The following is a 40,920-nucleotide window of genomic DNA, read 5'->3' as shown; positions in this document are numbered from 1 at the left end:
CTAGCAACATCTCCCAAATAAACGATAAAGACCTTTGACTTTCCGCGAACACCGACTGTAAGTTCCTTTATGATCAATTCTCGGTTAGGAATATACCTTCGCAACATTGCTACATTCTGACTTCCGGTCTCTACAAATCCCTGGTGGGCACCTTTCAGTGATGTTTCTAACTTCGGATCTTCAATCGCTCTTTGAGGCCAGCCTTTTGTATCCAAAAGAAACGCTTTAGTTTCCCCTTGATGAATAAGGCGCTGTCACCTGCAAAAAGTGCATTTTCAATGGATTTCCATGAATGGACGTGTTCAACATCCCCTACAGTGGTAGGCAATCCCTTCTTTGGGTCGAAAGAGGATTGCATCACGGCACTCAGAACGTTATTGCTTATTGAATTTTTATCTGTTAAACCATCTACGTATACTAAAGCTGCCTTTGTTCCCATTCCGGCGAATTCGAAGTGGCGAATCACCAAATCCGGAGCATGGTGAAACATCTGCTGAAGTACTTGTATATTCATCGATAAATCAGGATACAGCGGATAATGATCTATCGAACTAAGTTTTTCTGAATAAACATTTTGGTTTGTTTGCTGGTATTTTGAATAACGTTTCCATTTAAATAAACCGGAGAAAAAAATATGAACCGCCCCACCCTTCTCTCAGATTTATCATTTCTCGCATAAGAAGAAATATACTCTATGTTGTAAAAAAATAGACTATGACGGAAGCAAGTAAAACGTACGCCAGAATTAAAAACCGTTTTAATTATCTTTGGAACAAAATGGAGTTTAACTTTAAAATTGTAATTTAAACACCTAAGAATAAAGAAAGCCTACGATCCTTGCTATTTAAGGAAGTAGGCTTTCTTTGATTTCAGTTATTTTTTGGCTTTTCTCTATTTTTCAAATGGAATTCGGAGTTCTTCGTCTTGATATATGGAATAAGTCGTTCCTGCGCTTTCCATTTCTGAGCATTGTTCATTACTGCAAGCAAACAGATAGGTTTGTATATCAGTACGGACACTTACTCCAAAATAGTAGGGGAACATTCCACCTTTATTTTTATTCATGTTTGCATCGATAGCAATAATATTCTCTTTTTCTGCTAACTTTTTATACTCTTTGCTCTCAACTGTTTTCATCACCATTTCACTTAAAATAGCTGTTCACTTTCGGACGGTTCATACGCTTTTTCAAAAATAAACAGAACTCTATAACACTCTCTGCTAGCTTACTTTCCCCGGCTGTTAATATCGCCTCTGAAATGGGATATCCCTTTAATATCAATAAAGAAACCCTTGAATATAGATCCCCAAAAACCTTCCGGTATTCAGGAAACACTTGATCTAAAATGTGTGAAACTGAAGTTTAGCTTCCACATACATATTCGTTACGATTTCCTGTTGTCTTGACAGATTCCGAAGGTCTAATAGCTGAATTCCTCTAATTTTATGAGGTTCAAAATCCTCTTTGTCAGCACACACAACTGGTACGCATCGATAGCGTCTGTTTTTACCTTCCGTAAACTGGTCTTCTTTGCCTGATAAGAATTAATCGGATTTAGTAAGATATATAGAATTCCTTCTTCCTCCAAGTATTGAATAACAGGAGTATGGTAATGCCCTGTAGATTCTAAAATGACATAGGCATCTGCCTTTTCACCTCTTCAACCTCTTTTAAAAAGACAAAAAAAAATGATCTAATTCCTCTTTGATGTGCTTCATTGAAAAGCTCGTCCCATACGGTTTAGATTGATCTAAAAATGCCTGAACTTGACTCTCTCCTTTTGCCACATCCAGACCAACAACTGGATTCATTGTTTTCCCCTCCTCACTTACTTACCAGTAAAAAACAGCAAGTTGATTTCCTGTATATTTTCCTTGTGAAAAAACATCTACAATTGAATAATTAATTTTCCCCATTATTTCTATATAAACAAACCATTTATTTCTTTTTAAGATAAGTAAAAAACATATCCCATTTTGGCAGCTTTTTTATAGTGCTAACGGGGCAGAATTGTTGAATACCCTCAGCAACTTCACTAATTGAAGTAAAGCACCCGATAGTTAAATAAAGCTGCCTTAAAGTCAACTCCGATCTTAAGCTAAGTGTTGAATTCAAATAAAGTTTGATTAAAAATACCTCAGACAATATTTAATGATTTTTATGAATTTTGCGGTGGGGTTCAAAATTACTTACACGATATGTGTTATTTTATAATATTTAAACGACCATTAGGGGATTACTCATTAAATAAAATGGATTCTTTTTTATTTGCATTCCGATCACATTTAAGTTTTAGATGTGAGGGATAAATTAAGTGAAGTTTCTTAATCCCCGAATTTAAAAGGAATCTTTTTACACTAGAACCGTGTTTTCTTAATATTCCATATAAGTGTATCAACACCTTTAGAGAAATGAAACAGCGGTTTGACTTCAGTAAGGTCAAAATTAAAGGGAGTAAAAAGTGTATTCGTACATATCCCTACTTCTACTTTTTGTAGCGGCCAAGGACGGTGGTGTATTTCTCCGCAATAGATATTGACTCCATTATCCGTACTATACAAGCAATATCTCTCTGTGAGCCAATGGTCTAAAGTTCCTTTTTTAGGAAAATGAACTTCTGGTATTGGAGCGTACTTTGCATTAAATCTAATTGGAGTATTTGTTTTTCCTTTACGAATACTTTGACAATGAAAGGTTTTTCCTTTTTTTTCTAAATAAATTTGTGCAGAATAATAGGGCAAACGAAACCATTTCTTGGCTATTGTATAGGAAGTCCAGTCCTCAACGTCAAGAGACATGAAAAAGATACCGGGTTTACCATCACATTGAACATATGTCCTTACATTGATTTCTGAAAATTTAGGGGTTAGTGATACAGATGGCAATCCACGAGGATAAATTCCCTCCATAACGAAGAGAATAACTCCCAACCAGGCATATCCATCAAAGGTGTCAATTTCTAAATGAGGAGGAATATGCGGCCTTAGTGTTTCAGCTGGAATAGGCCAATGGATAAACAAGAGATTTCTCCAAGATTGTCGCATAATCCACTTATTTGAAGGTATTGGCCAAGGACGGTGAGCGTTATCATCTAGTAAGTTCATGAAAAGTATCTCCTTTATATCTACTTAGTTAAGGGCTGAAAAAAACTCAGAAAATCATTTGATGTTGCTTGTATTTTCAATTGCTCTCTGCATTGGCTTTCACCCTATAAAGTTGTGAGTGATATCTTTATAAAATAACAAAACTTTCCTTTTCAGGAAACAGTAATAATATTGAGGTGTTAAATTAATTTGATAGTGGAGAAGTGAATATGTCGAACATCCTATCGTATTTATCTTTTGTAATGGTTGCAATAATATTTGTCCTATTTTTATTCATGCTTATTGGTTGGCGTTGGATAATGAAACGTTTAGTTAAGAAAATGGGGAAAATCATTTTAACCGACAGCTATCAAGAAAATATTATGGAGTTGATGCCAGGACTAAGGCATATGGGCGTTCAAAATATGCTTGAAAATAGCTTACGTGCAGAAACAGGCGACGTCCTGCATCGACCACTTGGCTCTTCAAAAAAATGGCCGCATTTGGATCCCATTACCTTTATCCCTGCACAAACGACACCATTTCCTATTGATGGTGAAGAAGACGTTGATGTTAAGGTGACCATTGGACCAAAAGCAAAAAAACCAATGAAAATAAAAATTCCTCTTATGATTACAGGGATGGCCTATGGTATTGCACTTAGTGAACAAACAAGGCTATCTTTGGCAGAAGCAGCAAAAAACGTAGGAACCGCGATTAATTCCGGAGAAGGCGGAGTAATACCCGAAGAATTAGATAAAGCAGGAAAATATATTTTACAGTTTTCAAAAACAGAATGGTCAAAGGAAGAAGAGCTTATTAAGCGTGCCGACATGATTGAAATTAAGTTCGGACAGGGCGCACTAGCTGGGATGGGTGGAAAAATTTCACCCGAAAATTTAACAGGTCGGGCTCGTGAAGTGATGGGGCTTAAAGAAAATGAGGATGGAGTCATTTTTGAACATTTTTTTGAAAATCAAACATTGAAAGATATTAAAAACCTTGTTAATGAACTTCGGAGCATAACTGGTGGTGTTCCCATTGGTGTAAAAATGGGGGCAGGTGGAAAAATCGAAGATGATATAGATCATTTAATTGAACTCGGTGTTGATTTCATTACGATTGACGGCGGCCAAGCAGCCACACACGGTGCCCCCCCCATTTTATCCGATGACATGGGAATACCAACATTGCATGCAGTTGTCCGGGCTGTTAATCATTTAGAAAAGAGAAAGATGAAGGGACAAATTAGTTTAATTGTCTCAGGAGGGCTATTAGTACCTGGGCACTTTTTAAAAGTACTTGCACTCGGTGCTGATGCTGTTTATGTAGGATCTGCCATATTATTTGCTGTCTCACATAGTCAAGCATTGAATGCTCTTCCCTTTGAACCACCTACACAAGTTGTTTGGAATCAAGGTAAATTCAAGGATCAATTTAAGATAGAAGATGGAGTAAAAGCAGCAGAGAAATTCTTTACAGCAAGTATAGAAGAAATGAAAATGGCATTAAGAGCGATGGGGAAACGTTCCTTAAAGGAGTTGTCAAAAAAAGATTTAGTTTCCTATGATGAATTGACTGCTAAAATGATTGGAATTCCCTTTTCATTTGAACCTTGGGAAGACATACAAAAAGAGAAATAATTGAATGTGTATAGATAGCAAATTCAAAATATCCAGATTGATACGATCACATGTTATATTTTGGTAAGGTGAGTTTGACCTTTGATATTAAAAGGACCACACATTTTTAATATGTCTAATTTGTGGTCCTCTTACCTATTCGTTAGTTTAAGTGCTTTTTTTCACAATCTTTCTAATAATCCCAACAAAATTATCCTATAAAAAACATCTCATCAAAGATTACATAGAAGAGAGATGTTTTTTATCAAACTTTTTTTAAAAGCTACAAGATGAGAATTAAAGAAAAATATCATTCCTTAATAGGACTTGCTAATTTTAATAACGGGTGCCGTTTACTGCACTTTCAGGACTAACCTTATCTAATCGAGCTAAGTCTTCATCTGTTAATTCGATTTCTGCAGCTTTAACGTTTTCTTCTAAATATTTCACACGCTTTGTACCTGGAATTGGTACAGCACCTTTAGCCATTGTCCAAGCGATTGCAAGTTGTGGTACACTCATGCCTTTTTCTCTTGCCATTTCTTCAAGTTTCGTAACAATATCCACGTTTTTCTGGAAGTTTTCTTTTTGGAAGCGTGGTAAAAAACGGCGCATATCGTCTGGTGCAAGGTCTTCATATTTGCGTAATTGACCAGAAATAAAGCCACGGCTCAGTGGACTATATGCAACGTGTGTCATTCCTAATTCACGAACTGTCGGTAAAATATCCGCTTCAATATCTCGGCTCCATAATGAATATTCAGTTTGTAAAGCTGCCATCGGATGTACTGTGTTAGCACGATGGATTTGTTCAGAATTTGCTTCAGATAGTCCTAAATAAAGTACTTTACCTGCTTGTACTAAATCTGCCATCGCACCAACTGTTTCCTCAATCGGTACATTTGGATCAACGCGGTGCTGATAGTAAATATCTATATAATCTAAATTTAAACGCATTAAGCTTTCATCAACGGCTTTTTTCACATAGTCCGGATGACCACCTACAAATTGCCAATTTGGACCGAAGCCAAATTTTGTTGCAACAATTGCTTGATCACGTCTCCCTGCTAACGCTTTTCCTAATAGCTGCTCGTTATGCCCGTTGCCATACGTATCTGCTGTATCTAGTAAATTGATGCCTAGCTCTAATGCACGGTGGATAGTTTTGATTGATTCCTCATCGTTAATTTCACCGTAAACACCTGGCGACATCCCCATCATACCAAGTCCCATTGCTGAAATTTCTAAATCTGTATTACCAAGTTTTATTTTTTTCATATCGTTCACTCCTCGTGAAAATTTAAATTACAAACACAACATAACACACAATAGACAAAAAGTGTATTTTTTGTCTATTGTGTGTTAGAAATTATTTTTTGTTATACTAAATATATTGAGGAGGCTTACAGATGGAACATGAAGAAGTACTATTATTGAAACGTAGAGAAATGCAAGATAAATTGATTTTTAAACTGATTGGTAAAATCCGAAAAAGTGGTTTTCAACATTTAAAAATGGAAGACATCGCTAAACTTATGGATGTTAGTCGAGCGACTTTATATAAATACTTTTCAAATAAAGAAGAAATTATTGGGCGATTTACGGATGGTCTGATTACGTATATAAAGGGAATGGAAAATACGGAGCAGGAATTTAATTTTTATAATGGATTCCAGCAACACTTTGAACAATCGGTTTCATTAGCACTGCTTATTACCGATGAATTTTTACAAGAGCTTAAAAACACATATCCTGATATATATGTAAAGCTTACGGTTGAACTAAATAAAAGAAATGAACAGCTAAAAGCATATTATACAAAAGGGATGGAGCAGAATGTGTTCAACAAAATTAATCCAACCATCATAATCTTACAAAATCATTTATTTAATACATTATTTGATCCGAAATATTTAATGACAAATCAACTGACAATTGATCAAGCACTGCGTGATTTTTATCACTTACAAAAGGTTCAACTATTTCTTCCGCAACACGTATTAAAAGTGAATGATGATCTAATGGAACCCAAGATCAACTATCTAACACAAAAAATCACTAATATTCTTTACACATAATAAATGCCATTCATACGCTTTATTGTATGGATGGCATTTTTGTGTAGACTGTATCCTATTGACTATAAGAAACTTTATTTGACGGAAATGCATGGATTTTATAAATTTCTTATTAAACTAACCTGCCCCGTATCTTCAGCTAACGCACCTGTTTGTTTAAGTGATTTCATTCACAATATTTCAGTGGAAAATTGAAAATTCTTATATATTACTTATTCAAAATAAATACGATAATCCCTATAATAATACACAGAATTCCACTCAAAAATTGCCCTAATCCTGAAGCTTCTCCCATTAGCAGTAAATTGAATATGTTTTTACTCTTTTGGTTTTTTCCAAATAAGCCATCATCTGTTTTCATACGATAAATACCCCAAACCATTAAAACAGCCCCAAAAATAAATAATACAATAAGCATTTATGTTCCTCCGTTGTTTGTTTAATATGTGCATCTTGGTGAGAAGTATTATTTGTCATCCTCATCAAAAATAAAAGTTTCTTCAATTGATAAATTAAAAACTGAAGCTATTTTATACGCAAGTAGCACAGATGGATTATACTTTTGTTTTTCTAATGAGATGATTGTTCTTGAAGATACACTTACTTTATCAGCTAATTGTTGTTGCGTTATTCCATTTTCTATTCGCAATTCTTTTACTCTATTTTTCATATATCCTCCGAATTAAAGGACAAGATTGTAATACTTTCTAGACCCAATTTGACTAATCATTAATGATACTAAGACAACAAATAATGCAGTATTTGTTGGGATAACGACAAAATTAGTTATAAACATAAGAATAAAAATTTCGCACATAAGAATATGCAAGGAAAAGCGAGCAACTTTCCCATCAATTAAAGCATCTCTTTCGTCGTACTCCTTCGCTAATTCCTTTTCTAGTGATTTATTCTTACGGGATGTAATGTAAGAAATTGTTGAGTACAACAAAATTATTCCACCTAGGAATACTATGATATAACCAAAATTTAATCTTAGTGATGTATCGAGAATTATTTGAATGATTCCCAATATAATTATCACAGTTGAGACTAAAAAACGCTGTATGAATAGATTTTTCAATCATACCTCTCCTAACCAACTTATTCACCTGGAGTGAAGTTTATTTAACATGAAGTTAACTTCATGTGAAGTTGATTTCATGTTAATCTTTTTCAAAACAAATGTCAATGGTAAATAATGATGCTAGAAGTAGCAAAATATTTCATCATTTGAACAATTTTAGTTTTAATAGTGTTCAACTCCCTCAGTATGATAGCTATATCTATCGAATGCTCCCTAACCAGCCCCGATAGTTGCATAAAGAAAAAGCTGCCTTAAAGACAGCTCCGATCTTCAGCTAACGCACCCGTTAGTTCTATAAGAAGTGCTTCTTAACAGCTCTGGTAATTACCTATAGCATTAAGAAGTACAATTATATCAAGTCCTTATTTTTTCAAATGATAAGGTACAGTTGCTACAACCACGTCTCTTCGAAACAGTAAGAAGGCTCGAATAAGAAAACTTGATTGATTGTGAAGTATATTGTGCCAGCCTTTTTTGGGAATAAATTGTGGAATAACTACAGTTACCCGATAATTCCCTTCCCTTGCTTTATTCTCTACAGTATCAACAAATTTTGTAAGTGGGTTGATGATACTTCTGTAATGAGAGTGTAGTGTCACCAGTCTTACTTCAGGTTGCCATTTCTTCCATTTTTCTTCAAATTTCTTCTCGTCTTCTCTTTCGAATGCAACATACACTGCAATCATTTGTTGCGGAGAAAGCGATTTAGCATAATTTAAGGTATTCTCTACAACATGAGTCATGCCAGCAACAGGCACTATCATAACATTACCGTCAATGGTCGCAGATGGTTCACAAGTTGTAAGCCTAAGTTGGTCTCCAACAGCTTCATAATGCATTCTAATTCTATGAAAGACAAAGACAATGATAGGTAGAAAGATTAAGATTGACCAAACCTGTGAGAATTTTGTTAAAAAGAATATTAATGTGACGGTTAAGCTAATAACGGCGCCCGTAGTATTAATAATGAATTTTGGTACCCACCCATGCGGCTTCTCTCGTAACCATTTAACCATCATGCCCGATTGAGATAAAGTAAATGGAACAAATACACCAACTGCGTAAAGTGGGATAAGATGCTCCGTTTCTGCCTGGAAAGCAAGGATTAAAATGATTGAAGCAATTCCAAGTATGATAATCCCATTAGAATATCCTAATCGGTCTCCTCTCATTAGAAACGCCCTTGGAATAAACTTATCCTTTGCAAGATTTACTGCCAACAATGGAAAAGCAGAATAACCAGTGTTCGCAGCAAGGATTAATATCAATGCTGTGGTTCCTTGTATAAAGAAGTACATGAAATTCCGCCCGAAGGTTTCTTCGGCAATTTGGGAAACAACGGTTACCTCTCCACTTGGAGTAATACCATAATAATAGGCTAAAAATACAATTCCTGAAAATAGTATGGCAAGCAAAGCTCCCATCGCCATTAATGTTTTAGCAGCATTATTAGGTGCTGGGTCTTTAAAGTTAGGAATGGCATTCGATATGGCTTCCACCCCTGTTAAGGCGGAACTTCCTGAAGCAAACGCCCTTAAAAGAATAAACAAACTGATTCCCGTCACAGGTGTACCTATTTGGGTGTGCAATTCAGGCGAAACTCCTCCAGTTAGAATATTAAAAATACCCACACCAATTAAAATTAACAACGCTAAAACGAATAAGTAAACGGGGTAGGCTAATATTGAAGCAGACTCCGTTACTCCTCTTAAATTCAAAATTGTAATAAAAATGACAAATAAGATAGCAATTTCCACATTAAAGTTGTGTAAAGTGGGAAAGGCAGATGTTAAAGCATCAGTCCCAGCAGACACACTTACAGCAACAGTTAGTATGTAGTCTACCAATAGGGAACCTCCAGCTATTAAACCAGGATTTACACCTAAATTGCTCTTTGAAACCACATACGCACCACCGCCATGAGGATATGCAAAAATGATTTGTCTATAAGACAATATGAGAGCTGTTAAAAGAATTAATACACCAACTGCTATAGGAATTGAATACCAAAATGCTGCTGCACCTACCGTAATCAATACTATCAAAATTTGTTCAGGACCATATGCCACTGATGATAGAGCATCAGAAGAAAGGATTGCTAATGCTTTCTTTTTGTTTAATCTCTGTTCTCCTAATTCATTGGATTTCAGAGGTCGCCCAATTAACATCCTTTTTATAAGTGAAATCATTATTCCAAACCACCCTAATAGTTTTTATGAGTTAATATTTACCTGTACATACAGTATTTACTCAAAAGAGCAATAAAATTTTAAATGAATATAAAAAAGTGCCTACAGAATAGACCTGTAGGCACATCACTTTTCGTGTGTCACAAGCTCCACCTTCCTTCTCATTTAACGCTTACGAGGTTAGCTGTCGGATTCGGACCTTGAGTAGCCCTACCTTTAAAGGATTCACCCCTTGGGTATAGTAACACCCCACAAAAATGGTTCCCCCGTACCTATGGTTTCAGCGATTTAGAAATTGAAACTGTGATTATAATACTCCTGTGTACAGCAATTGTAAATGAATTTCATGTAAAAAAAGGATTAAAACTCAGGAAAACGGATAGGTTAAATAACTACGTTTCTACGATAAAGCAAGAAGGTACGAGTCAGTAACTCGATGGGTTATGAAGAATATATTGTGCCGCCCTTTGGACGTTACTAGATCAATGCCTAAATCGGTACTTTCCAACTCAAGCATCAATGACAAATCACCTGTATCTACGCGTGATTATAAACCGCCGGATTTGGGTAGACACCAAATTATTACTGCATACATGGGAAAAGAAAACGTTGGTCTACTTTTGTTTCCGAATGGAACCGTAGTTTCAGTAATGTTCAGAGTTATCTACATTAAAGGAGAATGGAATGAAGCACAGGTGAAATACTAACCAAATGTCAAATAGTCTCTAATGTTTGTTTTGGGTCAATTTGTAGAAACAGAGTATCTAACAGAAGGCCCTCCTTTTCCTTTGGCAATATTCACATTTCACCGTTCAAATGTACATTTTTGTTTTTTTCGTACCCCTAATAACTAATTTACAGTTAGGATGATGATTAATTTGAAAAAATCAATAGAATTTTTAGATCCACCAAAAATTCTTGTAATGGGCTTTGCCGCCTTGATACTTATTGGTTCATATTTGTTAACTCTCCCAATCTCCACTGAAGATGGGAATGGTCTTTCTTTTCTAAATGCTTTATTTACCTCTACCTCTGCTACATGCGTAACAGGACTTGTCGTAGTTGATACAGAAACGACATTTACCAAGTTTGGAGAGTTAGTAATTTTATCACTCATTCAGGTGGGTGGCCTAGGCTTTATGACATTTGCAACATTTTTCTTCTTCTTATTAGGTAAAAGAATCTCATTAAAAAGCAGATTATTGCTACAAGAATCCTTAAATAACTTCTCTATGGCAGGTGTAGTTAGGTTAGTAAAAAGGATTTTGATATTCACTGCTGTCATTGAAATCCTAGGTGCCGTTATATTATCTATTCGTTTTTCTTTCGATATGCCAATTGGTAAAGCAACCTATTATGGCGTTTTTCATTCGATATCTAACTTCAATAATGCGGGTTTTGATTTAATGGGAGAGTTTAGGAGTCTAACACCTTATGCAGAAGATCCTATCGTAACCCTTACTGTAGCTGCCCTAATAACATTAGGTGGAATTGGTTTTATCGTTATGAATGAACTATACGAATACCATGATACCCATCGGTTATCCGTTCATACCAAAGTTGTATTGATGACTAGCTTAATTCTAACAATAGGAGGGGCCATTTTAATATTCATATTTGAATATGGAAATGCCAAAACGTTACAGCCTTTATCTTACGCTGGAAAAGTATTGTCTTCCTTGTTTCAATCAGTTACTCCGAGGACAGCAGGAGCTAATACTTTAAACATTCCTGACTTAACACAACCAAGTTTGTTGCTTATCATCTTCTTAATGTTCGTTGGGGCTTCTCCAGGCTCGACTGGTGGCGGAATTAAAACCACTACATTAGCCACCCTTATAGGAACTGCTTGGACTCAGATTAAAGGAAAAGAAGATGTAGTTTTATTTCGTCGCCGCATTGTTATTGAAACAATATTTAAAGCATTAACAGTTACTATAATTGGGTTATTTTTAGTATTAACCATTTCCATATTGCTGACCATCACAGAAAATGGTAGAGATTTCTTAATGATATTATTTGAAGCTACTTCGGCATTTGCTACCGTAGGTCTTTCAATGGGTTTAACCCCAGAATTATCTCCTATCGGCCGAATACTCATTATTTTCACTATGTTTGCAGGTAGATTGGGGCCTTTGACTATTGCTTTTGCCATTGCCATGAGGCGTAAACCAGATCCCTTCCGTCATCCAAAAGGCAAAATCATGATTGGTTAATAATAAATGAAGGGGGTGTAAATGAATGTCTAAACGACAATATGCTGTTATTGGTTTAGGAAGATTCGGAACGAGTGTAGCTCTTAGGTTACATACAGCAGGACAAGAGGTCTTGGGAATTGATATTAATGAGGAGAGAGTCGAGGATGCAGAATTGAGCGTTACCCATGCAGTCATGGCGGATACCACTGAAGAAGAGACATTAAAATCCATCGGAATCCGTAATTTCGATTGTGTAATCGTAGCCATAGGAAATGATATGCAATCAAGTATTTTAACTACATTGCTCTTAAAGGAATTAGGGATAAAAAAGGTTATAGCAAAAGCTCTTAATAAAAACCACGGACAGGTGTTAAATAAAGTAGGCGCTGATTGGGTTATCTACCCGGAAAGAGATATGGGTGAACGGGTGGCTAATCAACTCCTATCCCCTAATATGTTGAATTATATAGAACTCTCTAAAGAATACAATATTGAGGAAATCATGATTCCTGTGAGCATGAAAGAAAAAAGTCTCAGGGAGCTTGATTTACGTGCAAAATATAATATAAGTGCTATTGCTATCATTAGTAAGGGTGAGATTATTATCTCTCCATCTCCCGATCAGGTTATCCACGAAGGAGATATGTTACTGATGATTGGTAATAAAGAGGATCTAGCCATGTTTGCAAATATAGATTAATACTTATTGCTTCCGATAAGAAAGAGAAACGTCTTATTATAAAGTTTTAGCTGAGCCTAAACAAAAAATTCAAAAGCTCCTCTCGATTATGAGAAGGGCTTTTTTAATCCTCTATGATCACATCGATAACTTCATCAAACTGAATATATTCAAAGGAACTATTTTTCTTTGAATACGTAATTCTTTCGTGTCAGGGTGTATGTACACACAATATCCATACAAATCATGTGTATTTCCCTCTTTATATAATCTAAAACTTATCGGTAAATGATATTTCATTGCATAATGAATGTTATTTTAAGACTCTTCAACCTGGTATTTTTTTATTTAAGAAATTTATTTAAAGCTTTATGTTCTGGCATTATTAATGCTGCTTGCCATTTAACGAGCCCTCTATCACGAATTAATTGTACTCATAAGAAAAATCTCTCCTTAACATTCATTATATACGAACAAAAAAGCAGGAAAAAATCCCTTCCCCCAATAAGTTCTGGCTAAAGAAATGTTGATTTTTGAACAAATAAAAGAGGCCACTTATTGTTTACAATTGAAGGCTATCCCAAAAAACAAACTTAATACACAGTACGAATATAATTCGCTTGTTGTACTAACCTGCCCCGTTAGTTCTATAAAACAAATTGTAGAGTTGACACAAACTGTGAAGCGAAGAGCCCTCATTCAGAGGACTTGGAAGGGTTCGAAATCCGATTTAAGGGTGAAAAAATCTCTCTTTTCGTGCTGCCTTAAAATTTTCTCCTTCAATCGAAATAAACTATGGATCACGTTCCACCTGAAATGCAATCCATAATTCTATGACTAGCAACACATTACATTCATAGGAGCTGACAACATGGCTAGAAATAACAACAGTAATCAAATAGTAGTTAATGGTGCAGAGCAAGCTCTAGAACAAATGAAATACGAAATCGCTAGTGAATTCGGTGTTACACTTGGCGCTGATACAACATCTCGTGCAAACGGATCTGTTGGTGGAGAAATTACAAAACGTTTAGTGCAAATGGCTGAACAACAATTAGGCGGAAGAACTCGTTAATCGAAATCATATGTAATGTTAGGGATAGTGATTGAACTATCCCTATTTATAATTTTACAAACTTAAAAAAAAGAAACAAAAAAACATCAGTAGCTGTTATTTTGCTATGTCGCAGTACGAATACACTGTGCTTGTGGAGCTATCCTGCCCCTTTAGTTCATTAAGAAAAAGGCTGCCTCAGCAAACTTCCTTATTGAACTAAACATCCGTTAATTAGACAATAAATTAAATTTATCGATTTATATTCTTTGTCATACCAATGGTAAACTTCTCAAATCCAAAAGTTTCATAATATGATTTCAAACTTTCTACACACATAAGTTGAGGAATTACTCGATTTTGCTCACAATGTTCAATTATTCGCTTCAACATTTCTTTGCCGATTCCTTTGGACTGGTAGCTCGGTAGTACACACACTCCACATACAATTCCAGTAATCACACCATCTGAAATAACACGTCCCATACCCACTAACTGTTGTTCATCAAAAGCATAAATTGCATACCAACTTTGATTGCACATTTGTTTCAAATCATTAACTGTTAATTTAAGTGAATTCCATCCTAAAGAATCATATAAGGTTAGTAATTGCTTAAAATTTTCAGGGGGTTCTATTGTATAAAGTATAGTTCTTTCCATACAAGCACCTCCTTGAATTTTTGTATCTTATAGCTTTATATCAATATATAATTTGTATGATTTTCGCATATTTCCTTCTGCAAACCTGCCCCTTTACCTCATAAGAAAAAGAACTGCTGAGGCAACTCCCTTATTGAAGTAAAGCACCCGTTAGTTCTTTAACTGGGGGCACACCCATTTGAAAAATCAATCAAAATAGACAGGTTCTTGTGGATTATGTAAATGTTTAAAAGCCAATTCAATTTGTGATTCTGTATTTCTAGTTATTGATAATGATGGTAGTTCATTTTCAGCAAAAAACTCAACTGCAATCGTTTCTATTCCTTCTTTAGGTTGTCCACCAATTATTTCACATAGGATAAATATTTTATAAACGTGATAAAGTGAAGGAGGGTGTGGATGACACTTCTTATCAAGGACACCTAACAATTTAATTGCTTTAACATCAAACCCTGATTCTTCCTTTACTTCTTTGACTGCAACTTCACTGGGAGTTAATCCTATGTCGCCCCAACCTCCTGGTAAAGACCAATTTCCATCAGTGTTTTCTCTAACCATTAAAATCTTATTATAACTAAAGACAACTGACCTAATATCTACTTTAGGAGTCGCATAACCAGTTTCATTGGCAAACAGATCTTTTATTACTGTCTTGTTCATATCTGTTTGATGCGATAATATTTCAACGCTTATATTTCTTATCAATTCAAATCTTTCCAAGTCATATACATCTTTCGAATAAGTTAATCCCGCCTGTGCAATGGATTGGAGTTGTTTCGCCCATTCAAGCCATTTAGGTTCCATTTATTTCACCACCAATTCAATAATACCTAAATATTACCATAAATCCTTTAGAGTTGATAATTAACCTATTCAGCTAACCTGCCCCTTTAGTTCCATAAGAAAAAGGCTGCCGCAGCAACCCCTGTTATTGAAGTAAAGGAACGTTGTAATTCTTGGAAAGTAGATGTATTTCATCCAAAAGAGAACAATTCAAAAAAATGCCACCCTTTCTATATAATTCTACAGAAAGAGTAGCATTTACGTCATTTTAGGTACAAATTCACCTTAACTTGATGGCGATGAGACGATACCTCTATTAGAAAAAAACCGCAGAGAAGAAATTCTTTTTCTGCGGTTTTTCCTATTAAATAAATAAATCTAATATTAACACCATTCCAAAAGCCGCAAAGGCCAAAATAGTTTCCATGACGGTCCATGTTTTTAATGTTTGTATGACCGACATGTTGAAGAATTCCTTAATGAGCCAGAATCCGGAGTCATTTACATGAGACAGCATGATCGAACCAGCTCCAGTAGCTAGTACAAGCAATTCTGGGCTTACCCCTGGCGTAAGTGCCGCGATTGGCGCAACTATTCCAGCAGCAGTCGTCATGGCGACTGTGGCGGAACCCACTGCAGCGCGGATTAAACCGGCAATCATGAATGCCAGTACAATCGGTGAAAGGTGTGCAGCCGTCGCTAGTTCAGCAATTGCTTCACCGACTCCGCTCGCCGTTAGTACTTTGTTAAAACCGCCGCCCGCACCGATTAAGAGGACGATCGACGCAACAGGTCCTAAGCATTCGTTCGTAAACTTCAATATGTCTTTCCCGCTAGATCCTCGGGCAAACCCGAAGGAATAGAAAGAAAAGAGGAGCGAGATTAATAGTGCGACTACAGGGCTTCCAATAAAATCAACAACTTGACGGAACGAGTTTTCAGCTGGGTATCGCAAATCAACAATGGTTGCGAACAGCATCAAAATAACTGGCAGCAAAATCGTAAAAATAGTAATCCCAAAGCCTGGCAGGTCTTTATGCTTCGACTCCGTTAACTGTTCAACAAGTTCTCCTGTTGGCTCAACCTTTATTTTCTTCGAAATATAAGAACCGTAAATTGGACCGGCTAGCGCAGCAGCAGGCAATGCTACAAGCAGTGAAAGAAAAATCGTTTTTCCTAAGTTCGCTTCAAAAATCCCAACTGCAAGCATCGCCGCAGGATGTGGAGGGACAAGGCTGTGCACAACCGCAAGACCTGCTACTAAAGAAAGGCCAATTTTCAAAAGCGGTGTACCTGTGTGTTTTGCAATCACAAATACGAGCGGAATTAGCAGTACAACTCCAACCTGGAAAAAGACTGGAATACCACAGATAAGTGCAACGACCATCATGGCCCAGTGAACGTTTTTCTCTCCGAATACTTTCACAAGTGTTCTGGCGACACGCTCTGCCCCGCCAGATTCGGCCATCATCTTCCCGAGCATCGTACCAAGACCGAGGACAATCGCGATGAAGCCTAGTACACCGGCGACCCCTTCCTGGAAAGCGGTTAGAATATCAGGCATTTTCATACCAGAAATCAATCCCATAAACAACGCAGCAACAATAAGAGCAACAAACGGATTCATATTAAACTTCGCAATTAACACAATTAACCCGACAATCGCAATGACCGCAAATAACAATAAACTAACGTTATGACTTAATCCAAAGATTGAATCCATCCTTCATCCTCCTCTATATCACATCTTGATTTTGCAGCAAACGGACAAATTTTGTCATGACCGGTTCCATTGCTTTTTGCATACCCGCCATTACGTCAGAAAGATGAACTCCCTGCTGGCCTTGTTCATAAGCCTGCTTTAGATAGAAAGCGGCCGCAAGTGATACTTCCGTATTTACATTCACTTTGCATATCCCTTTTGCAACCGCCTGCTTCATAATCTCGTCCGGTGTACCAGATCCACCGTGAAGAACAAGCGGAATGCCAACCGATTGACGAATTTGATCTAAAAGATCAAGATTTATATTCGGTTTTCCCGTATACATTCCGTGCACTGTTCCGATCGATGCCGCCAAAAAATCAACGTCTGTTTCCTCTACAAACTTTTTAGCAGACTGTGGATCGGTCAATGTGCCGTCTCCTTCTTCTTCATCTGAAAAAGCGCCGCGGGCAACTGACCCAATTTCCGCTTCCACACTGACTCCTGCCATATGTGCAATCTCCGTGATTTCTTTTGTAAAGCGTATATTTTCCGCAAGATCATATCTTGAACCATCATACATGACCGACGTAAAGCCGCAACTGATCGCCCGAATAATCGATTCCTTTTCATATGCGTGATCAAGGTGAAGCGCAACCGGAATGGAAGATTTCTCTGCGAGTGTTTTTACCAATGCGGCAAAGCCTTCCACATCAACTGTATCAAAATACCGCTCTCCTAAAGCAATGATAACCGGCTGCTTTTCTGCTTCCGCCACGTGAATCGCTGCCTGCACAGTTTCAAGATTATACACATTAAACGCAGAGACACCGTATCTCCCTTTTTGTGCCGCGGAAAGAATTTCTTTCGTATTGACTAGCATGCCTGTACCGCCCTTCATTTTGTATTCGCTTACAGTAAGTGTAAGCGGCAGGTGCCGCCCACTTTATTGATGCAGCAACTCCGCTACTTCTTTTAATGTTGTTTTTGATCCAACATTCCCTGGGAAAATAACGTAGGGAATCCCTGGGAATTTACTTTCGTTTCCAGTCAGCCAGACCGGGATGCCCGGCTTGATTTGGCCGGCTACCGTCGCCCGCTTAACACTGAGGCCGTTTGTTCCAATATCACTAGAAGTAATTCCACCTTTGGCGATAATGAAGCTTGGCCGTACTTCAAGATGCTTGACTATGCTTGTAACAGCATTCGAAATCTTCACTGACAGCTTCAATTCTTCTTCTTTTTTGTCTTCACCAAGATCAAGCCGCTCCCGTTTTGTATATACCGCGACCGTTTGACCCTCACGAATAAGACGCTCGCTCGTTTCGATGACCCGCTGAATTTCTGATTCAAACTTGTCCGGATGTAGTACGAGGTGGACATTGAATTCGATAAAATCAATGAAATTACATGTTTGAAGAGCTTCAAATTGCTCCGTTGTTTTTTTTACATGTGAGCCAATCATGATCAGCCCACCATTTCCAGTATGCTCTTTCATGAGTTCTTCCTTCGTCAAAAGCCCTTTGTCACTAACGCCACCAATAATTTTTGTTAAGGCAGCCGCACTCCGGAACATAAAATGCTTCCCTGCTTTCATGGCCCGGATTAATGCGATCACTACGACTTTCGCATCGACATATTCAACCGCATTGACAATGACCTTATTAAAATCTTTTACTGTCATTAGCTGATTAACGAGGTCGTCAATGGTAAGGCCTCGGATACTCTCTAACGAAAGATACACCGCATTTGACGCTTTAAAAGCTCCATTTGATTTTTCTTCTGCCCATTCGCCAAGATGCGAAGATTCGTAACCGAATGTCCGGTCTTTCGCAAATTCAGTTTCACCGGCTGGTACTAATTCTTTTTCATCCTGTACATAATGAACATTTTGAAATGTAAAGCGGCCGCCTTCTTTGAAAAATGGCATAATAACTTCTCCATCGAACGTTACATCTGAATAAACCTCCACCGTGTTTTTCAGCACTTCAGTTTCAAGTGGATAATGACCGCGTAGTGTTGAATCCCCACGGCTGATGATGATGAAGTCTTTCTTTTGTTTTTCGGCAGTTTCTTGAATTACCGTTGCGATTTCCTTATGTGCTTGTTCGGTTTCAGCTGCGGTAAAACCTCTTGAATTTGTTAAAATGAAAAACATGGAATTCTCTTCGGCAAAACCCGCCTTAATACTCTCAGGCGACCAGTCTGTATAAACAGAAATACCATGAACCGTTTGAACACCGGTTGGATCATCATCCAGAACGATGATTTTTTTATTGAAATCCTGCAGTTCGTTTGCGAGCAGATCATTTACCACTATTTCATCCGGAATTGCTGGCAGATTGGCAAATGTGTCATTTGCGTTTAAGTTGTTTGAATAGGCCATCTTTTATCTACCCCTTTCTTACTTCAACGTTTGCTAGTTTTTCATAATATTGAACGATGCCTCCGTGATCATCACCCGCTTTGCCGTCTACTTTAAGTGCATGGAAAATCTCCAGCAGCTGACTAGACAACGGAAGTGGAACGCCAATCTCATGAGCTGTTTCCATTACGTTTGTGATGTCTTTTAAATTAATATCAATTCGTCCGCCGGCTATGAAATTTCGGTCAAGTATAAGGGGCACTTTCGCATCGAGTACAGCGCTTCCAGCAAGGCCGCCGCGAATCGCATAATACATTTTTTCCACATCAATGCCTGCTTTTGCGGCAAGAACAAGTGCTTCGGACATCGCTGCAATGTTTAAGTTGACGATAATTTGATTCGCTAATTTCGCTGTGACACCGCTGCCATTTTGGCCTACTAATGTAACATCGGAACCTACAGTATGCAGAACATCTTTAACAGATTCGAATACGCTTTCTTTTCCGCCAACCATAATGGCCAGCGTCCCATCGATTGCTTTTGGTTCGCCTCCGCTTACCGGAGCATCCATCATTTCCACACCTTTTTTAGCTGCTTCATTTGCAATTTCGACCGATACAACCGGTGAAATAGAGCTCATATCAATGATTACCGTTCCTTCTGTAGCCGTTTTCAAAATACCATTTTCACCAAGTACGACTTGTTTCACATGCTGAGAAGCAGGTAACATCGTAATAATGACATCACATGTCTTGCCCATTTCAAATGGTGTTCCTCCTTTTGCCCCTGCTTCTACAAGCGCTTCCACGGTTTGAGTATTGATATCGTGAACTATCAATTCGTAACCTGCTTCAAGTAAATTTAGTGACATTGGTTTTCCCATAATACCTAATCCGATAAATCCAATTTTTTTAGTCAATTTCATTTCCTCCTTCTTCTATTAACATTTAACATTTTCAAAATTTGATAGTTTAAAGAAACAAAATTGATTTATTCTTAGAACTAATTTCCACTTTAATATGAGAAGAACTTTTCCGTCCGCAAAGACTGCAGCTCAATTTATAAAGCGCTTTCACTACTTTCGTTTCTAATTGTACACATTTTTTATTATTTTGTATACATTTTTATAAATAATGTATACAAAAAATTATCACTTTCAAATCACGATGTTTAAACTTATACTTTAAGGTAAGAACAAATCATGATTCGGGAGACGATTTTATTGGCAAAAAAAGAGACAGTTCTTGCCTACGTGCAAGCTTATGAATATATAAGAGATCGGATATTGAACGGTGAACTGGAACGTGGAACGAAGTTGGTCGAGGAAAGGCTGGCAGAAGAGATTGGTATTAGTCGGACCCCGGTACGTGAATCAATTCGTAAACTCGAACAGGAAGGGCTTATTAAGCAAAAACGAGTTGTGAACCCCAGCGATATGGATCTTCGCCATATTTTTCAGGTTCGAATATTACTGGAAGGATTTGCGGCACGTCATTGTGCCAGTTACATGACGGAAGAAGCGCTTGTAAAGCTCGAGGAGTGTGTGGTTACTGGCCGCACAGGTAATATGGAAGAAGTAATGACAGCGAATAAAGAATTTCATGAGATAATTGTAGGCTCGACTAATAATCCTGTGATGATCGATATAATTGACCGAATGCAGTCGATTATTTATTTATTCCGGAAAACAGTTGTCTATCATAAACGACCGTTTTTGATTGAGGAACATAATGACATCTACGACGCTATCCTTAATCATAACGGAGATGAAGCGGAGCGGTTAATGAAAGAACATCTACAGCTTGATTTGGAGTTTTGTTTGAATCGGATGAAGGGATAGCAATAAAAAGGCGTTTTCATATCTGGTGCAAAAATTGAACGTATAATCCCCAAAAAACAAGGGGGGAATGTTTTCACATCATTCCCCCTTGTTTTAACCTTTGGTCGGCCAAAAGCTTTGCCGCTTTGCAATGCCACATCAATTCCTTCACGCTGTCGTTTTCGAATGCGCTCCAGCTCTTCTTCCGCCATCCAGGAAAGAATCTGTAAAACCAAATCCGCTATGAATGTACCTAGGCTATCCTTAAATTGTGTAGTATCTAACTCTCCAAAGGAAGAAATCCGTCATAAATGAAATAAATCTTACTCACCAACTATTCGATTTTCCATTATAAAACAGATTCCATCGGGAAGACTCTTACATCCTTATATCCCATCGAAGCATTTGCACCAAAACCAGAAAACAATTTAAGCTAACGATAACAGTTTTATATATTGTTTCGTACTGTTTTCTACCTCATCTCCTATAATGAGAAACTTGCCACCACGAGGAAGATTCTTTGGAAAATAAGATAGGACTTTTCTCCATGTACCGTTATCATCCTCCGTATTTGAGTAATCTTCTACTTGTTTGCAATGTACATATACAACATCATTCATAAATGTCTTAGCTGTTTCGAATACATCTTCTCCAACCCATGACCAGTTACCGATATCAAACGTCATTTTAATCGGAATATCTTTTTGTGCACAATAATCAAGAAATTGACGCAATACACGCATGTTACCACCATAAGTAGTTGGGTCATTTTCTACTGTTAGCTGAATAGGGAGATTCAAGTACCCAGCTTCATCTATGCACGTTTTTAACTTGTCTATAATATCCGTTTCTGCTTCGTATGCCCCAAGCGGTATTTTGACAAAAGATGCCCCTATTTGCTTTGCTTCTTCCAACACATGAGAGAACTCATCTTTGTTTAACTCCCCATTGGTCATCCACATTGGAAATGGCGCAGAATAGACATATAGGAGATTATATTTATCCCTCACCCTATTCCACCAATATACAGTATAGGGATTACGAAACATTTAAAGGCATAAAAATGTATACATTTTTATGCTTGATGTATACAAAAAGCAATTTATTATGTACTATATTTGGATGTGGAATAATGAAACCACTCCTCATAATAATAGTTTTAATTATAAATAGATATTTAATAAAATAAGTAAATGTTGATGTGGATTGTATTCTGGTATCAACGACTCCGTTGACTACTCATTTCCAAGCGCAGCCAGCCAAATAAAATGAACAATTTAATATTCGACAGACAAGAGCTGTAGATCTCAACGCATCTTGTACTGGTTTTTACATGGATTATATTTGGCGGAGTGTCTGATTACACTAGGTTTCATCGAAAGATTTTAGTTATAACGACAGAAACTTTATCTAAAGTAACAGATTACCTCCAGTAATGCTTGTGGCCAATTTGGATCCTTGACTACTCATAGAGCAACTAGACTTTATTAGCTCATCTAAGCATTTGTGTACCGATTATAAACTCAGTATTTTTTAATTATTGCATTAAATCTCAGATCCTACTTATATCTGAGATCTTTATTTTTTATAAAAGGTGTTAGGTTCACTAAAAACCATACAGTATACACATTTCTTATATGGTTTAAATAGGTGGAAAATTTACAAGTAGGGTGTTTGAAGGAGGAACTATTAAATGATTCACAATGATTTTTTCATTACTCTTTGTATTTTTTCGTTCTTGGTTAGTACGGGTGTACTTATTCGAGTATTAACGGAGCGAAAAAAGATGCAAGAGGAACTAAGGACGACCAGAGAACGACTGGAATCATTCATCAGTCATAACCTAGATGCTATTATTATATCTGATTTAAAAGGACATATTTTACAAGCTAATAAAGCTTATGAGGAGATGTTCAATTGGTCTATACAAGAAACCAAAGGACAAACATTACCATGTGTACCTGATTTTTTAACTGATCGAGCTTTCGAAACAATATCAAAGATTATAACTGGAGAATCAATTATCACTAAGTGGGAAACAGTTAGACAACGAAAAGATGGAAGTCTTATCGATGTTAGTGTAACGCTTTCACCTATTCTAGATTCAAAGGGAAATGTGATTTCTTTATCAGCAATCTATAGAGACATTTCCGAAAGGAAACAAGCAGAAAGAGAACTTCATCAATTACATCAACAATTACAGGAAAGTGAGAAGAAATACCGTGTTCTATTTGAACAATCACCTGATGCAGTATACTTAGTGGAATTGAATAAAGATCAATTTCCAACTCGATTACTTGAAGTAAACCCAGTTGGGTGTGAAAGATTTGGGTACAATAGGGAGGAACTTCTCTCGATGCCATTTGCCGAATATTCTCAAAGTTCTACAATGTTCATAAGAACTGTGGAAAAAATTAAAGAAGGAAAACGTTCTTTCACTTTACAAGACGAATTTACATTTAATAAAACAGGTAAAAAAATAAATAATGAGTTTAGTGTACGTGTTTTTAACTTGGATGGAAAGGAAGTTTTACTGCTTATCTCTCGAGATATTACCGAACGGTTAAAAACGAAAGAATTATTACGGAAATCAGAGAAGCTTGCAGTTGTAGGGCAATTAGCTACTGCAATCGCCCATGAAGTTAACAATCCTTTAACCGCAATGAAAGGATTTATGCAATTACTAAAGTCAACAGAAAATGAGAACAAGCTGCATTATATAGATTTGATATTGTCAGAAATGAATCGAATAGAAAGTATTACTAATGAATTTATGGCAATAGCCAAGCCGCAGGCAGTAAAGGTTCAATCTAATGACCTACATAGGTTGGTAGAACAAGTTATTATGCTACTTCAACCCCAAGCAATGATGAATAATGTTCAAATTATAACAAAGTTTGAATCTGATATTCCATTAATCCCCTTTGAAGGGAATCAAATAAAACAAGTAGTTATCAATATATTGAAAAATGCGATTGAATCGATGCCATCGGGAGGAGACATTTTGGTTCAAATCGATAAACCCGATGATCATCAAGTAAGTATTCGTTTTATCGATCAAGGGAGTGGGATTTCAAAAGAACGCATCCCATATCTCGGAGAACCTTTTTACAGTATTAAAGAAAAAGGAATTGGCTTAGGATTAATGGTCTGTTATAAAATTATTGAAACACATCAAGGAAAGATCGTGATTGAAAGTGAAGTGAATAAAGGAACGACAGTTGATGTCATTCTCCCTATCTATAATCCTCAAAATCAACATAAAGCAATCTTATGAAGTTAGACAAGGACGTCAAACCCAGTCGTATCAAGGTTTTTGCTCTTGTTCGTTTTTTATCGTTTAGGTAGGGTTTTATACATCATTGATACATCACCGTTTTCGGCTTCTGAAAAAGTCTGGTGATTGCATAAAAAATGGAGTTTTATGCAACCTCTTATTCAATATAATGGCCCAATTCATTAAGAAGAGCGCATTTCTTGCTCCAGAAATGCGCCCTTTAATCCTTTAATGGAATATCTAAATTTAGTTATATCTGTAATTTTACTAAGTACCTTCTTTTTAAATACTACGTTCTTTTATCTGTTGTACAATTTTCTTTTTAAAATCTTCAAATGGAACACTTTCTAATTGTTGGTTCCCGTATTTTCTAACATTTACTGTTTCTTCTTTAAGTTCATTATCACCTAATACCAGCATATAAGGGATTTTTTGCATCTGTGCTTCTCTTATTTTGTAACCTAGCTTTTCATTATTTTCATCAATTTTCACTCTTATCCCTAATTGTTTCAGTTCCGATTGAATCTTTAAGCAGTAGTAGTCCAAGTAACAACTTATTTTTTCTTCACTATCCATCCTTTTTTGTGTTATAGATAAATTTAAATTCTCTTGAGGTTAAATTTGCGGTAAGAGTTTTCCTCTTCCCTGCGGAAACATCTAAATCTAATCTAATCTAATTGTGATAGATAAGGATGTTAAAAAGCACCCGGAATCAGCCTAATTTGACAAAATTCCGGGTACTTATCAATTCAAAAGCATTCGTTATCTTTGTGGGGATGGCACTACATCTTTTGGTATCGGACAAATATAGGATTCTTCACCGAGTTTTTCTTTTAGTTCTTGTTTCGCTTTTTCGATGATTTCAGGATTTAGCATCACTTCCACCGCAGTAGCTGCCATGACTTTTCCCGCGTGTAACATCCCTTTATGACCAATAGATGTTGCACCAGTAGTGACCCATTGCCAAGTATGAGCTTGTGTTCCTCTTGCGTGGCAAGCTGTTGAACATTGCGCAGTAGGGACAATCCAGCTTACATCACCAACGTCTGTCGATCCTGACATCACTTTCGTAGACATGCTTGGATTGTATGGAAAAATAACATCCGAAAGTGCTTTGTCTTTTAATTGAGCTAATAGAGCCTTTCCTTCTTCGTCCATCATAATAACAGCTTCACTATTTTTTTCCTGTTCAGTAAGCGTTTCGCGGATTTGTTCAGCCAGCTTCATTTCTTTTTCATTAAATACAGGGCTTCCTAATTCTTTGAAGTTTTTGTACATAACCGTCTCTAACGTATTGTTTGGAATGAGGTTAGAGCATGCTTTGTCAAAAATAATTTCTACTTCGGTTCCGGTCATAAGTGCCGCTCCTTTGGCAATATTGCATACTCTCTCATAAATTTCTTGAACCTGATTAGTTTTGGGAGCTCGTATTAAGTAAAGAACTGACGCATCAGGTTGAACAACGTTAGGGGAAATACCGCCTGTGTTGGTAATCGCATAGTGAACTCTTGCTTCTTGAATTATATGTTCTCGTAAATAGTTGACACCAACATTCATTAATTCCACCGCATCTAGTGCACTTCTTCCTAGATGAGGAGCTGCAGCGGCATGGGCGCTTTTTCCTTTAAATTTATAATAGATTTGATAGTTTGCAAGTGAGCTTGTAGCCATCATGGCATTGTTTGGGCTTGGATGCCAACATAAGGCAAAATCTACATCGTTAAATAATCCTTCTCTTGCCATAAATGTTTTTCCTGATCCGCCTTCTTCTCCTGGGCATCCATAGTATCTAACAGTCCCAGAGATACCTTTCTCCTCCATAAAATGTCTTAGTGCGACAGCCGATGCAAGAGAACCTGATCCTAGCAGATTATGACCACATCCGTGCCCGTTTCCACCTTCTGTAATTGGATCTTCGTTAGCCACACCGCTTTTTTGACTTAACGATGCAAGGGCATCATATTCACCTAATATCGCAACGACTGGTTTTCCGCTTCCATAACTACCTATAAAAGCAGTTTTGATACCACCAACCCCTCGTTCAACTTGAAAACCTTCATTCTCCAATGTTTGACAAAGTAATTCAGCAGATTGATATTCTTCAAATCTAGTTTCGGCATATTCCCATATTTTATCGCTCACATTTATAAACAGTTCTCTTTTTTCTTCAATGATCTCTGATAATCTTTGATTCGTTTTTACTGCATAAGCCATATTACACACCTCTTTTAAAATGTTTATTAGAAAATCCTAATTCCCCTAATATTCAGTTAAATACAAGCCCCATCATAATCGCTACGTTTACTCATTGCACTTGCGCCTGCAGCACTTCGGGGGAACTATCTTTCGTGCGAAGTGTTAACGCAGTAATAATCGGAATAATCATTGCCAACATTAAGAAAATGAAAGCGGCATTATAAGAGCCGTTAAATAAGCTAATAACAAATCCCATGATTGATGGAGAGATAGCTCCAGCTAATTGTCCCCCAAAATACATAAATCCTACTGCTGTCCCAATCGTACCAGGGGAAAAATATTTAAGCGGTAACGTTAATATCGTAGTGGTTGCTAGTAATGCCCCAATGTTATTAATCGACTGATACGTGATGACAAGCGGAATCGATGGTGCATGAGCCATTAAATATACACATACGCCCGAAATTATCGCCCCGATAATAATTAAGTACTTTTCCCGTCCTACCATGAATTTATCGATAATCCACCCTGTTGTAAGGACCGAAATAAATCCAACAGCTGCAGGTATCATCGAAATAGCTCCCATAGAAACAAGATCTAAGTGTTTCACCTTTACGAGGTAAGATGGCATCCATGAAGCAAGTCCCCAGTTTACGATGCTTACACCAAAATACATAATCATTAATTGCCAAAGCATCGGCATTTTTAAGAGCTTTTTAAAAGGGACCTTTGTTGCTTTTTGTTCTACATCCTTTACGTTTTCGGTTACTGATGGTTTAAGGAAGAAAAACAATAGAACTGACATCAGGATACCCAATACACCAAAAGCATGAAATAAGTTTCTCCAGCCAATGGTCGTAATCAAGGAAGCCGCAATCACTGTTGAAAGAAGACCGCCAATTGTCGTTGCCGATGTAAGTACCGATTTGGCTCGCCCTCTTTCCGCTTTAGGAAACGATTCGGCAAGCGCCAATGAACTTGCCGCAGGAAAGCTACCTTCCCCTAATCCAAACAATAGCCGAATTACAATTAATGAAATGAACGACCACGCATACCCTGTTAAAATTGTAAAGACAGACCAAAGTAGCAGAGAGATTAAAATGACTTTTCTTGAACCGTACTTATCGGATAACCATCCGCCGATTAATTGCATGACAGCATAGCTCATGAAAAAGACACTAATAATAAGACCCGTCTGTGATTCGTTCAAATGGAATTCCTTTGCAATTGGTATCACAGCTATATTTATGGACAATTTATCTAAATAATTGATGATCCATGTCATAAATAAAAGTCCTAAAATGATGTACTTTTGTTTCTCTCTACCAACGTTCCCCTCCATGGGATGCCCCCTCTTCACTTAAGTATTTCTTCTTGACGTAAAAAGCTAAAACCATAAAAAATAAAAAACTTTTGAATGTTTACTAGTGTGAAGATCCAGTTTCTCTACTTACAAGTAAGCGCTTCCACCGGATGCATGCATTCATCCTATTGAAACGCCGGTTTCCCCTTTGCAGACTCCCCCAGTTTTATCAATATTACTCTAAATTTAGACTAGTCAATATGAAATAGGCGGTCCTTTTTGTATAAATTTGATATTAATTTTATTTAAGGACATTTTTAGGAACGTTCCTAAAAGGATTATATTATGCAGTTTTCGGAAAAGCAATAATTTTCTAATAATTATCTGTAATAGGCACCTTTTGTCGAAAATTCCAATATATATTATAATTAAAGTTATGTTAACAAAAGGAGGCCATCTCACATTGATCAGACTAGGTGTAATATTAGCTCACAATTCTTTGGAAGAGATTAAACCCATCGAACCTCTTGTAAAAGACCGATGTGAGCTAACCTTTTTACCATATAGAAGCCTTGATGAGATAAATAATCTATATGTAGAAAATTACTTGTTTTTTGACGGAATGATTATGAACAATCTTTCGTATCAATATTTACAACAGGAAATTAAAACGTTTAAAACACCAACCTATACTTATTGGATAAACGAGAGGGATTTTTATAGGACTCTATTTAAAATAAACAGAACTCATAAGGATTTAGATTATTCCCGGGTGTGTATCGATTTTATCAGTGAGGAGAATAACTATTTAGGACTTAAGGACATGCTTTCAGATGAGGAATTTCCGTATACGATAGATTGGAAATTGCATGATAACATATACGAGGATGTATTGGATCAACATATAACTCTATCTAGGCAAGGTAAAATCGATTTAACTATCACTGGACTTAGCAATACATTGGAACAGTTAAATGAAAAGGGAATTAAAACTATTCGTTGTTACCCTTCTATGGAAACAATACTTGAAACGTTTGAACAAGCCATTAACGAAATTGAACTTCGACAACTTTTAGAAAATCGGATTGTCATAGGGAATATTACGTTAGAAAACGTGGATTTCTCTTTAGGAACAATTAATGATTTAGAATTAAAGCAAATGTTGCTTTACAAATCATTATTGGAATATAGTACGGATAATAAAACACCTTTCACCATTCAAAAAGGTAGCTTGTGTTTAGAAATTATCACTTCATATAAAGATTTAAAGCAACTTACGAACAGTTTCACTTCCTGCTCTGTTTTAAATTATTTAAAAGAGAACCTTCCTTATAAAGTCAATATAGGGTGGGGCATAGGAAATACTATGTATGAGGCAAGAATCAAAGCACAGAGCGCAAACAAGGAAGCTCAAATCCATCCTTATGGTTCTATTGTAATTACCGAAAATGACCAAATTATCGGTCCGTTAGGTGAAGAGTCATGTATAGAATATTCCAATTCTATTGATCCTGAAATGGAGAAACTAAGCATAAAATTGGGGATTTCTATCTTGCAAATCCAAAAAATTACATCTGTTATTTCTAAAACCAATAGTAACGAATTATCTTCGGAGGACGTATCTTTTTATTTAGGAATTACCCCGAGAGGAGCCAATAGAATCCTAAATAAACTGAAAGAAAAAGGAGTTGCCGAGATTATTTACCGAAAACAAGAAAAACTAAGAGGAAGACCGAGGAAAATTTACAAAATAGATTTTAATAAATGTTATGACCGGGGATAAAAATGTTAAAAAATGGATATGGCGCAAGAACTTCAAGAAAAATGCAATTAACGATTGCTGAACAAAAAAATCCTGTATATCAGTACAGGATTTTTGATCAAACTTTTTTACAAACGGTTAAACTTTGTTTTAAACGGTTCGACTTTTTTCAAAACGGTGCAACTTTATTTCAAATCCACACGAACAAGTTATTCTTAAATTTCTAACGATTGTTTTTGTATTCAAAATGCATATAACATGGGCACTTAAAAGGGGTTTACCCAGTAATTAGGTACCTCACCCTTTAATACATTGACAATATTTTTTGCTGCCTTTTGTTTCATCTCACTAGAAGATTCCTCTGAGTAAAACGCTGCATGTGGTGTGAGAATGACATTGTCTAACTTTAATAGGGGATTATTAGAATCAATAGGTTCTTTTTCAAGAACATCAAGTGCTGCTCCAGCAATTCTTTTTTCTTGTAAGGCTTCAATAATTGCTTGTTCTTTTATGATAGGACCCCTTCCAGTATTAACAATGATTGCTGATCTTTTGACTAATTTTAATGCTTCTTCATCAATTAAATGATAGGTATCCTTCACAAGAGGAGCATGGACACTAATAATATCTGATGTGCGCAGTAACTCTTTGAATGATACTAGTTGAATACCATATTCTTTTGCTAGCTCCTCTCCACAAAAAGGGTCATAAGCAATAACGTTAAAACCAATTACCTTTAATTTTTGACAAAGGTTTCTTGCGATATGTCCAAAGCTCACTAGTCCGACTGTCTGAGTTCTAAAACGATGAATAGGAGCCACATCAAATACTGTTATTTGCTTACCTTCTTTTAGTTGTTGATTCATAATCGTAATTTTTCTAGAAGAAGTTAAAAGAAGTGTAAGCGCATGATCTGCAACTTCATCAATACAATAATCTGGTACATTGGCGACATACACTTTGTTATCAGTTGCTGCTTGTATATCAATAGTGTCATAGCCAATTCCATAACGACATACCACTTTTAAGTTAGGTAATGATTCAATAACCTTTCTCGTGATTTGCACATTTGCATTTAGTAAACCATCTGCACCTTTGGCAGCCTCAATAATATCTTCTTCTGATTCATTATTTGTGATGACAAATTCAATGTCATTTTTATTAAAGATTTCCTTTTCTTCTTCATAAGCCTTGAATGATATATCCGTTACAACAACCTTCATAAAAACAGCTCCTTCTTAGTCTTGTAATTCAATTCTAGACACTTTTCCAACAATAAAAATGTAAGATAGTGCACCGATAAGTGCGACTACTGAGATAAATATAAGCGCTGGCGCAAAATTACCTCCTCGAACCAAGTAACCTATAACAATTGGAATGGCAATCGATGATAGATTTCCAATAAAATTAAACGTTCCACCCGTTACACCTAACAGTTCTTTAGGTGCTAGTGCGGATACAAGTGACCACGTAATAGATGCAAATCCATTCCCAAAAAATGCGATTGTCATAAATACAATGATTAATGTTGTACTGTCTACAAAGTTTGCACCAATGATGCTTGTAGAGAGCAATAATCCGGTAATAATTGGTGTCTTTCTGGCAACACCAATTGAAAACCCACGTTTAAGGAGCCAATCAGAAAATGTTCCACCTAATAAGACACCGACAAAAGCCGCAAGGAAAGGTACAGATGTCAAAAATCCTGATTTGATAAAACTAAGGCCACGATATTCTACTAAGTAAGTTGGGAACCAGGTAAGGAAAAACCATAGCATTGACATTGCGCAAAATTGACCAATGTAAATACCCCATAATTTACGATGCGTAAAAACAACTTTGCGGTGCTTCCAACCAATTTTTTGTGCATTGCCTGTTCCTCGTTCATTACTTAGATCAACTAATCCGCCGCCTTCTGCAATATAGTCTAATTCTTCTTGATTTACTTTTTTATGTTTACTTGGATCACGATAAAAGAAATACCAAAGAATTCCCCAAGCCACGCCAATTAATCCTGATACAATAAACATCCCTTTCCAACCAATAGCTGACTGAATTCCAACTAACACAGGTGTTAAAAAGGCAATTCCAACAAATTGACCAGAAGTATAAAAGGCGATAGCAGATGCCCGTTGCTGTTCTGGGAACCAAGATGTAACAATTCGATTGTTTGCTGGAAATGCTGGAACTTCAAAAATACCAATTGATAGCCTTAAACCGAATAATCCGCCAAATCCTTTTACGAAAGCCTGTAATAGTGTTGCAAGTGAAAAACCAATTAAACTAATTGTATACATAACTCGTGGTCCAAATTTATCTACTAATAAACCACCAGGTATTTGTAAAAAAGCATAGGTCCATCCAAAGGCTGAAAAAATATACCCCATTTGTACAGATGATAGTCCTAAATCACTTGCTAAATGTGGTCCTGCTATGGCTAAGTTACTACGATCCATATAATTAATTACAACGCTTACAAAAACCATTAACAAGATAAAATATCGTTTTTTTGTTGGTTTCGCTCTAGGAATACTCTGTTTCACCCTTACACTACTTTGTTTCATGATCACATACCCCTTTTTTGCTAGAATGTTGAGCACCATGAATTGATTATTAGAAAAGTTCAGCAGACTGTTTCTCTAAATCTTCTAAAGCTAGACGTAGTAAGTCTATTTCTTCAGCAGTAAAATCTATTTGAGGAGCTCTCATATGCCCTACGTCTACACCTCTTATTTTGAGAGCTTCTTTAAAGTACGACATATTACTTCCATTTTTTAAGGTTTCACAATATTCAGTAGCTATTTTTTGCATTTTTCTTGCTTTCTCTACATTATTTTCTTTAAAAGCGTTGTAAGTTGCTACAAACGGTTCTGGATATGCACAAGAAACACCAGATACAACACCCTCGCACCCCATTGCCAAAGCGGGAAGAAACAAACGATCTGCACCAGGTACAACTGAGAAATCTCCTTTATTAATGTTAAGGTATTCGTTCACTCTTAAAAAATCTGGATAGCTATACTTGATACCGATGACATTCTTACATCTTTCTACTATTTTCTGAGCTACTTCTGTTTTTAAATCATTCGCTGCACATTGCGGAATGTTATAAAGATAGATAGAAAAATCTTCTGGTACACTTGAAGCTACTGTTACAAAATACTCTTCCAATTCTTTATCGTTTGCACCAAAGAAAGCTGGTGTTACAACCCCAATTCCATCTGCTCCAATTTCATATGCATGCTTTGCTAATTCAATCGTATCATCTTGGTTCATAGCTCCTACATGAATGAATACGGTTACGCGATTACTTGCCTTTTTTACCACTGATTCTGCAACTGCTTTTCTTTCATGGACAGAAAGTCTCAGCATTTCACCCGTTGTTCCAAGTGGATATAAGCAATGTACACCCTTGGAAATTAAAAATTCCGTTAAGTTTTCCACTTTATCCAATTCAACTCTTCCATTTTCATCGAATGGAGTTACCATCGCTGTTGTGACACCATATAAATGTTTCATTTCATCATCTCCTGTTTTTTATAGTAAATTTCATATGAAATGTAATTAAAAATATTTAATCATCTAAAATTGTGGCACCTCTTCTAATGTTGGCAACGAACTCTGAGCTCCATACCTTGTTACTGTAATGGCTGCTACTTTTTGTGCTTGTTATATGGCAACATCAATTTCTTTGCTTGTTATTTAACTCGCCGTAAAACCACCTATAAAACTATCACCAGCAGCTGTGGTATCTTGTACTTTTACTTGATATGCTGAATACATCTTGCATTTTTCATGATTTATGTAACAACAGCCTTTTTCACCAAGAGTAACAATTACTGCTTTAACCCCTTTATTTAAAATAATCTGAGCTGCTTCTTGAACTGTATATTGATCTTGGAACTCTATTCCTAACATTTCGTATAGTTCATGTTCATTAGGAATATATCGACATTTTCTAAAATATCTTCACTCATTACTTTAGCTGGAGCTGGATATAAAATGGTTGTTTTTCCTGCTTTCTTGGCCAGCCCAAGTGTATATTTTACAGTTTCTAATGGAATTTCTAACTGCAGCACAACCATTTCACATTGTTCGCTCGCCTCCCTTTGATTCCATATATCTTCGGGTGTTAATTCAAAGTTAGCCTCCTAGTGCCACAACAATATCCATATTTAGACTTCCAACTACTGCGATATTTGGTTTCAAGAAAATTCCCTCCTTTTTCTCATTAAATCTTTAGGGACTTAAATGCATATTTTTAGTACAACGTTTCACCTGAGATTCTTATAGTAAGTTAAGCTTTTACTTATGCTATTTCTTTTAGTTTAACGTTTTTAGTGTAACGTTATACCTGTATTTTTTTTTGAAATCTTATTTGATTAAGATTTCAAATTTATAACTAACCTCACTTTATACTCTAAGTCGTAGAAAGCTTAAAATTAAGAACTCTACCCCTTATAAGATGAGTTGTAGTCCTTTCGTAAAATCAATAACACTTACAAGATTTACGAAAGGAGGTTAATTTCAATTCTCCAACTCACTTTTTTCTTTTCCAAATTTACGATCATGTTTCTACTTTTTAGTTGTTTCTCTATGAATAATACTTAGATTAAATGTGTCGCTTTCAATAGGACTATATGGGTCAAAAATTTTCCTTACAAGCATTTTTCCAGCACTGTAAGCCATATCCTCAACAGGTAAATTAACGGTGGATAACTTAGGGTTTGTAAATTTAGAAAACTCTTGATTGTCAAATCCTATAATTTCACAATTATTAGGTACTGATATCCCTTCATCGTTTAACGCAGAAAGAGCTCCTAAAGCGACATGATCACTTAAACAAATGATTGCTGTTGGAATATACTTTTCTCGAACTAAAGCCTGAATACTATCATATCCACCTTGCTCAGTATACGGACAATATCTCTTTAAGTACTTAATTGATGTATCCTGTTCTTCATCAAATCGTCCTGTGATTCCTGCCAAGCCAGACTTCAATGCTTGTGAAGAAACGTCGGGAACCAGAATAACTACCTTTTGATGCTTATTTTTTATAAAATGATCTGCTACGGCTTTACCTGCTTCATAATTATTTGCATGGATAACGGAATACAAAGAAGAGAATCGATTGAATAGGACGATGGGAACATCAGGTACAAAGCTATGAATCAATTCCTCATTCTTTTCCGTTGTGTTGGCTATAATTGCCCCGTTAAAGAGGTTCGATGTTCTTAAACCTTTTACCGTATTAATCCCATCCTCATTATTAAATGTCTCCACTAGCAATTTAATTTCATGCTCATTTTCAGAAGCAATGTATTTTTGAATTCCAGTCAGGATACGCCCGACCAAAGAAACACGAGTGTCAATTGGCCAAATTAATGCTATCGTTAATTGGGTTTTATTATCACGGCCACGTAAATTGCGTGCTGACATATTAGGAACATATCCCAATTTTTTTGATGCTTCAATTACTCGTTGCTTAGTTGCTTCTGAAATTCTAATTGCACCTGGTTTATTATTAATGATAAGTGAAGCCGTAGTAATAGATACATCTGCCGCTTTGGCAATGTCTTTGATTGTAACCAGATCCTCATCTCCATTGTTGGCTAAAATTCAAGTTTAACGTTTTAGTTTAACGTTGTACTAAATATATTGTAGCGCTTTCATTTTAATTTCACAAGAATTACTTTTAATATTTTTACTTTAACCATTTAAAGATAAAAGATAGATAATATGGTCTGGTGCAAAAACTCCCCGCTAGAAACATAGAGTGTCGATTTCTTTTACATGGTTGGCCCATCCAAACAATTTATGATTTTGGGCGGACTTCACTCCTTGGTGAACTTGCTTCTTTTTGATCACTTGCATCGCTTCTGTGCCACTCATAAAGTAAGTAGCTGTGTAAAATGATTTCAATCCTAATATCATTTCATTGGTCGCACCCCCCACTTCAGTACGGCGTCTAATTGAGAGTTTTTTGGAAGCAACTTTTGTGCAATCCCTTCATATTCTTCTGAAACTCTGAATCCCCGGCTTTCAGAGTTTCTTAGTATATATTCTACTTCCGGTCCAACCAGGCGATAGTTTATCGGTACAATGATGACTCCAATTTTGGACAGCCCGGCCATGATCTCGACATAAGCAGCATGTTTCCCCTCCTCACTTACTTACCAGTACCCCTAGTCCTCCATGTAGTGATAGCTTCGCTTGTTAACGAGATCTACGTCCCAACCAGCCTCAAACATGTTTCCACAAGTAGGGGTCGGACAGTTTTGTTCACGGAATCAAGTCCCACGAACGCACCCGTTGGACCATAATAACAAAAAAATTAATAAAATTAATTATCATCATCAGGATAAGTATGTTTGCTATTAATTAGTGTCTGTAAATCTCCCCTATAGATTGTATCTTTCAATTCCTGTATCCTAAATGGAATCAAAGGGGAAAGATAGGGAACACCTAAAGATTTAAGGCTTACCATATAAATTATTTGAATTGTTGCAGCGATGATTAATCCGTTAAATCCAAAAAAATTTGCAGTAATCAAAAAAAGAAGTCTTAAAGTATTTTCAGCAGCAAGCATTCCTCTATTAGCGAGTAGAAAACTAGAAATAGTGGTTATACCTACTATTATGAGACTAAGTGGATGAATTAGTTTTGCCGTAATAGCTGTTTCGCCTACTACGATTGTTCCGATTAAGGAAACCAAAATCACTGAACTTTTCGGAATACGATATGTAGCATCTAATAATATTCTTATGAAAAATAAAAGAAATGCCATTTCCCAAAAGGTTGGTAATAACTCATTTTTAGATATAAGTGCCTTTGAAATTTTGTTAGGTAAATCTTCTTTATGAAAATTTGCTATCGCAATATAAACACCAGGTAAGTATACAGCTAAGAAAAAGCAAATCATTCTTATTATTCGATTTGTAAACCGACCCATTTTTACATGATATTCATCTGGTGCCTGTAATAAATCCATAAAAAGTGTGGGTGCAATGATAGCAGTAGGGAAACCATCTACTATTATTGCTACTTTTCCTTCATATAATGAGGATACAACTCCATCAATTCGTCCTGAAGTTCTTGCTAAACTGAAAATTGTTCTTGGTTTTCCTTCCAATACATCTTCCACAACTTTTGAATTTAGTACATACTTTATTTTTAGACTTTTTAGCCTCTTTCGTACTTCTACTAAAATTCCTTTATCAACAATGCCTTCTATAAATAATATTGAAACTGCTGTTTTCGAGATTGTCCCGAATTCCATTGCTTCTACACAGAAATCGGGAGTTTTTATTGTATTTCTTAACAAATTAATATTTGTTTTCATTTGTTCTGTTAGCCCAATAGCTGGTCCCATTGGTGACCGTTCTCCTAGTGATTCTTCAAGGCTTCTTTCCTTCCAATTGGCTGATGGAATGATAATGCCTTTTCTATACCCATTAATCAATATAATGGTATTTCCTTGTACGATAGCTTCAATTAAGTCTTTGTACTGATTTGTGGTTTTCACATCAGCTGCTTCAATCATTCTTTCGATAATTTGATCAATTAGTGATTCATTAAACTTTACAGTCTTGAACGGCTCTAATAATGGTTTGACAACATATTCCTGTATGCGGTCTGTATCTATAATTCCATCTAAATAGACAATGTTGATTTCGAAAGAACTTTTGAAGCCCGTTTTTATTTTTCTAACGATAAGGTCAGAGGTATGATGAAATGCATTCTTTACATTGTTAATATTTTCCTCAAGGCATTCTTGCAATTCATTTTTATTCATTCTATTTCACCCTTAAAATGTTATTCACTTTAGTTTGTGGAAATATCTAAAATTTTATCCTTATTCAACTAACTTCCCCGATAGTACGCTAAGAAGTTTCAATCCATAAAAAAGTCGATACACCTGTCCCCTTTAGCACTTTCCCGTGGTAAATTTTTATTTGCATTGAATCGTTTCGTGTACCAGTTATTATGTTGCCCTATAAAAAAAGGACCAGTAAAAATAGTCCTTTTTTCACTAACCGATATAAACACTTGCACATGTTCCAGGCGCTGGTTCATAAAAACAATGTTGTTTAAATTGACCAGTAAAAGGTTGGTTATACCATGTTGGAGGACACGGACCATATGGATTAAAGTACCAAAGAGCATATTTCGCTGGGTGATCTCTCCAACTCTCCAAATTCATTCTTGCTAATCTTCTTTCAGATTCTCTTGGTCTTTGATAAAACACATTACCTTTTTGAACAGCTTCAAAAGAGTAATTTCCTCCTTGTACGTGAAATATGACATCTCTAACTGTTCTTAATTCATTAAAGTCAGTACAATCTGCTACAACACGGTTAACAATCACATTTCCAACATATAGCATTCCTTGATTTCCTTCGCCTTCAGCTTCTGCTCTCATCATCCTTGCCATTAAATCAACGTCTGCACTTCGGTAAGCTACTCTTGCCATTTTTCCACCTCCAAAATACAATATGAAAAAAAGCATACATTCATGTCCTTAATTTATACAAAAAGAATACTTAGTTTTTAAGTAAAATGAAAACTATGGCATTTTTTTAACCTTTATTCCACTAAACTGCTAGTTAATTTAAGTACATTCTTTCACAATATCAATTGCGTACATATTGAGACATATTCAAAGTATCTCTAAATTAGGTAACTTTGTAAATCCGCATTTTCCTGACGCTACCCCTATAAGACTTATAGGGAGTTGACACAAATTGTGAAGGTAAGAAAAAACAAATCCCTCTATATAGAGGGACGTTTCATTAATATAATGGTTGTGGGTTCTGACAAGGTGGAAATCCATTTATATCCTGAATCATATAAAAATCGTATTGTTTTAAGGCGAATTGTGCTTGATACAAATATTCAATTACAAGAAGCTTTTCACCAGATGTACCACACAAAATACCTGACGTCCCTTGTCCATTTGCTAATGAAACACCAACAGGCTGTCCAATCAAATATCCAATTTTTTGTTGCCATGGCATAGTCATCACTCCTTCAAATTCATCATATTGATATATGAGAAAATGGGTGCCTGTATTGTTTAAATGATGTAACGAAAAAACTGCGCAGTTCGAATACACTGAGCTTGTGGAACTATCATGCCCCGTTAGTTATATAAAGAAAACGGCTAACACTATTAAAGTGTCGCCTCTTTCGCTTTAGCGTAAATAGTGGAACGTGGAACGCCTGTCATTTTAGCTATCTCATTTACACTTAATCCGTTAGATTCTCTCTCCTGATACAGCTTCAAAGCCTTTTTAACGTCCTTCTCGTCCTTTCCTTTACGTCCCATATGAGTTCCTTTAGCTTTTGCTCTTTCACGTCCCTCAGCGGTCCTATCAACAATTAAATCACTTTCAAATTCAGCAACAGCACCTAACATAGTAAACATGAACTTACACACACTGTTTGGAGTAGTTTCTCATTTTTCTGTTATGGAAGATAAGGTGGAGATACTGACATGCCCCAAGTGTTCTAAGAAAGTAGCAGCATGTATTGGAGAGGGCACTTATTTGTACTTTTTAACCAAATCGAGGATAGCAATTTCAATAAGATCGGATTTATTGAATTTTTGTTGGACTGCGAAGCTATCCAGCAAAGCCCCAACTTCCTCATTTATGACAATCGTCTTCCGTACCTTTTTGCTTTTTTCTAAAGTCACTATCCTTTGATACAAGTCATCGCCATGACTATCTTGCTGGTCGTTAAGAACATATCCTCTTATTAAATCTCTAAGAATCGCTCTTTCTTCTGGTGTAAAATCTGTATGAATCGAACTTTTATCTTGAGTTCGTACACTATTCACATCGAGGGGAATAGGATGTGAATCCTTTTTCGTGTCGTGTGAACTTTGATTCACGTTGAATGCATGTATAGGTGTAGTCTGTTTCACCTTTAGGTGCCTATTATTCGATTTGATGAACTCAAACACTGATGTATAAAGAGGTTCTTCCCCTTCACCTACATAGTGCCAGCCCTTTTGACCAGAGTTTCGATACTCGTATCCAGCATTGTGTAAAGCTTCTTTTAACTTCTTCTCACCAATACGAACTTTCTCTTTTGCGATCTTGGCTATGGTATTTCCGGTTATCAATAGGTCGTCCAATATTTCTTTGATTTTCATGATTCACATCCCCTTCACGCTGATATCACACTTAATTCACCTATTCTACATTCAGGTGTGAATTCCCTTCGATATTTCGAACTAATAACCTAAAATACCCTCACTTTACGTTAAGGGTATTTTAGGTTATTTACCTTCATTTTCACTATGAATCGAATAAATTGCATTCATGTCATACTCTTCAACCTGTTGCTCCCACAGGAGTTTTCCTATATTTAAATCATAGCAGGCAATTCTTGTCGGTAATACACCAGTTTGCCCTTCCCATGATATCGTTCCATCAACTCCTAGCTTTTTTAAAGGTCGTATTCTTGTAAAGCCTTCCAATACCTGATTTTCGAAATGCTTTATGTATAACAACATCTTCAATGAGGCTCTAACCCCGTTAGTTGCATAAAGAAAAATGCGTCTCTACTCATTGTAGAAACGCACTAACAAAAGTAAAAATGGATAACCATTCTAGACACTTTGTTTGTCCATTTTTATTATTAACTATTATTTTTTCTTTCTCTTGCTGCTCTTTTTCTAGCTTTTTTACTTTGTGTAAGCTCTCCTCCAAATTCCGTAACGGTTACTTTACTTCCTCCAGTATCTGGTTGATTACGTTTCGTCATTGTTTTCCTCCTTTTTCACAACTTAAACCTTCCATAATTTGCCCAATATCCTGTTTTGTTATTCCATTAACCTGCCCCTTTAGTTCCATAAGAAAAGGAGCCTGATTAGCTACTGGTAATGAAGTAAAGCACCCGTTTGTTTAAGTGCATTTCTTCACAATGTAAGAAGATAAAGTTATTTCGTTTTAACGCAAATCCTTCCTAATTTACTACTTTTTCTATAATAAAACCCTCGAAAACACTTATAATATATCCAGGCATCTAATGTGGACAGATCCCAAAAATTTTTTGT

Annotated in this window: 35 protein-coding genes, 7 pseudogenes and 1 riboswitch; of the genes and pseudogenes, 8 read left to right on the top strand and 34 right to left on the bottom strand. The window is 36.3% G+C overall.

Annotated features, from left to right (window positions below; translation table 11 throughout):
- The 4 genes and pseudogenes from BW986_RS24935 to BW986_RS24920 form a co-directional block, all read right to left on the bottom strand.
- A pseudogene (locus BW986_RS24935) lies at window positions 1-490 on the bottom strand (spore germination protein); the annotation flags it as partial.
- 401 nt (window positions 491-891) lie between these two features.
- Window positions 892-1,137: a hypothetical protein gene (locus BW986_RS24930; protein WP_076371856.1), complete on the bottom strand. Its 246-nt coding sequence runs from the start codon at window positions 1,135-1,137 to the stop codon at window positions 892-894.
- Window positions 1,138-1,198: 61 nt separating this feature from the next.
- Window positions 1,199-1,812: pseudogene (locus BW986_RS31435) on the bottom strand (IS110 family transposase); the annotation flags it as partial.
- 546 nt (window positions 1,813-2,358) lie between these two features.
- Entirely contained in the window at window positions 2,359-3,105 is a 747-nt protein-coding gene (locus BW986_RS24920; protein ID WP_076371854.1) for a YqjF family protein, read from the bottom strand.
- 209 nt (window positions 3,106-3,314) lie between these two features.
- On the opposite strand from BW986_RS24920, the gene BW986_RS24915 reads away from it, so the two are divergent.
- Entirely contained in the window at window positions 3,315-4,727 is a 1,413-nt protein-coding gene (locus BW986_RS24915) for an FMN-binding glutamate synthase family protein (RefSeq protein WP_076371852.1), read from the top strand.
- 315 nt (window positions 4,728-5,042) lie between these two features.
- Here BW986_RS24915 and BW986_RS24910 read toward each other — a convergent pair whose 3' ends face one another.
- Window positions 5,043-5,984, bottom strand: a complete 942-nt coding sequence (locus tag BW986_RS24910) for an aldo/keto reductase (RefSeq protein WP_076371850.1) — start codon at window positions 5,982-5,984, stop codon at window positions 5,043-5,045.
- A 131-nt stretch (window positions 5,985-6,115) separates the two neighbouring features.
- On the opposite strand from BW986_RS24910, the gene BW986_RS24905 reads away from it, so the two are divergent.
- Window positions 6,116-6,784 carry a TetR/AcrR family transcriptional regulator gene (locus BW986_RS24905; protein ID WP_076371848.1) on the top strand — a complete coding sequence of 223 codons (669 nt, stop codon included), beginning with the start codon at window positions 6,116-6,118 and terminating at the stop codon, window positions 6,782-6,784.
- A gap of 208 nt (window positions 6,785-6,992) precedes the next feature.
- Here the strand turns inward: BW986_RS24905 and BW986_RS24900 are convergent, their stop codons facing one another.
- From BW986_RS24900 to BW986_RS24885, 3 genes are all read right to left on the bottom strand, one after another.
- A complete protein-coding gene (locus tag BW986_RS24900; protein ID WP_076371846.1) occupies window positions 6,993-7,202 on the bottom strand; it encodes a hypothetical protein in 210 nt (69 codons plus the stop codon).
- A gap of 48 nt (window positions 7,203-7,250) precedes the next feature.
- On the bottom strand, window positions 7,251-7,454 hold the full coding sequence (locus BW986_RS24895; protein WP_056522061.1) for a helix-turn-helix transcriptional regulator: 204 nt from the start codon (window positions 7,452-7,454) through the stop codon (window positions 7,251-7,253).
- Between the two features lie 776 nt (window positions 7,455-8,230).
- Window positions 8,231-10,057: an APC family permease gene (locus BW986_RS24885; RefSeq protein ID WP_076371842.1), complete on the bottom strand. Its 1,827-nt coding sequence runs from the start codon at window positions 10,055-10,057 to the stop codon at window positions 8,231-8,233.
- Between the two features lie 153 nt (window positions 10,058-10,210).
- Window positions 10,211-10,353, bottom strand: a riboswitch (cyclic di-AMP (ydaO/yuaA leader).
- 627 nt (window positions 10,354-10,980) lie between these two features.
- Here BW986_RS24885 and BW986_RS24880 point away from each other — a divergent pair.
- Window positions 10,981-12,273: a TrkH family potassium uptake protein gene (locus BW986_RS24880; RefSeq protein WP_464683591.1), complete on the top strand. Its 1,293-nt coding sequence runs from the start codon at window positions 10,981-10,983 to the stop codon at window positions 12,271-12,273.
- Between the two features lie 25 nt (window positions 12,274-12,298).
- The gene (locus tag BW986_RS24875; protein ID WP_076371838.1) at window positions 12,299-12,955 is read left to right on the top strand and encodes a potassium channel family protein; all 657 of its coding nucleotides are present in this window, start codon (window positions 12,299-12,301) and stop codon (window positions 12,953-12,955) included.
- 117 nt (window positions 12,956-13,072) lie between these two features.
- Here BW986_RS24875 and BW986_RS31350 read toward each other — a convergent pair whose 3' ends face one another.
- Window positions 13,073-13,246, bottom strand: a complete 174-nt coding sequence (locus BW986_RS31350; protein ID WP_397223073.1) for a YolD-like family protein — start codon at window positions 13,244-13,246, stop codon at window positions 13,073-13,075.
- Window positions 13,247-13,805: 559 nt separating this feature from the next.
- Between BW986_RS31350 and BW986_RS24865 the strand changes: the two genes are divergently transcribed.
- Window positions 13,806-14,009 (top strand): alpha/beta-type small acid-soluble spore protein, encoded by a 204-nt coding sequence (locus BW986_RS24865; protein WP_076371836.1) that lies wholly within the window; start codon window positions 13,806-13,808, stop codon window positions 14,007-14,009.
- A 231-nt stretch (window positions 14,010-14,240) separates the two neighbouring features.
- Here the strand turns inward: BW986_RS24865 and BW986_RS24860 are convergent, their stop codons facing one another.
- From BW986_RS24860 to garR, 6 genes are all read right to left on the bottom strand, one after another.
- Window positions 14,241-14,648 carry a GNAT family N-acetyltransferase gene (locus BW986_RS24860; RefSeq protein WP_076371834.1) on the bottom strand — a complete coding sequence of 136 codons (408 nt, stop codon included), beginning with the start codon at window positions 14,646-14,648 and terminating at the stop codon, window positions 14,241-14,243.
- Between the two features lie 186 nt (window positions 14,649-14,834).
- A complete protein-coding gene (locus tag BW986_RS24855; protein ID WP_076371832.1) occupies window positions 14,835-15,452 on the bottom strand; it encodes an NUDIX hydrolase in 618 nt (205 codons plus the stop codon).
- Between the two features lie 343 nt (window positions 15,453-15,795).
- A complete protein-coding gene (locus BW986_RS24850; protein ID WP_076371830.1) occupies window positions 15,796-17,154 on the bottom strand; it encodes a GntP family permease in 1,359 nt (452 codons plus the stop codon).
- A gap of 13 nt (window positions 17,155-17,167) precedes the next feature.
- A complete protein-coding gene (locus tag BW986_RS24845) occupies window positions 17,168-18,016 on the bottom strand; it encodes a class II fructose-bisphosphate aldolase (RefSeq protein ID WP_076371875.1) in 849 nt (282 codons plus the stop codon).
- 63 nt (window positions 18,017-18,079) lie between these two features.
- The gene (locus tag BW986_RS24840; RefSeq protein WP_076371828.1) at window positions 18,080-19,519 is read right to left on the bottom strand and encodes a four-carbon acid sugar kinase family protein; all 1,440 of its coding nucleotides are present in this window, start codon (window positions 19,517-19,519) and stop codon (window positions 18,080-18,082) included.
- Window positions 19,520-19,526: 7 nt separating this feature from the next.
- Window positions 19,527-20,417, bottom strand: a complete 891-nt coding sequence (gene garR / locus BW986_RS24835; RefSeq protein ID WP_076371826.1) for a 2-hydroxy-3-oxopropionate reductase — start codon at window positions 20,415-20,417, stop codon at window positions 19,527-19,529.
- A 303-nt stretch (window positions 20,418-20,720) separates the two neighbouring features.
- Here garR and BW986_RS24830 point away from each other — a divergent pair, with 303 nt between their 5' ends.
- The gene (locus BW986_RS24830) at window positions 20,721-21,338 is read left to right on the top strand and encodes a GntR family transcriptional regulator (protein WP_076371824.1); all 618 of its coding nucleotides are present in this window, start codon (window positions 20,721-20,723) and stop codon (window positions 21,336-21,338) included.
- Window positions 21,339-21,430: 92 nt separating this feature from the next.
- Here the strand turns inward: BW986_RS24830 and BW986_RS30990 are convergent.
- Together BW986_RS30990 and BW986_RS24820 are read right to left on the bottom strand one after the other, a co-directional pair.
- Window positions 21,431-21,601: pseudogene (locus tag BW986_RS30990) on the bottom strand (recombinase family protein); the annotation flags it as partial.
- Window positions 21,602-21,745: 144 nt separating this feature from the next.
- The gene (locus tag BW986_RS24820) at window positions 21,746-22,327 is read right to left on the bottom strand and encodes a sugar phosphate isomerase/epimerase family protein (RefSeq protein WP_076371822.1); all 582 of its coding nucleotides are present in this window, start codon (window positions 22,325-22,327) and stop codon (window positions 21,746-21,748) included.
- Between the two features lie 692 nt (window positions 22,328-23,019).
- Here BW986_RS24820 and BW986_RS24815 point away from each other — a divergent pair.
- Window positions 23,020-24,594, top strand: a pseudogene (locus BW986_RS24815) (PAS domain-containing sensor histidine kinase); the annotation flags it as partial.
- Between the two features lie 282 nt (window positions 24,595-24,876).
- Here the strand turns inward: BW986_RS24815 and BW986_RS24810 are convergent.
- The 3 genes and pseudogenes from BW986_RS24810 to BW986_RS24800 all read right to left on the bottom strand — a co-directional run.
- Window positions 24,877-25,131 (bottom strand): annotated as a pseudogene (locus BW986_RS24810) (His/Gly/Thr/Pro-type tRNA ligase C-terminal domain-containing protein); the annotation flags it as partial.
- Window positions 25,132-25,356: 225 nt separating this feature from the next.
- The gene (locus BW986_RS24805; protein ID WP_076371820.1) at window positions 25,357-26,808 is read right to left on the bottom strand and encodes a M20 family metallopeptidase; all 1,452 of its coding nucleotides are present in this window, start codon (window positions 26,806-26,808) and stop codon (window positions 25,357-25,359) included.
- 91 nt (window positions 26,809-26,899) lie between these two features.
- The gene (locus BW986_RS24800; protein WP_076371818.1) at window positions 26,900-28,132 is read right to left on the bottom strand and encodes an MFS transporter; all 1,233 of its coding nucleotides are present in this window, start codon (window positions 28,130-28,132) and stop codon (window positions 26,900-26,902) included.
- Window positions 28,133-28,556: 424 nt separating this feature from the next.
- Between BW986_RS24800 and BW986_RS24795 the strand changes: the two genes are divergently transcribed.
- Complete coding sequence (locus BW986_RS24795; protein ID WP_076371816.1) at window positions 28,557-29,876, top strand: hypothetical protein; 1,320 nt, start codon at window positions 28,557-28,559, stop codon at window positions 29,874-29,876.
- 245 nt (window positions 29,877-30,121) lie between these two features.
- On the opposite strand, the gene BW986_RS24785 is transcribed toward BW986_RS24795, so the two are convergent.
- The 14 genes and pseudogenes from BW986_RS24785 to BW986_RS30985 form a co-directional block, all read right to left on the bottom strand.
- Window positions 30,122-31,078 (bottom strand): C-terminal binding protein, encoded by a 957-nt coding sequence (locus BW986_RS24785; RefSeq protein ID WP_076371812.1) that lies wholly within the window; start codon window positions 31,076-31,078, stop codon window positions 30,122-30,124.
- 15 nt (window positions 31,079-31,093) lie between these two features.
- Window positions 31,094-32,419 (bottom strand): MFS transporter, encoded by a 1,326-nt coding sequence (locus BW986_RS24780; protein ID WP_179086164.1) that lies wholly within the window; start codon window positions 32,417-32,419, stop codon window positions 31,094-31,096.
- Between the two features lie 49 nt (window positions 32,420-32,468).
- Window positions 32,469-33,374, bottom strand: coding sequence for a dihydrodipicolinate synthase family protein (locus BW986_RS24775; protein ID WP_076371810.1), 906 nt, complete (start codon window positions 33,372-33,374; stop codon window positions 32,469-32,471).
- A 183-nt stretch (window positions 33,375-33,557) separates the two neighbouring features.
- Window positions 33,558-33,773, bottom strand: a complete 216-nt coding sequence (locus tag BW986_RS24770) for a PfkB family carbohydrate kinase (RefSeq protein WP_076371808.1) — start codon at window positions 33,771-33,773, stop codon at window positions 33,558-33,560.
- Window positions 33,767-33,934 carry a hypothetical protein gene (locus tag BW986_RS30430; protein WP_179086163.1) on the bottom strand — a complete coding sequence of 56 codons (168 nt, stop codon included), beginning with the start codon at window positions 33,932-33,934 and terminating at the stop codon, window positions 33,767-33,769. Before BW986_RS30430 ends, BW986_RS24770 begins: the two co-directional genes overlap by 7 nt.
- Before the next feature lie 496 nt (window positions 33,935-34,430).
- The gene (locus BW986_RS24765; protein WP_076371871.1) at window positions 34,431-35,294 is read right to left on the bottom strand and encodes a LacI family DNA-binding transcriptional regulator; all 864 of its coding nucleotides are present in this window, start codon (window positions 35,292-35,294) and stop codon (window positions 34,431-34,433) included.
- A gap of 12 nt (window positions 35,295-35,306) precedes the next feature.
- Window positions 35,307-35,429 (bottom strand): annotated as a pseudogene (locus tag BW986_RS31345) (LacI family DNA-binding transcriptional regulator); the annotation flags it as partial.
- Window positions 35,430-36,198: 769 nt separating this feature from the next.
- Window positions 36,199-37,650: a spore germination protein gene (locus BW986_RS24750; protein ID WP_076371804.1), complete on the bottom strand. Its 1,452-nt coding sequence runs from the start codon at window positions 37,648-37,650 to the stop codon at window positions 36,199-36,201.
- A gap of 237 nt (window positions 37,651-37,887) precedes the next feature.
- Window positions 37,888-38,328, bottom strand: a complete 441-nt coding sequence (locus BW986_RS24745; protein WP_076371802.1) for a cell wall hydrolase — start codon at window positions 38,326-38,328, stop codon at window positions 37,888-37,890.
- Between the two features lie 319 nt (window positions 38,329-38,647).
- Window positions 38,648-38,872 (bottom strand): hypothetical protein, encoded by a 225-nt coding sequence (locus BW986_RS24740; protein ID WP_076371800.1) that lies wholly within the window; start codon window positions 38,870-38,872, stop codon window positions 38,648-38,650.
- Window positions 38,873-39,027: 155 nt separating this feature from the next.
- Window positions 39,028-39,288, bottom strand: a pseudogene (locus BW986_RS24735) (recombinase family protein); the annotation flags it as partial.
- Between the two features lie 111 nt (window positions 39,289-39,399).
- Window positions 39,400-40,014, bottom strand: a complete 615-nt coding sequence (locus BW986_RS24730; RefSeq protein WP_076371798.1) for a hypothetical protein — start codon at window positions 40,012-40,014, stop codon at window positions 39,400-39,402.
- A 126-nt stretch (window positions 40,015-40,140) separates the two neighbouring features.
- Window positions 40,141-40,383 (bottom strand): hypothetical protein, encoded by a 243-nt coding sequence (locus BW986_RS24725; RefSeq protein ID WP_076371796.1) that lies wholly within the window; start codon window positions 40,381-40,383, stop codon window positions 40,141-40,143.
- Window positions 40,384-40,502: 119 nt separating this feature from the next.
- Complete coding sequence (locus BW986_RS30985; protein ID WP_260320968.1) at window positions 40,503-40,628, bottom strand: hypothetical protein; 126 nt, start codon at window positions 40,626-40,628, stop codon at window positions 40,503-40,505.
- Between the last annotated feature and the right edge of the window lie 292 nt (window positions 40,629-40,920).

This window comes from Peribacillus simplex, assembly GCF_900156045.1.
GTDB classification, from domain to species: Bacteria; Bacillota; Bacilli; order Bacillales; family DSM-1321; genus Peribacillus; species Peribacillus simplex_D.
Note: the sequence above shows the minus strand (reverse complement) of the source record. Positions and strands in the feature narration are given on the sequence as shown.

Coding starts and splice junctions, on each gene's coding strand:
- BW986_RS24930 (WP_076371856.1), bottom strand. CDS start 1,137: ATGAAAACAGTTGAGAGCAAAGAGTATAAAAAGTTAGCAGAAAAAGAG.
- BW986_RS24920 (WP_076371854.1), bottom strand. CDS start 3,105: ATGAACTTACTAGATGATAACGCTCACCGTCCTTGGCCAATACCTTCA.
- BW986_RS24915 (WP_076371852.1), top strand. CDS start 3,315: ATGTCGAACATCCTATCGTATTTATCTTTTGTAATGGTTGCAATAATA.
- BW986_RS24910 (WP_076371850.1), bottom strand. CDS start 5,984: ATGAAAAAAATAAAACTTGGTAATACAGATTTAGAAATTTCAGCAATG.
- BW986_RS24905 (WP_076371848.1), top strand. CDS start 6,116: ATGGAACATGAAGAAGTACTATTATTGAAACGTAGAGAAATGCAAGAT.
- BW986_RS24900 (WP_076371846.1), bottom strand. CDS start 7,202: ATGCTTATTGTATTATTTATTTTTGGGGCTGTTTTAATGGTTTGGGGT.
- BW986_RS24895 (WP_056522061.1), bottom strand. CDS start 7,454: ATGAAAAATAGAGTAAAAGAATTGCGAATAGAAAATGGAATAACGCAA.
- BW986_RS24885 (WP_076371842.1), bottom strand. CDS start 10,057: ATGATTTCACTTATAAAAAGGATGTTAATTGGGCGACCTCTGAAATCC.
- BW986_RS24880 (WP_464683591.1), top strand. CDS start 10,981: ATGGGCTTTGCCGCCTTGATACTTATTGGTTCATATTTGTTAACTCTC.
- BW986_RS24875 (WP_076371838.1), top strand. CDS start 12,299: ATGTCTAAACGACAATATGCTGTTATTGGTTTAGGAAGATTCGGAACG.
- BW986_RS24865 (WP_076371836.1), top strand. CDS start 13,806: ATGGCTAGAAATAACAACAGTAATCAAATAGTAGTTAATGGTGCAGAG.
- BW986_RS24860 (WP_076371834.1), bottom strand. CDS start 14,648: ATGGAAAGAACTATACTTTATACAATAGAACCCCCTGAAAATTTTAAG.
- BW986_RS24855 (WP_076371832.1), bottom strand. CDS start 15,452: ATGGAACCTAAATGGCTTGAATGGGCGAAACAACTCCAATCCATTGCA.
- BW986_RS24850 (WP_076371830.1), bottom strand. CDS start 17,154: ATGGATTCAATCTTTGGATTAAGTCATAACGTTAGTTTATTGTTATTT.
- BW986_RS24845 (WP_076371875.1), bottom strand. CDS start 18,016: ATGCTAGTCAATACGAAAGAAATTCTTTCCGCGGCACAAAAAGGGAGA.
- BW986_RS24840 (WP_076371828.1), bottom strand. CDS start 19,519: ATGGCCTATTCAAACAACTTAAACGCAAATGACACATTTGCCAATCTG.
- BW986_RS24805 (WP_076371820.1), bottom strand. CDS start 26,808: ATGGCTTATGCAGTAAAAACGAATCAAAGATTATCAGAGATCATTGAA.
- BW986_RS24800 (WP_076371818.1), bottom strand. CDS start 28,132: ATGGAGGGGAACGTTGGTAGAGAGAAACAAAAGTACATCATTTTAGGA.
- BW986_RS24785 (WP_076371812.1), bottom strand. CDS start 31,078: ATGAAGGTTGTTGTAACGGATATATCATTCAAGGCTTATGAAGAAGAA.
- BW986_RS24780 (WP_179086164.1), bottom strand. CDS start 32,419: ATGAAACAAAGTAGTGTAAGGGTGAAACAGAGTATTCCTAGAGCGAAA.
- BW986_RS24775 (WP_076371810.1), bottom strand. CDS start 33,374: ATGAAACATTTATATGGTGTCACAACAGCGATGGTAACTCCATTCGAT.
- BW986_RS24770 (WP_076371808.1), bottom strand. CDS start 33,773: ATGTTAGGAATAGAGTTCCAAGATCAATATACAGTTCAAGAAGCAGCT.
- BW986_RS24765 (WP_076371871.1), bottom strand. CDS start 35,294: ATGTCAGCACGCAATTTACGTGGCCGTGATAATAAAACCCAATTAACG.
- BW986_RS24750 (WP_076371804.1), bottom strand. CDS start 37,650: ATGAATAAAAATGAATTGCAAGAATGCCTTGAGGAAAATATTAACAAT.
- BW986_RS24745 (WP_076371802.1), bottom strand. CDS start 38,328: ATGGCAAGAGTAGCTTACCGAAGTGCAGACGTTGATTTAATGGCAAGG.
- BW986_RS24740 (WP_076371800.1), bottom strand. CDS start 38,872: ATGCCATGGCAACAAAAAATTGGATATTTGATTGGACAGCCTGTTGGT.
- BW986_RS24730 (WP_076371798.1), bottom strand. CDS start 40,014: ATGAAAATCAAAGAAATATTGGACGACCTATTGATAACCGGAAATACC.
- BW986_RS30985 (WP_260320968.1), bottom strand. CDS start 40,628: ATGACGAAACGTAATCAACCAGATACTGGAGGAAGTAAAGTAACCGTT.